This window comes from Vibrio sp. MMH1-50 (assembly GCF_022347645.1).
Taxonomy (GTDB): Bacteria; Pseudomonadota; Gammaproteobacteria; order Enterobacterales; family Vibrionaceae; genus Vibrio; species Vibrio harveyi.
On record NZ_JAKRGG010000015.1, the window covers coordinates 57,672 to 115,342 of the forward strand.

A 57,671-nucleotide genomic window follows, 5' to 3' on the forward strand; every position below is an offset into this window, starting at 1 on the left:
GTGCACTCGGCGGCGCGATTAAGTTCACCACTAAAGATGCACACGATCTCCTTGCCGCAGGTGAAACCTATGGTGCGATGCTAAAAGGCGGTTATTACACCAATAATGAGGGTTACAAGGTTTCAGCAAGTTTATACGGAGAAGTCGCTGATCAGCTTGGTCTTCTGGCTTCATTTGGTTACGTCGACGGCGATAACATCGAAGACGGTAAAGGTCAGGAACAACCCTACACAGCGTTAGAGCAACAAATTGCGCTTCTAAAGCTTTCTGGTCAGTTGAATGACGAACATTACTTATCTATCAGTTACGATTACCGCAATGATGATGGTCGACGTTTAAATCGCCCTCACTTCCAGCCAAGCTTTAAAAATGCGCCTCTCGATCAAGAAACCGATCGTTCTACTTTTACTCTGAATCACAAATACGCAGCAAGCGAATTGTTTAATTTAGACACCACGCTCTACTACACCGATAGTCGCTTAGCTCATAAAGATCACCCCCGCTGGGGCACCAGTGATGGTTCGATCCAGACTACTGGTATAAAGATATTCAACACGAGTAAATTGACTGACCATACTTTGGTCTATGGCTTGGATTACAAGAAAGACAAATCGGAATTTGAAACCAACTACGATGGTAAAAAGGATGATGAAGAAAAAGGCACAGTCTATGGTCTGTTTGTCCAAGATGATTGGATGTTAACAGAAACCATCATTCTAACCGCTGGTGCTCGTTACGATTGGTACGAGTTAACCGATAACAAGGACCAAGACTTCGACTCAAACGGTTTTAGCCCTAACGTAGGTATTAATTACAATGCGTTGGAAGGCTTGAACCTATTTGCTAGTTATGCGGAAGCGTTCCGTGGTCAACAAATCAAAGAACTGTTTGTTATCGATTACCGCGAAAATGACCCAAATCGTAAACCTGAAGAAGCACGCAACTTAGAGCTAGGGGCAAATTACCAATACGATGATTTCTTTGCTGGCGTCACCTTCTTCGATAGCACAATCAAAGACGTGGTAACAAACCAAGGTGCGGTTTACACCAACGTGGGCGATTTAGATAACCAAGGTGTTACCGCTTACTTAGGCTATGCAATTGCTGATGTATCAGCTCGATTGAGTTACAACCAATCCCGTCCAGAGCTAAACGGCACACCGCTTTCTGATGAAGATTCCACATTGGGAACATCGATTGGTGATACTTGGGTACTTGATCTTATCTACCAACCAATGGAAACCCTTGAGTTTGGTTGGAATGCACGATTTGTTGAACGCTTGACCGATGTAGCGGATCCAACCGTCCATCCAGAAAAGCCAGGCTATGGTGTGCATGACGTTTACGCATACTGGATGCCATTAGCTGATGAAGAACTTTCCTTAACCCTATCGGTGAAGAACGTCTTTGATAAGTACTACTTCGACCATGCCTCATACATGGCATACATCGGAAGCCCAGTAGCACAAGGGTATGCGAGCCCTGGTCGAGACTTCCGATTTAACGTCACTTACGCGTTCTAGGTTCGAGTGAGTACATTGCCATTGACCTAACGATAACAACTCAGAAATCGGGGCGAATTGCTCCGATTTTTGGTATTTAGCGGCGTATTTTGCTTTAATTAACGCAAATTCAATTTACTCAAAATAACTCAATGAATTTACGTTTAATTTTTACACTGTCTATTGCCACTCTATTTGCGGGTTGTGCGACCTATGCAGGACTAAACTACGATAAACTGTTTGGTCCTGAGCAAGTTCGCGAGCGAACCGCAACGATTGATACGCCACAAGCGGATTTCTTTCAACATGACGTCAAACCTATTGTTGATAATCGCTGTGTGGTTTGCCATGCCTGCTACGATGCCCCTTGTCAGCTCAAACTTTCTTCCGTAGAAGGCATAGACCGCGGAGCAAGCAAAGCTTTAGTATATGAAGGCACTCGCCTCACTGCCGCTGCCCCAACTCGTCTATTTGAAGATGCACAAACCACTCAGGAGTGGCGTGACGCTGGCTTCCATCCTGTGCTTAACGAACGTGAGCAGAGCATGGCGGCTAACATGGATGCAGGTCTAATTGCACGAATGCTGCAACAAAAGGAACGTCACCCTCTTCCCGACCAAGTTCAGCTAGAAGGCTTCGATTTTTCTATCGATCGTGAACAAACCTGTCCGACCATTGAAGAATACGCGCAATATGAGCAAGACAACCCAACATGGGGAATGCCTTTTGGTATGCCGAACTTAACTTCAGCGGAGTATCAAACATTGATGCTTTGGTTAAAGAACGGCGCGATCATGAACGCACATGTACCGTTAACCGAGCAACAACAAACAGAAGTAGACAAGTACGAAGCGTTACTCAACAAGGGCTCTCGTAAGAATCAACTTGCTGCTCGTTACATTTACGAACATCTGTTCTTATCTCACCTATATTTCTCTGAATTAGATGGAGAACAACCTCGATTCTTTATATTAGTTCGCTCTGCGACGCCTCCCGGCGAGCCTGTAAAACGCATTACCACACGTCGTCCATATGATGACCCCAAAGTGGAACGCGTTTACTACCGTATTATTCCAGAGCAAGGCACTATCGTGGATAAGACCCACATGCCGTTTGCCTTGAATAAACAACGCATTGATAACTGGAAAAAGTGGTTCATTGATGCCGATTACAAAGTGGCACAACTGCCAAGCTACGAGCCAGAAGTCGCTGCTAACCCGATGACTGCATTCATTGACCTACCAGTGAAATCTCGCTTCAAGTTCATGCTGGATAATGCACAAAACACCATTATGGCTTACATCAAAGGTCCGGTGTGTCGCGGTCAATTAGCATTGAATGTAATTAACGACCGTTTCTGGGTGTTCTTCCTCGATCCAGACAAAGCGGATATTCCCGAGGTGAACGAGTTTTATCGTTCCCAAGCAGACAATTTGAAGCTTCCGGGCGAGTTAGAAAGCAATACCGTACCAGTAACAAACTGGGTGAAGTACTCACGCCAGCAAGCTCGTTACCTAGAGGCTAAATCAGACTTCATCAACAAATGGTTCAAAAACGGCGAGCATCTTTCTACGGATGTGATTTGGGATGGTAACGGCACCAATCCGAATGCAGCGCTAACGGTATTCCGCCACTTTGACAGTGCATCTGTCGTGCAGGGTTTAGTCGGAGAACAACCAAAAACAGCTTGGGTGCTGGACTATGCCCTACTTGAGCGAATTCACTACCTTCTCGTTGCTGGGTTTGATGTTTACGGCAACTTTGGTCATCAGTTGATCACTCGTATGTTCATGGACTTCCTTCGTCTTGAAGGGGAGAGTAATTTCATTGCCCTATTGCCTGCCGATATGCGTCATCAAGAGCACTCAAGTTGGTACCAAGATCAACCGCGTCAGCTAAGCGACTTCTTGCAGCGTAATGTCGCACCATTTAGCCAACCGACTAGCGTTGTGTACCATACTGACGACCCGAAATCCGAACTGCTCGACATCTTGCGCAAGCAGGTTTCACCTATCCTGTTACCACGTTATGACATTGTAGATACCGCACTAACGGTGGAGAGTGAGCAGCAGTTGGCAAGCATCAACCAAGTTCGTGGAGAGGGACTCCAAACTGTGCCGCAAATCACCATGCTGATGGTGCGCAGTAATTCCGGTCAAGATGAGCTGTTTACCCTGCTGCATAATAACGCGCATATCAATATTTCTAGTTTGTTTGATGAAGAAAGTAACCGTGACTTCGCAAATGATGATATGACCATCGTTCGAGGTGTTGTTGGCAGTTACCCAGCTGCGTTTTTCTCAATTAACGAAAATCAGGTAAAAGAATTTGTCGATCAATTTAGTGCTCTAAAATCCGAGTCAGATTACGTTAAGTTACTGGATAATTTTGCGATTCGCCGAAGCTCAGAAAAGTTCTGGCCGTTTAGCGATCGTATCCACGATTGGTATCGTACAAATCAACCGATCGAATTTGGTTTACTTGACTATAATCGTTTTGAGAATCGATGATGATTTAAGGGGGTTCTCATGAGTATCCGAGACAACATTGCCGCTCTCGAGCAACAGATTTACGTTGCTTGCTCAGAGGGGGATTACGATACGGTCAACATGCTTGAGCACCAACTCGAATACTTGCGTGGCAGAATGGAGCATCCGTTCGAAGATGATCCTTATGCATTAGACACTCGGTTTGAGTGGGAAGATGATCTGACCGAATAGAAAAAAACCTCCGGCGTAAACCGGAGGTTTTTGTTTATCGGCATTGATCTACTTGCTCGAATTTACCTTCTGGCTCAAGCAGGTAGCAAAATAGACGTTTATTCAGCCATCAGGTTATCAAGGGCATGAATCGACTCATCAACTTGCTCTTTTAGTGCACCTTGGTGTGTAGCGTACGCCTCCAATGGCTCAGCGGCAATTTCAACACATTGGCATGTATTCATTAATGCCGTCAGACCTAAACTGCCTGCGCTGCCTTTCAATTTGTGGGCAAGATCTTTCACGCCTCGGCTGTCACCGCTTTCTGAAGACGTTTCCATTTGGCTTAGTACATCAGCGCTGGTTTGTCTGAACAAATCAATGATGTGCAGCATCTTTTCTCTGCCCAAAATCTTCATGTCTGACTGAATCACATTAGGGTTGATGATAACCATTGCTGGCTCCTCTGCTATCGTGTCTGTTGTGACCGCCGATTCGTTGTTGTCGGTCGTTGTTGTTATTTCATCATGTGGGATGCATTCCCCGCTTTGAGGAAGCAGCAGCTGTTTGCCATCCAACATATCTTGGATGAGCGCAGCAAGAGCTTCTTTTTCCATAGGTTTTGGTAAGTAGCCATCAAATCCCGCCGCCAAATAGCTTTCCACTTCTTCAGCAAATACATGAGCAGAAACCGCCACCATTGGCGTAGGTGCAAGTGCTTTATCCGCTGGTTTGTTGCGCTCTATGCGTTTAAGGCGGTGGATTAAATCAGCACCGTTACAATCTGGCAAGTTGATATCGACCAGTGCAATGTCGAAATCGTGCTTGTCAATGATCTGCTCCGCCTCTAAGCCATTTTCTGCCATGATAACTTGGTGTCCCATGCTCTCTAAGAAACCTTCCGCCACAACACGGTTTACAGGATTGTCTTCTACTAGCAGAACTTTCGCTTTCACTTTACAACGAGCGCTCGCGATGGAAACCGTCTCTACAGGCTCACTCTCTTCTAAAGGAATGGAAAACCAGAAACGGCTGCCATGTCCTTCGTCCGAATCCACATCCAAACGGCCCCCCATTGCTTGAATAATACGGCGGCTAATAGCAAGACCTAACCCGGTACCACCAGTTTGATTCAAACCGCCTTCAGCTTGTGTAAAGGCATCGAATAAGGTTTTTTGGTCTTTCTTTGCAATGCCAATACCGGTATCCGAGACTTCGAACAGAACTTGCGATTCATCTTCTGGGTTCAAGCTGACATAGATGTCAATCTCACCTTGTTCGGTGAACTTAATCGCATTACCCACTAAGTTATTTAGAACTTGATTGATGCGCGTAACATCCCCTTTCCAGTAACGTCCTACATCACTTTCGATATGGTAAGAGAACAGCAGTTTTTTCTCTTGCGCTTTGCCGTTCATTAACTGGAATGTGTCTTCAATCATTTGGTGCAAGTCGAAACCTAAACTGCGGATCTCCAAATGCCCGGCTTCAATTTTCGAGTAATCCAAAACGTCATTCAAAATCGCCAGCAACGTTTTACCACTGCGGTTGATGATTTCTGCGTAACGCTTTTGGATTGGGTTCAGACCGGAATCAATCAGCAGACGTGCCGTACCAAGCACGCCATTCATCGGCGTACGAATCTCATGACTCATAGTAGCAAGGAAGGCAGACTTCGCTCGGCTGGCTTGTTCTGCTTGCTTACGTGCTTTCGCGTGGTTCAACACCTCTTCATTCAAACGGCGGTTTGCTTGTTTCAACTGAGAAGTTCGTTGCTCAACCAGCTCTTCGAGGTGCTCTTTATGCTCTTCCAATTCACGCTTGGCTTTCGCTTCGCCCTCAGCAACCACCTTGAGGGCTTGCGCCGTATTACGAGCAGTAATGATGGCTTGCCCCATATGCGCCAGCTCATCTTTTCCTTTCACTTCCAGCTCTACCGCTAGGTTGCCCTGCGCAACAGAAAGCAGCGCCGAAGAGTATTCTGTCAAGCGCTTCACGACCGACACGTAAACCACACGCCAAAGAATAAGCACAACAATGATCAAACCAATGATCGAAATGACCGTCAGCGACCACTGAGCAAATTTCAAGGTACTTGTCAGTTGTTCAACCGCAATACGGGTAGTCTGGTTAGAATCATCCACCAGCTTGTTTACGGTGCCGTTTAACTCAGAGAAAAGCTCAAGCGTTTTTTGCATTAGTTGCTGAGACTGCTCGTTGTTCTCATATTGTTGAAGCAAAATGGTGAAGACAACTTGACGTTTACCCAGTTCAGTAAGAAGTTGGCTCATTTGCTCTGAGCGCGTTGGGTCTTCTACCGCTAACACTCGGCGTTTCATGATTTTTAGGTTGTCTTCGAACGCTGTTTGGATCTGTTGAATACGGTCTACGTTAGTCAGTGTGCGCGCTTCTTCAATTTGGTTGAGCATCTTGAAGGCGAGTAAATGCAGCTCGTGAAGTCGTTCGGTCAGGTCTAGGTCGACTTCCACTAATGCATCTAGCGCTTGATACACTTGATCTTTCTTGTTGGATTCAAGCAAATCATAAATATGCGTCACGTTCGCAACGGCAATGGTACTGGTGTTTTGCACTTGAGTACGCGTAAGTTGCTCCAACTCTTCACTCAATAAGCGCATTTCTTCTACACGCGTATCGATCTCTTTCGCTAGCCAAAGCTTGCGTTCTACCGTGACACCTAACTCCGCCAGGTTGTTAATGACGTTCTGGACGTTATTTTCCAATGCCTCTAGCAATTGTGAATCAAAAGACTCTCCACCCAGCTCTTTGATGTGAGTAAGTAAGGACTCAAGCTGATCAAATAAGACGCGCCCCGCCTCTTTACGCTCCTGTTCGTTTTGCGCATTGGACAACATTTGAACCGATGAAATGATGCGGGTACTAAGCTCTGACACTTGTCGAGCTTCAATCATTGCTGGTATGGCAGCATCTACCACGTTCCTTTCCGTTTTTGCCACCAGAGAAAACCCTGATACACCGATTAATGCTGATAACATCACCAACATTGCCATCGCAATGAAGGACAATAACAGTTTACGACCGATGCTTGCGGTAGCTAGCAACATATTTTCCTGACCTTAATATTCGTGTTCGGCGACATATTACGTTATATTTTGCAGTGTTTACTTAATCTATGCCAACGAACTTCATTTCATGGTTATAAATCAGCGTTCATTTCGCACAATTTTCAAACAATCTGCGCTAGCAATGACACTTTTCGCTTCAGTGCCGAGTTTTGCAGCAGAGAAAATCTGTGCCATTTACCCTCATTTAAAGGATTCATACTGGCTATCAGTAAACTATGGAATGGTTTCCGAAGCGGAAAAACTGGGTGTTAACCTGCGCGTACTTGAGGCAGGCGGTTATCCCAATAAAACGCGCCAAGAGCAACAATTGGCTTTGTGCACTCAATGGGGTGCCGATGCCATTATCCTTGGTACCGTTGATCCACAAGCTTATGAGCACAACCTGAGAAACTGGGTTGGTAATACGCCTGTATTTGCTACCGTAAATCAACTCGACCTTGATGCAGAGCAAACCAAACTGCTTAAAGGCGTAGTTGGTGTGGACTGGTATTGGATGGGCTATGAAGCCGGCAAATACCTTGCAGAAAAGCACCCTAAAGGCTCGGGTAAAACCAATATTGCCCTACTGCTTGGTCCAAGAACGCGTGGTGGTACCAAACCGGTTACCACAGGTTTCTACGAAGCAATAAAGAACAGCGATATTCACATCGTGGATTCTTACTGGGCTGACAATGACAAAGAGTTACAGCGTAACCTAGTTCAGCGTGTTATTGATATGGGCGATATCGACTACATTGTCGGTAGTGCCGTTGCGATCGAAGCCGCGATCAGTGAACTACGCAGTGCAAACAAAACCAAGGACATTGGTTTGGTTTCCGTGTATCTCAGTCATGGTGTGTATCGTGGACTATTGCGTCATAAGGTGTTATTCGCTCCAACCGATAAGATGGTGGAACAAGGCCGTTTGTCTGTCCTTCAAGCGACGCACTATTTGCGTCATCAACCGTATGAAAAACATGCGTCTCCACAGATCAAACCATTGACGCCAAAGACACTTCACGACGATACAATTGAAGAATCGTTATCTCCGTCAGAATATAGGCCGACATTCAGCGTTAAGGCTGTTGATTGATAGGCAAAAAGTGTGTTTTATTGAACCGGAACGACTTTAAAATCATAAAAACGGAAATAACTTGATGCAAAAAACAACTCGTACCATGCCTGCGCACAAACATGTGGCATTGGTTGCCCACGATAATTGCAAACCTGAACTGCTTCGTTGGGTAAAAGAGAACAAAGAAAAGCTACAAAGCCATTTCTTGTATGCGACTGGCACAACGGGTCACATGCTAAGCAAAGAAACGGGCTTAGCGATCAAGAGCATGATCAGTGGTCCAATGGGAGGCGACCAGCAACTTGGAGCGCTGATTTCTGAAGGCAATATCGATGTTCTTGTGTTCTTCTGGGATCCGCTAAATGCTGTACCACATGACCCAGATGTAAAGGCACTACTACGTATTGCAAGTGTTTGGAACATTCCTGTAGCAACGAACCGCGCGACAGCGAAGTTCCTATTCAACTCTCCACTGATCGACCAAGAAGTTGATATTGAAGTGCCAGACTACGACGCATATATAGCAGAGCGCACTTAATTCCTCTGAGCGGATCGACTCGTCACAAATAAAACTCATCACAAGTAAAACAAAGGCGATACTGAGTATCGCCTTTGTTGTAATCAGATAACAGGTATACCTTATCTTGACGTCACGATGGGATAATCACCATTTACCAGCTCTTGAACAAATGAGGACCCTGCTCCCGTGTGCGTGATCCACACTTTTTCCTTCGCACGCGTAATTGCCACATAGAATAAACGACGTTCTTCTGCGTATGGATACTTGTCTTTCGACTCACATAGCGCACCATCAATATGAGCTTGTTTTTTCTTCGCAGGGAATTGCCCTTCGTCCACAGATAGAATAATTACAAAGTCTGCTTCTCTACCCTTACTCGCGTGACAAGTCATAAAGCGAATATCCAAGTTCGGGAATCGCTTCAACCAGTCATCGTATAAGTCTGGTTTGTGGTAATGATTACGTCCTAACAACAACACAGATTTGGTTTTCTTCGCCTGTTGGTTAAGCTGGTCAAGAATCTTCTCAACTTGGTTGCTTGGTGCCGTATGAACGCTTTTCTGCTTACGCTGTTTGTGACTGTTTAGTGTCTTCGGTAATTGCGACGGGTTTTCTTGCACAAAGGTATTTGCTACATCACCAATTTGATTGTTGAAGCGATACGTCGTATCCAAGTGATGCACCGTTGAATGAATGAATCTATCTTGGAATCCTGTCGTCAAATCCACATCTGCGCCCGCAAATTGGTAGATCGCTTGCCAGTCATCACCTACAGCAAATAAGGTTGCACCTGCTTGCTTCTCTGTGGATTCACATAGAGCCTCAATCAACGCCAAGCGATCAGGAGAAATATCTTGGTATTCATCCACCATAATAAAACGCCAAGGTGAACTGAATTTCCCTTTCTTAACGTAATCGGTCGCACGACTGATCATGGTTGGGAAGTCCACTTGATTGGTTTCTTTGAGCATCTTTTGCCACGCACTAAAGCACGGCCAGCAAAGTGCCAACTCACTGTTTAAACGAGTGTAGTCTTGGTGATTAACTAGCTTTTCTTGTACTTGTTTCTTAGTTAAACCAACCGATGCAAGTTGAGACAATTGGTTATCTAACCAAGCAATCAGTTTAGGATTTTCCGAGTGACTGCCGAGCTCATCGTCACCTTTCAAGTACGCAATCGGCCATTTATCTAGATGCTTTTGCCAACGCTTAAAGTTTGTTGGCGTCATCCAATGTTTCTTAAGCCAATCAATACACCAGGCTGAGCGCTGATTATCATCAAGCGCTAATGGGCTGATTTCCACGGGTTGAGTCTCAACTTGATTTAGGATGCGCAAACCAAGTTGATGGAATGTATTAACGCGAACACTTTCTGCCGCCAAGCCAACTTTGTCGACCAATCGCTCTTTCATCTCTTTGGCAGCGTCACGGCCAAAGGCCAGCATCAGCAGCTCTTCTGCCTGTGCTTGATGGCTTTGTAGAAGGTACGCCACACGCGCTGTCAGCACACTAGTTTTACCTGAACCAGCTCCGGCTAGTACCAAGTTATGGTCATCGTTAAGGAGCACCGCATGCTGCTGAGAAAGGTTAAGCGGCGAAGATTCAATTCGGCTAAACAGCACTTCCCAGTTTGGGCGTTCGTTCTCTAACCATTCATGGTTACGCTCACTCAACGTCTGCGAGGTTTGTGCAAGCCATGGTTCAATCTCCGCCATACGTTTAGGCATGCGCATTTTCGCTTCTGCCAAACTGGTTTTGATTTCAATGAGCTCTTCGTTCAGTTGAGTCACCCAAGACTGCACTTTTGAGTGAGGTAAGTAGGCTGGAAGATGTTTGAGTTGATACAGCTCATCTTCCCACTTGGGTAGATATTCCGCGAGTTTACGACATTGGGTGTTATGCCAATCTTGATACTGACGCACGGCTTCGACCGCAAACTTACGACATTGCGGCCAAGGTAAACCTTGCACAAGCCAGCTTTGTTGCTTGCCATCTTGCTCATGAGCAAAAAACTGAAGTGAGCTCCAGAGAAGACCACGTTTCACGCTAACTTTGCCATTCCAAATCGTAAACGGGATGTGTTCTTCACTACCCACTGAGCTTAATAAAACACTGTTTTCTTTTATTTCGACTTGGTAATACTCATTTTGAATAAAAAACTGTGCTTTATTAGAGGCAGTAAGCTGCATGAAAGGTGCGCCTTTTGATATAGAAGTTCCCGTTTTATATCATTTTAGACCGCTAAATTGTAGCGATGGATGAAGCACAAATCGCCTTCTGTCTGTATTCTTAATTAAAATTCACATTACTGTTGAATTTGTGAACAACGGTATATTCTTTCATCCGTGTAGATTCGTTAAGTCAATGACAAATCTGTTGATTTCCTGAGCAAGTGACGATTTTTATTAAATTAGGTCATAAACGCGCTATAGTGAGTTTGTTAAACTTCTCTCGTTTTCCACCGGCAACGAAAGGCGCATCGTGCAAGCAGCTTTAAAATTCCGCCTCTTTTGGGCAAACAAAACTCTCAACTACAGCATTCTTATTCTGATCACTTTACTAGGCGTCGTGATCCCCGCATGGTACTTCCAGCAAAACACATTAATCACGCCCCTGATTCTAGGTGTCATTGCCGCTGCACTTGCAGAGACTGATGACAGCTTTACAGGTAGGATAAAAGCCCTCTTTCTCACCTTTATCTGTTTTGCGGTCGCTGCTTTCTCAATAGAGATCTTATTTGATACACCATGGGCATTTGCGATTGGTCTGTTTGTCTCGACATTCGGCTTCATCATGCTAGGAGCAATCGGACCTAAGTACGCCAGCATTGCATTTGGCTCATTGTTGATCGCCATCTACACCATGCTTGGGGCACATGAGAGTACCAATATTTGGTTCCAACCATTGCTGCTTTTAACGGGTGCTGCGTGGTATTACTTTATGTCGATGATTTGGCAGATGTTTTGGCCAATGCAGCCTGTTCAGCAAAGTCTGGCAACTGTGTTCCTGCAAATCGCCAATTACCTTGATGCGAAAGCCAAGCTGTTTCATCCAGTAACGAACTTAACCCCGCAGCCGATGCGGATTGAAGTAGCAAGATTAAACGCAGCCACCGTAAATGCATTGAATGCTTGTAAAGCAACCCTGCTTAGCCGCTCCAAACGCGGGCATATTGATGGTCCGAGTGACCGCTTCCTCAATATCTACTTTATTGCACAAGACATTCACGAGCGCGTGAGTTCCAGCCATTATCGCTATCAAGATTTGGCGACGGAATTCGAACGCTCTGACGTCTTATTCCGCTTTAAGTATTTGCTTGAGTCTCAAGCCCAAGCTTGCCGCGATATCGCTCATGCGATTCGGTTGGGAAACGAGTACACGCACACTGATCAATCCATATTGGCATTAGCGGAATTACAAAACTCATTGGGTTATTTAGAAGAACAACAGCAAAGTCACTGGAAGCGCTTATTGGCTCAGTTAACGTACCTGTTCAATAACCTTGCGACCGTGGAAAAGCAGTTGAGTAACATCAACAACCCAGATGCTGAACGATTGGAAGAAGACGTACTGGATGACACCAATCCGCACACGCTTAAAGCAATGTGGCAACGCATTTCAGCTAACTTGAACAAGGATTCAATGTTGTTTCGTCATGCCTTGCGCATGTCGATTGCGCTTACTGCAGGGTATGGGATCATTCAAGCGTTCGATATTGATCGTGGATACTGGATATTGCTGACCACGTTGTTTGTCTGCCAGCCAAACTACAGTGCGACAAGACAGAAGCTTACTGCGCGCGTAATTGGCACGTTAGCGGGCTTGTTGATTGGCGTACCACTGCTCACCTTCTTTCCTTCCCAAGAAAGCCAGTTGGTCTTCATTGTGATATCCGGCGTGATGTTCTTTGCGTTTCGCATCAACAACTATGGTTATGCGACAGGCTTTATCACCTTACTCGTGCTGTTCCTATTTAACCAATTGGGCGAAGGCTACGCTGTGGTGCTCCCTCGCCTTGCAGATACCTTGATTGGCTGTGTGTTAGCGGTTGGTGCTGTTATGGTGATTCTGCCTGATTGGCAATCAAAACGTCTGCATAAAGTCATGTCTGATGCAATCGACGCCAACAAGCAATATCTTGGACAGATCATCGGTCAGTACCGAATTGGTAAGAAAGATAACTTGAGCTATCGAATTGCTCGTCGCCAGGCGCACAATACCGATGCCAACCTCTCTTCAGCCATCAGCACTATGCTGGCGGAACCGGGTAAGTACCGTACAGCCGTGGATGAGAGTTTCCGCTTCCTAACGCTAAACCACGCGATGTTGAGTTACATTTCAGCACTGGGCGCACACCGTACAAGGATTGAGGATGAGTCGATTCACCAACTCGTTCTGGATGCACACCGTTGTATTCACCAACATCTAGACGTACTGCACCGACAACTGCATCAACATTGTGAAGAATGCGATTTGTCCTCGATCGATGACACGAACTTGGAACAACGGTTAAATGAGTGGCGTGATGAAGATGATCATTCTGCACGAATGGTGCTTCAACAGCTTCACCTAATCTATCGCATGTTACCCGAGTTGCATTCACTGGCTTCTAAGTTTGCCGTGCGCGTAAACTGATTAAGAACACTGTTCCAGAGGAGTAGGTTATGATTCTACTCCTTTATGATTAGCAGACTTATTCATAAGAATATTCTTACATGTCATTTGACACCATCTGACATTTCTCGGACAAAAAATCACCACTCAAAATCTAATCTAACCATATTAGAACACTGTTTGATTGTGACCATGAGGGTTGCTGAGGTGGGTTGATGAAGGAGAAACCCAAGAAATGTGGGGAGGTCACGATGACTACTCAAGAATTTTATGAATTAAGAAAGAAGATTAATGAACTGACGGCTTCTCAGTTAAAGTCACTTCAAGGTGAAATTAATCTATCCCTTAATAAAAAAGAGAGTCCGCTTCTTTCTTCGGAAGAGCGTGATATGCTTTCAAAACTGTTTGCGTAATCAAACAGTTCAAATAAAGCACTTGCACGAATTATCAACACTTCCTATGCTAACAAAAGCATAAAAAGTGAGAGAGTAACCATGCCAGTATCAGGAATACAGTCCGGATATAATATGATTCAGCTATCGCATAAGATGGCTGAAGGTGCTGCGCATGAAATTCAGCAAGACTTCATAAAAGAAAATGATCTCGCCTTCAATAAAGTCGATTTAGTAAAAGGCAACGAACTTGAGTTCAATAAGGCTTCTGATTTGCCTTCTAACCCAATCGAACCCTTGGTAAATCTCACCCAAGCCTCAACTTACAATCGCATTGGTGCTTCCGTTGTTGATAAAAACAACGAAGTCATCGGCAGCTTACTCGATATCCACGTTTAAGCCACTCCTAATTAATACCTGCGAGCAACGGTAATCTACCAGCAGTCAGCGGTCGAACAGCAACAAACTGAACACAAAAAAGCGCGATAACTCTATGAGCTATCGCGCTTTTGCTTTTACACTCGTTTAACCATTGGCAAGAACGTTATTATTCAACAATGACTCAACAATTTCATTAGAGGTTAACCCATTGAAATCAATTGAATCACCTAGATGTTCAACCACGATAGTTTGATGAACATTGGCATCGGTCGTGATGTTCAATGACACAGCCTCTGTTGACGCATCGTAGTCTGCAGAGATATGACTCAACAAATCATCCATATCGATCATTGGGCTACTTAGGTCAGAAATTACTTCGCGTAGGTCGATACTGTCTTCGTTAAGGGTGAAGTCCGTAATGGTATCAATCGCCCCCTCATCTACAGAATCGATTGTCCATTTAAAGATATCACTACCATCACCACCAGTGAGGATATCGGAACCCAAACCGCCGATAAGGACGTCATCACCATCACCACCAACGATCAGGTCGTCACCGTCACCACCTGTTAGGCTAATGCCCGTATCGCCACCAGCGAGGTAACTGTCATCCGATGCGCTCGATTGATCAATGTCGTCTCCATCACTGCTAACATCTAAACTAATTTGAACGGGTGATGATTGCGCTTCATCGCCATTAGATTCGGTTGATACCGCCGTTACGGAGATATCGTAACTACCCACATCAATACCGTTGTTTGTATCCGTTGCGACAATTTGCAGTGTATCAATCTCATCACTTGGAACCGTCCATGTTGTGCCATCAAACGTAATGTTTGACGGCGCAATACCACTGGTCACGTTCGCACTCGCGGGTACGCCGGTTAATTCAAGAGATAGCACTTCATCAATATCCGTCAGTGCCGCCATGATACCGACAATGGCTAAACCTTGAGCACTCGCCGTTTGGCTCGCCGCAATTTGACGAATGTAGTTAAACTGAGGGTCAATACCTAATGTCGGAGCGTCAGCTACCGGTGTCACATTGATAGCAAAGTCCTGGTTTGCCTCTAGCGCCGTGCCCGCTGTATTCTCAAAGTAGACGCCATTATCTTCGACTTTGACAGACAACGAGATAGAAGCCGTGTTAACGTCTCCTGCATCCACAAATACACCTTCAGCAGCATCCGTTGCCCCAAGAACGGCATTAATATTGTCAGGCGTCCCCATAAGAATAACTTCACCCGCCATCCCATTTCCAACAGTGACACCACTGCCCGCAGGTGGCTCAACACGAACATCGCCTTCGGTCAAGCTGAGTGTTACGGTCATAATTTCGTTCGCTTGTGCGCCTGTAAAATCGATATCACTGACACTGATACCTGTGATTTTCTGTCCATCTGCTTCATTAATGGTATCCGTAACCGATGTTGCCATAATTTGTGGTGCATCATTGGTAGCTTCAACATTAATCACTGCTGTGCCAGCGACCGTAATTGGGTCTGGTGAACCATTGGTCGTACCATCGTCGGTGATTTCGTAGGTAAAATTCACATCTCCGAAGAAGTTTGAAGCAGGTTCAAACGTCCATTCCGTTGCGCTCACTTGAGTTAAAACGCCGTCAGTAGGATTAGCGAGAGCAAGGTTACTAATGGTCAGGTTGTCCGATTCAGGATCCGTGGCATTACTTAACAATTCTGTCGCCGTAATTGTCACGGTACCGCCATCTTCTTCCGCACTGCTCAGCGTCACTTCAGAAGTCACTGGTGCATCATTGACTTCCGTCACCTCAAAGGTTGCTGTTCCTGACGCAGTCTGTGGGTCAGAAGCGCCATTGGTTGTACCATCATCAGTAATGTCGTAAGTCAGATTTACTGTGCCGTTGTAACCTGGCGCTGGTGTAAAAGACCATGTACCCGCAATGCTATCAAAGGTGAGTGAGCCACTACTTGGATCAACCAATTGCACGTTACTTACAGTCAAGGTGTCGTTTTCAATGTCAGATGCGTTAACGAGCAGATCGGCTTGAGTAATTTCGACCGCCGCACTGTCTTCAGCTATGTCAGAGAGCGCAACTTGTGATGTGGTTGGTGCATCATTCACTTCCGTTACATTGAATGAAGCGGTGCCATTTACCGACTTAGGATCCAATGCGCCGTCTGTCGTACCATCATCTGTTATCGTGTAGGTGAGCTCGACTGGACCGTTATAATCCGACGCTGGCGTGAACTCCCACTCTCCCGTCACATTGTTAAAATTCAAGCTACCAGCGTTTGGATCCGTCACCTGCACATTACTTACTGTGAGGTTGTCGTTTTCAATATCCGTCGCGTTCGCAATTAGGTCTGCTTCAGAAATAGAGAATACGCCACTGTCTTCTTCGATATCCGGCAAGGTAACTGGTGTTGTCTCTGGTGTATCATTGACCTCAGTCACTTCGATATTAAAGCTAGTGCTGTTGGTATTGAGTGTGTCATCGACGCCACTGATCACTAGACCTTCGTTACCTTGGTCATCGACAGTAACGCCAACGGTAACGTCACCAAAGAAGTTCAAATCAGGGTTGAACTCTATCAAACCATTGGCAATAGCATTGTTGAGATCAGCCACTGTCCCTTTCAATTCAAGAGTATCAGAGCCATCACCTTGCACGGTTAAGTTGTAAGTAGTGACAAGCGCAGGGTCCAGAACCAACGTACCGCTATCGACCGTCACATCCAATACGTACTCAGCACTCGGATCATCCAGAACGGCATCAACATCCGAAACACTAAAGCCATCAAGGAGTAATGGTGTGTCTTCCGGCGTTTCAACATCTACGGTATTAACGAATTCAGGACGGTCGTTAATCGCCTCAACCTCAACATTCACATCAAATTGCTGTGGAGTGCCTAAGCTTTGGCTTCCATCTAGACTGGTATCCACGGCTTGAACTTTAAACTCAAGCGTACCATTCCAAGAGTTATCGTTACGATCACCCGAATTGAAGACCACTTTATCCAAATCTTGTGCATCAATTTCTAGGACGAATACACCACTGCCTTGGTTCACAAACTGAGTACCATCTGCCAGTGCAATGGTTGCGCCATCTGGCACGTTTGAAATTTCGACGCGAAGTGTTTCTGGGTCATTTTCTTGATACGTTGCACCATCACCAATCGACTCTTTATTGTCGACCACTAGAGCATTTATGTTGATATCGATGTCTTCGCCTTCGCTACCTGACACAAGCGTATCTGGGTTAACGTCGACATCATCACCAATTGGGTCAATCACAACTTTGAAATTGCCAGTATGTTCAGTAGGAACTTTAAGTAATTCTTCCTGCGTAAAGACTGTAATTCCGATCTCCGCTTCACCACTGAAGTTTTTCGGCGGTTGAATTTGAATAGCGCTGAGATCAACTGACGTTTGCGTCAAGTCTTTCAACTGAATACTCCACTCTCCGCCGCCATTGTTCTTCACGGTGTAATCAGGAGAATTTGAAGTGACGATAAAGTCAGTCGGTAAACCCGTCAGTTTCAGCGATACAAACTGTTCCGAACCATCATTGTCATTCAGGCTCACTGACACACCAGAGCCTGATTGCGCTAAGGAAATCAACGTATCTTCATCGCCCGTTACCACTATAGGCTGAGTAGGATCGGCACCGCTAATAGTGATGTCATCCACAACAGGAGTGATTTCAAATGACACACTGTCGGTGAAGTTGCGTACGTCCGTATCATCACCCGGGTTTGCCAATGTAGTCTGGTCAATAACTGCAGTATCGGTGATCTCGCCTTCAATATTGATTTGAACCGTATTTTGACCACCACCGACAGGGTAGTTTTCTTTCGGTTTAAACAACACCTCATCAAGTGCACCTGCCGCAATCTCAGCAGCATTAAACTCAATGCTTGTACCAAGTGGATTGCCATTTGCATCAACAAACTCACCCAGTGTTGTATCGGCAACCGTAAGCTTCACGTTAGTGAGCGTTTCTTGTCCTGCTTGAAGGTTGTTACGGTCGTCAGCAAAATCAACGTTCAAATTCAACTGAATCAAGCCATCTTCGTAGCCAACACCATCGTTCGTTGGAACATCGCTATTGAGGTCATTAACTGGTTGTTTGTTAGCATCAAGACCAAGTGTGCCAGTGATGTCGACCGTCACATCCGGAGTGACGTCGCTATCAAGAGGTTGATCAACAGAGGACCCTGGTACGTCTGCAACGGGTAGGATCTGAACAGGAAGTGACTCAAGCGTTGAGTTTTCGTCACCGGACTGCGTGTCAGTCGTTACAAATAGTACTGGTAGGGTAAAGTCTCCCGCCCAGTCTTCTGCCACACGTAGAGTGAGACCGTCCAAACCAGTGATATTTCCACTTGCATCAACCGTCGCTTGGAACACATATTTGCCATTAACAAAGTCGACATCGGTACCACCAATAACAAGACCTGGCGGTACACTTGGAGATGTTGGGTCTATCACTAACGTCAGCACGTCTTCTACTGTGTCGCCATTTAGGGTGCTGACTTTCGATGCCAACTGAACACCTAAATCAATGACATTGTCTTCACTACCATCAATTTGGACCGTGTTATCAAGCTCTATATCAGCCGCTACACTAGTTTGAGGCGTGATATCAGTTGGGAACTCCAGTGTGATATCGGTTTGTCGCGTGACGGTTGCGTCGACTTCTGACGCATCCTCACCTAAATCGTTAACTTGAGCATAGATGGTAAGGCCAATCGAAGAGATACCACCGTTTGCTCCGTCATCCGTGTTGTCGTTTGGCGTCAAATCTAAACCAGCAGGCGCAATGATTGAGAAGTTCTCTTCATCGGTAATAGTCCAACGACCACCGCCTTCGTTAGAAGCACCAATAATAACTAATTGATTCAAGATCTCTGGAGAAGTATTACTAAACTGCACCACAAGTTGGGTGACCACTTCATCTGAAGAGTTATCGAACTCCTGATACTTGATAATGTTTGCATCAGCAGAACCACCGGTCGCAGTATTAATAGTGAAATCAATTCGTCCCTGAGTATCGGACTGTACCGTGTCAGTAACACCGCCTGTACCTTCAACAAGAAGACGTGTTTGACCTGAAACTGGACCGGTTAAATCTTCTGGCTCAACCACTGGGTTAACTTGAACATTGACCGTACCATTGATGACCGTTGATGCTATGCCCTCGCCCGGATTACCCGAATCTACGTACTCAGCATCAATTTCCTTCACCGTTACTTGCGTGTTCAAATCAAAGTCTAGACTAGAGTCTTGCTCCAATTGCACCTGAATATATCCGTCTTGGGTTATTCGCGCCGAGAAATCTTGCTCTGACTCATTGGTTCCCGGCGTCAACGTGATGCTGCCACCCGTTACCGTTTGAGCAACACCACCAACATATACGGTGCTGCCATTCGGGAAGCCACTGATGGTTAGTTCGGCAAAGAATTCGTCCGCATCCGGACTTTGTGTTGCAGTTGGCTCCCAATCGATATTGATGCGAGTATCTTCATTACCTTCAGAGCTCACCACATAGTTGTCTTGAGCATCAATAACTGGTGCCACTTTAACGCGGATCTCACCCGCCACAGAGCGAGTATGACCATCGTTTTCTGTCACGATAGTGGTCGCCGTGATCGTGATATTTTCCGTAGATGAGGTTTCAGGTCGAATCACAATACCTGAATTCACATTTGCGTCCGTAATGTTCGCTTCGTAAATCGGCTCACCAGCACCGTCGTATCCAACAAACGTCAAATCGATGGATGAGCCATCACTATCAAACAGTTCAACACCGTCTGGAATGTTCGACAGAAGAACCGTAATGGTTTCTGAGCTGTCTGCAGGGTTATCCTTCAGTTCTCCGGAAACCACGCTAAATGCAAGATCGACTTGACCATTTTCGTCAATGGTTGCTTCGATACCACGAACGTTACCATCATCAAAAACATTCCAAACCCCAGTTTTATCGTTCAGCTCAATGTCCGGGATATCGGCAACACCTTTGACTGAAACGATCACTGACTGGGTACCTAATGAGCGGATATCCTGCGCGGCGCCAGAAGAAAGTGATGCGTTGTCTTTCACAATGCCTTCGACATCGAAAGTGAAGTCTTCATTGCTGTGAATTGGAGGAAGCACCTCAACATCCGCTAGATTCGCTTCTGGAATTTCGTAATACAGAACATTGCCACCAGAGTCAGTAACAACGTTGATTTGGCTTGGGTTACCGCTATCAAGCCACACTAAGGTGACACCATCAATTGAGAAGTTATCGATGCGCACAAACAGCTCTTCCGAGCCATCTATATCTGCAGAAGGCGTCATCTTAATCACTTCACTGAGTTGAAGTGGATCATGATCTGTCACTGGGTCTACGGTGTCTTGCGTTCTCGCATTGTCCTCAAAAATATTAATGCGGTTAACAGTAAAACTACCGGCATCAGCAACCGGATTCACGTCAATCACAATTTCTTCTGTCACAGAGCGAGCGGTATCTTTACCAGCAAGCGGGTTATTCCCTTCCGTCGTAATCGCTGTCACATCGATTTTAATCTGACCGGAGAAGTTATCTGCAGGATCAACCTGGACTTCACCAATTCGGTTTGCGTCAACAAGATATTTACCACCCACTTCTGGGATAGCGGAACCATCTGAGTACACAAGTGTTGCGCTAGCACCACCTTCAGTAAATACAAGCTCATAGGCTATTGCTTCCGGATTACTGTTATCTTGCGTTTCAGCTTCAATGTTTAATGAGACGTTGTTAGCATCCTCATCAACCGTATACGCAAAGTCACTGGTCCCTTTCCACGTAGCAATATCCGCAACAGCATCCACCTCAATATCTAAACGACCATCAACAAAGTGATCTCTTACGCCGTTGTTGAGGATTTCAATACGAATACGAGGGTCAACACCTGCTGCATCTGTTGAAGCATGGCGGTCAGGAACGAAATATAGATTATCGAGTGACACAAGTTCGCCGTTGAACGACTGCTCGACATTCGCACCATCCAAAATAACATTGTTACCGCTAGTCGTTAGCGCCACATAGCTACCAGTAGCACTATCTAGGTAGAAGAAAGTACCTTCGTAACTGTTCGCGTCACGAATAATGATATCGCCTAAACTCTCATTACGATCGATATCATGCAGATCAATAACGAGGTCCACTTTTGCAGGAGTGATATCTAACGTTGACAGGTTGTCTTGTGTATTCGCTGAATCAACACCAGCGACAACACCACCGCGCCCTTGGTCCTCAAACGCGGTTACTGTCGACGTTTTAATTTCAGCATTTCTATCTCTTACCGAAATATCTACATCTGCATCACTTGTATCACCATCACCATCGGTAGCAACAACGTTGACAGTGAAATCAATAGAATCTGTTTCGGTATGATCTAAGTCGTCGTTAGGGCGGAATGTCACACGACCATTAGTGCGAACAATCAAAACACCGATTTCGGCATCGACACCATCTAATACTTTATGGACTGAGACGGTTTGATTGCTGCCATTGAGGTCAACTGAGCTGGAGTCAACACCATTCTGCTTGAAGTAAATTCCGGAATTGTCCGCTGAGAAAGAGGTAATTTGCGCACCATCGGCGCCAAGATCATCGTCACCTTCTACTGGGTCTCTAAACAAGCGAACCGTGCGTCCACTTTGCCCTTCAACACGTGAAATCGATGCGTCATATAACGTTGGGACGTCATCGGTTATGGTTACAGGTAAATTAATGCCCGCAGTATCTCCATCCACGTCTGTAGCAAAGACAGGCAAATCGAGGATTAAAGTGTCTTCACCTTGCACAGAATGGTCAAGGGCACCTTCAAGCGTAAACTTGTAAGAGCCGTCTGCATTGAGTACCAAGGTGAACACGGAGCTGCCATTTGGCGTTTGTCCTTGATAGGTGTAGTTATTATTGCTTACCCCAGTTTGTACCAGAGTCACCGCTAACCCACCCGAAGTGACACCAGGAATAGGATTCGAAGTCAGATCAAGCTGATAAGAAACAACCGTATCTGCCCCTTCAACCGTATCAAAATTGCCAGTTGCTTCTAAGCTATCTTTACCCGTTGCTTGAGAGCCATTGGCTAAGTCGTCTTCATCTACGGCAAGCGCATCCGCCGATTTAATTTCTGGAATGTCATCCACTATGGTGATCGGTAGATTAAGTGAAGCAGACGTATCACCGTCATAATCGGTGACCGTGATTGGAATATCGATCGTTAGCGTGTTCTCACCTTGAACCACCGCATGATCGAGCGGACCCAATAACTCAAATTGATAACTGTCGTTATTCGCATCGAGTGTCAGCGTGAAGATTTGCGTTGAAGTTCCCACAATGACGGCTTCATAACCTGTCACACCACCGGCAGAAGGCAATGGCTTCAACTCAAGATCTAAACCATTCGAAGTTAGTCCAGATACCACCGCATCAAAATCAGAGATTTGATAACTAACAATCTCATCCGCACCGTCGACAACGTCAAAACCACCATTAAGTACGCGAGAATCACCACTAGTAGTATCCGAGCCTCCTGGCAAGTCATCTTCATCCACTGTTTGTTCGCTTGTGTCCGCGACTTTGATAATCGCCGGGACATCATCCACAACGGTGATCGGTAAGGTAATGTTGTTTGAGACATCACCATCAAAATCGGTCGCATTGACAGGGAAGTTAATCACTAGCGAGTTTTGGTCGCTGCCTGATGGATGGTCCAAAGCCCCCAATAACTCGAATTCATAACTGTCTGCAGAGCCATTAAGCGTCAGTTTAAATACTGTGTCGGTTGTCCCTTGGACGTAAGCACGATACTCAACGACACCGTTAGCATTAGAGAATTCAACCAACTCAAGGGATTGACCTCCTGATTTTAGTCCTGAAACAGGCGATGTTAAGCTATCTAATTGGAAACTCACGATAGAGTCAGCACCGTCAGTAACATCGAAGTTACCACCAATAACATTGGATTCAGGCGTGGTATCTGAACCTTCACTTGGGATGTCATCTTCATCCACTGACAAGATGCTACCAGGACGAATGTCATCAATCGTTGGCTTATCATCCACAATGGTAACAGGCAACGTTGCTGTAATCGTATCGTTATCGCCATCTGTAATTTGAACAGGAAGATTCAATAGTATTTGGTCTGAGTTAACCGCATGATCAAGTTGACCAGACAGTTCGAAGTCGTATTTACCATCTTGGTGGAGTGTTAAGGTAAAGACCGTTGCTCCATTCGCAGTTTGACCAATGTAGACAAGTGCATCTGCCGTTGACGCGCTTGCATCCGGTGAAATGGTGACATCCTCCCCACCCGATTTCAGGTTTGGAACTGGATTCGTGCTCAGATCCAAAACAAACGAATCAATACCATCGGCACTGGTTACTTCAAACTCACCGGATACGGTCAGAGGCTCTTTCGACGAATCTGAACCCAAAGGAAGGTCATCTTCGTCAACTTGCAAGCTATCAATTTGCGTAACGACTGGAACATCATCCACTACCGTAATCGGCAACGTAAACACTGGTGACGTATCGCCATCGTTGTCTGTCGCTGTAACAGGAAGGTCAATAACAATGGTGTTTTGATGATTACCATCTGGATGATCAAGTGGTTTTTGTAGGTCAAACTCATAAGAGTTATCTGTCGCATCTAACGTCAGCTCAAATACCACCTCTGCTGGGTTACCAGCAATGCCTTGGTAAACATTGACCCCATTGAGACTTGAACTCAACACAAGAGAGATAGGCTGACCATCAGACATTAATGACGCAACCGGCGTGGTCAAATCGCTAAGCTGGATAGAGGCGACTTGGTCTGCGCCTTCATTGATATCCAGCGTGCCTGTGATGACAGTATCTTCGGCACTTGCCCCGTCAGTGCCTGCCGGCAAGTCATCTTCATCCACAATCTGCTCGCTGCCAGCCACTACGCCATCAATGATTGGAACATCATCGACAACCGTAATCGGTAGCAATTGCGTATTAGAAACATCATCATCAAAGTCGGTCGCTTGGATAGGTAAATTGATGACGAGCTGGTTTTCTCCGTCCGCATCAGGATGGTCTAGCGCACCAAGCAAATCAAACTGATAGCTGTCATCCGATGCATCAAGCGTAACGCGGAAAATTGGTGTCGTGGTCCCATCAATACGCGCTTCATAAACAGAAACACCGCCTGAATTAGAGACTTCAACCATCACTAGGTCTTGCCCTCCAGACTGCAAACCTTGAACTGGAGAATTTAGATCGGACACTTCATACTCAACGATACTGTCAGAACCATCATTCGCGATGAAGTTACCCGTAATGCTATTCGATTGAGCACCATCAGATCCTATCGTTGGAATATCATCCTCATCCACTGTTTGCGTGCTGGTATCAACAATACCGCCAAGTGTCGGTTTATCGTCCACAATCGTGACAGGAAGCGTTTCAGATGATGTATCACCATCAAAGTCGGTCGCAATGATCGGGAAGTCAATCTGCAAACTATCACTGTTGGTCGCATGGTCAAGTGGACCTTGCAAGGTGAATGTATAGCTACCGTCGGGCTTAACAACTAATTCAAATACAGCACTACCATTAGCCGTGGCTGTGTAGGTATAACTGCCATCAAGATTAGCGGTCTCAGCAAGTGTTACGTCATTACCTTGAGATTTCAGCCCTGCAACCGGATCTGCCGTCGTATCTAATTGATACTTCACTACGCCGTCAGAACCCTCTGTGGTCGTGAACATGCCTGACATAAAGGCGTCGTCGTTTTGGTCAGAACCAATGGTTGTGATGTCATCTTCATCGACAGTGAGTGCATCAACATCAGTAACGGTTGGCTTGTCGTCCACAATCGTAACAGGAATGGTTGCCGTTGAAGTATCGCCGTCAAAATCTGTAGCGACGATTGGGAAGTTGAGGATCAATTCATCACTATTCGGCGCATGGTCAATCGGACCTTGCAACGTGAAGTTATAGCTGCCATCAGTATTAACCGTTAGCGTAAATACTGCATTCACCCCAGCCGTCGCCACATAAGTGAAGCTGCCATCAGGGTTAGCGGTTTCATTGAGAGTAACGTCAACACCTTGAGATTTCAGCCCAGCGACAGGGGGTGCAGAACCATCTAATTGATAGCTCACCACACCATCTGAGCCTTGAGTCGTCGTAAAGTTGCCATCAATGGAAACCGGATTACTTTGGTCGGAACCGATACTCGCTAGGTCATCTTCGTCCACACTGATTGCATCTACGTCAGTTATGGTTGGTTTGTCATCCACAATCGTAACAGGGATCGTTGCTGTCGAAGTATCGCCATCAAAATCTGTCGCAATGATTGGGAAATTGAGGATCAACTCATTACTGTTTGGCGCATGGTCAATCGGTCCCTGCAACGTAAAGTTATAGCTGCCGTCAGCATTAACGGTAAGCGTAAATACCGCGTTAGCGCCTGCTGTCGCTTCATACGTAAAGCTACCATCTGGGTTTGCTGTTTCCGCTAGTGTCACGTCGACACCTTGCGATTTCAGTCCAGCGACAGGGTTTGCAGAACCATCTAATTGATAGCTCACCACACCATCTGAGCCTTGCGTCGTCGTAAAGTTACCATTGATTGAAATTGGGTCTGAACCATCCGAACCAACGCTCGCCAAATCATCTTCATCGACAGAAATCGCATCTACATCAGTGATGGTTGGCTTATCATCGACGATGGTGACTGGGATACTTACCGTTGACGTATCACCATCAAAATCGGTCACAATGATTGGGAAATTGAGGAGCAACTCATCACTGTTTGGTGCATGGTCGATTGGACCTTGCAGCGTAAAGTTATAGCTGCCGTCGGTATTAACGGTAAGCGTGAATACCGCGTTAGCACCAGCTGTCGCTTCATAGGTAAAGCTGCCATCTGGGTTTGCAGTTTCCGCTAGTGTCACGTCGACACCTTGCGATTTTAAACCATCAACTGGTGTTGCAGAGCCATCAAGCTGATAGCTCACCACACCGTCTGAGCCTTGCGTCGTCGTGAAGTTGCCACCAATTGAAATTGGGTCTGAACCATCCGAGCCAATGCTCGCCAAATCGTCTTCATCCACCGAAATCGCATCTACGTCAGTGATGGTTGGCTTATCATCGACGATGGTGACTGGGATACTTACCGTTGACGTATCACCATCAAAATCGGTCGCAATGATTGGGAAATTGAGGAGCAACTCATCACTGTTTGGCGCATGGTCAATTGGACCTTGCAGCGTAAAGTTATAGCTGCCATCAGTATTAACGGTAAGCGTGAATACCGCGTTAGCGCCTGCTGTCGCCTCATAGGTAAAGCTACCATCTGGGTTTGCAGTTTCCGCTAGTGTCACGTCGACACCTTGCGATTTCAGACCATCAACCGGTGTTGCAGAGCTGTCTAGTTGGTAACTCACTACTCGGTCTGAGCCTTGCGTCGTCGTAAAGTTGCCATCAATAGAAACCGGATTACTTTGGTCTGAGCCAATACTCGCTAAATCGTCCTCGTCCACACTGATCGCATCAACATCAGTGATGGTTGGCTTATCATCGACGATGGTGACTGGGATACTTACCGTTGACGTATCACCATCAAAATCGGTCGCAATGATTGGGAAGTTAAGGATCAGCTCATCGCTGTTTGGCGCATGGTCGATTGGACCTTGCAGCGTAAAATTGTAGCTACCATCTGGGTTTACCGTCAGCGTAAAGACCGCACTGTTCCCTGCTGTCGCCTCATACGTAAAGCTGCCATCTGGGTTTGCGGTTTCCGCTAGTGTCACGTCGACACCTTGCGATTTCAAACCATCAACTGGCGTTGCAGAGCCATCAAGCTGATAGCTCACCACTCGGTCTGAGCCTTGCGTCGTCGTAAAGTTACCACCAATGTAAACCGGATTGCTTTGGTCTGAACCGATAGTCGCTAAATCGTCCTCGTCCACGCTGATTGCGTCAACGTCAGTAATGGTTGGCTTATCATCCACAATCGTGACTGGAATGGTTGCCGTTGTGCTATCACCGTCAAAATCAGTAGCGATGATTGGGAAATTGAGGATCAATTCATCACTGTTTGGCGCGTGGTCAATTGGGCCTTGTAGCGTGAAGTTATAGCTGCCATCGGTGTTGACCGTTAACGTAAAGACCGCATTGCTCCCAGCGGTCGCTTCATACGTGAAGCTACCATCAGGGTTTGCAGTCTCGTTCAGAACGACGTCGACACCTTGTGATTTCAAACCATCAACTGGTGTTGCAGAGCTGTCTAGTTGGTAACTCACCACGCGATCTGAACCTTGCGTCGTCGTGAAGTTACCATCAATGAAAACCGGATTACTTTGGTCTGAACCGATAGTCGCTAAATCGTCCTCATCCACGCTGATTGCGTCTACATCAGCAATCGTTGGCTTGTCGTCAACAATCGTAACCGGAATCGTTGCCGTTGTGCTATCACCATCAAAATCGGTCGCGATAATTGGGAAATTGAGGATCAACTCATCACTGTTTGCAGCATGGTCAATCGGACCTTGTAACGTGAAGTTATAGCTGCCATCTGGGTTCACCGTCAGAGTGAATACGGGATTTACCCCTGCTGTCGCTTCATAAGTGAAGCTACCGTCTGGGTTAGCCGTTTCGTTCAGAACGACGTCGACTCCTTGCGACTTCAAACCATCGACTGGCGTTGCAGCGCCATCAAGCTGATAGCTCACCACTCGGTCAGAGCCCTGCGTCGTCGTAAAGTTACCATTGATTGAAATTGGATCTGAACCATCCGAACCAACGCTCGCCAAATCGTCTTCATCGACAGAAATCGCATCGACATCAGTAATGACCGGCTTGTCGTCCACAATCGTGACAGGAATCGTTGCCGTTGTTATATCGCCGTCAAAATCGGTCGCAATAATCGGGAAATTAAGGATCAATTCATCGCTGTTTGGAGCGTGATCGATTGGGCCTTGCAGCGTGAAATTGTAGCTGCCATCGGTGTTGACCTTCAGCGTAAAGACTGCATTTGCGCCTGCTGTCGCTTCATAAGTGAAGCTACCATCTGGGTTTGCCGTTTCATTCAGAACGACGTCGACACCTTGCGATTTCAAACCACCAACTGGTGTTGCAGAGCTATCTAGTTGGTAGCTCACCACTCGGTCAGAGCCTTGTGTCGTCGTAAAGTTACCATCAATGGAAACCGGATTGCTTTGGTCTGAGCCAATAGCCGCTAAATCGTCCTCGTCCACGCTGATTGCGTCAACATCGGTAATGGTTGGCTTATCATCAACGATGGTAACTGGGATGCTGACTGTTGACGTATCCCCATCAAAATCTGTTGCTGTAATTGGGAAGTTAAGAACCAACTCATCACTGCTTGATGCATGGTCGATCGGACCTTGCAGCGTAAAATTGTAGCTGCCATCTGCGTTGATCGTTAACGTAAAGACCGCATTAGCGCCTGCTGTCGCTTCATAAGTGAAGCTACCATCTGGGTTTGCCGTTTCATTCAGAACGACGTCGACACCTTGCGATTTCAAACCATCAACTGGTGTTGCAGAGCTATCTAACTGGTAACTCACTACTCGGTCTGAACCTTGCGTCGTCGTAAAGTTACCATTAATGGAAACCGGATTGCTTTGGTCCGAGCCAATACTCGCTAAATCATCTTCATCGACAGAAATCGCATCAACATCAGTAATGGTTGGCTTATCATCAACAATCGTGACTGGGATGCTGACTGTTGACGTATCCCCATCAAAATCTGTTGCTGTAATTGGGAAATTAAGGATCAACTCATCACTGTTTGGTGCATGGTCGATCGGACCTTGCAGCGTAAAGTTGTAGCTGCCATCGGTATTGACCGTTAACGTAAACACCGAGTTAGCACCCGCTGTTGCCTCATAAGTAAAGCTACCATCTGAGTTTGCAGTTTCATTCAGAACGACGTCGATACCTTGTGATTTCAAACCATCAACTGGTGTTGCAGAGCTTTCTAGTTGGTAGCTCACTACTCGGTCTGAGCCCTGTGTGGTAGTGAAGTTTCCGTCAATTGAAACCGGGGCAGAGCCATCTGAACCGATCGGCGCTAAATCATCTTCATCAACAGAAATCGCATCGACATCAGTAATGACCGGCTTGTCGTCCACAATCGTAACTGGGATAGTCGCGATTGTTGTATCACCGTCAAAGTCTGTCGCTATGATTGGAAAGTTGAGGATCAACTCGTCACTGTTTGGAGCGTGATCAATTGGACCTTGCAGGGTGAAGTTGTAGCTACCGTCAGTGTTTACCGTCAGCGTAAAGACCGCGTTAGTGCCTGCTGTCGCTTCATAAGTGAAACTACCGTCTGGATTTGCGGTTTCCGCCAATGTGACATCGACACCTTGCGATTTCAGACCATCGACAGGAGTTGCAGAACCGTCTAACTGGTAGCTCACCACGCGGTCAGAGCCTTGCGTCGTCGTGAAGTTGCCATCAATTGAAACTGGGTCTGTGCCATCTGAACCAATCGTCGCTAAATCATCTTCATCAACAGAAATCGCATCTAAGTCAGTAATGGTTGGCTTGTCGTCTACAATCGTGACAGGAATCGTTGCCGTTGTACTATCACCGTCAAAGTCTGTCGCAATGATTGGGAAGTTGAGGATCAATTCATCGCTGTTTGGCGCATGATCGATTGGTCCCTGCAAGGTAAAGTTATAGCTACCATCGGTATTAACGGTAAGCGTGAATACCGCATTTGCACCCGCTGTCGCTTCATAAGTGAAACTACCATCTGGATTTGCGGTTTCCGCCAATGTTACATCGACACCTTGCGATTTCAGACCATCGACAGGTGTTGCAGAACCGTCAAGCTGGTAGCTCACCACGCGGTCAGAACCTTGTGTCGTCGTGAAGTTACCATCAATTGAAACTGGCTCGGAGCCATCTGAACCAATACTGGCTAAATCATCTTCGTCAACAGAGATCGCATCGGCATCAGTAATGGTTGGCTTGTCATCTACGATGCTAACTGGAATCGTGGCTGTCGAGGTATCGCCGTCAAAATCGGTCGCAATAATTGGAAAATTGAGAGTCAACTCATCACTGTTTGCAGCATGGTCAATCGGACCTTGCAATGTGAAGTTATAGCTGCCATCGGTATTAACGGTAAGCGTGAATACTGCATTTGCACCCGCAGTTGCCTCATAAGTAAAGCTACCATCTGGGTTTGCAATTTCCGCCAATGTTACATCGATACCTTGCGATTTCAGACCATCAACTGGCGTGGCAGAACCATCAAGCTGGTAGCTCACCACTCGGTCGGAGCCTTGTGTCGTCGTGAAGTTACCATCAATTGAAACTGGTTCGGAGCCATCTGAACCAATACTTACTAAGTCATCTTCGTCAACAGAGAGCGCATCAACGTCAGTAATAGTCGGCTTATCATCCACAATCGTGACTGGGATGCTTAAGGTAGAAGTATCCCCATCAAAATCGGTCGCAATGATTGGGAAGTTAAGGAGTAATTCATCACCGTTTGCCGCGTGATCAATTGGACCTTGCAGGGTGAAGTTATAGCTGCCATCGGTGTTCACCGTCAGCGTAAAGACCGCATTCGCCCCTGCTGTAGCCTCATAAGTGAAACTACCATCTGGATTTGCGGTTTCCGCCAATGTTACATCGACACCTTGCGATTTCAGACCATCGACAGGAGTTGCAGAACCGTCTAACTGATAGCTCACCACGCGGTCAGAGCCTTGTGTCGTCGTGAAGTTACCATCAATTGAAACTGGTTCGGAGCCATCTGAGCCGATACTTGCTAGGTCATCTTCGTCAACAGAGATCGCCTCAACATCAGTAATGGTCGGCTTATCATCCACAATCGTGACTGGGATGCTTACCGTTGACGTATCACCATCAAAATCGGTCGCCGTAATTGGGAAATTGAGAACCAACTCATCGCTGTTTGCAGCATGGTCAATCGGACCTTGCAGGGTGAAGTTATAACTGCCATCGGTCTTAACGGTAAGCGTGAATACTGCATTTGCACCCGCTGTCGCCTCGTATGTGAAGCTGCCATCTGGGTTCGCAGTTTCCACCAATGTCACGTCGACACCTTGCGATTTCAGACCGTCAACTGGCGTTGCAGAACCATCAAGCTGGTAGCTAACCACTCGGTCGGAACCTTGTGTCGTCGTGAAGTTACCATCAATTGAAACTGGTTCGGAGCCATCTGAGCCGATACTTGCTAGGTCATCTTCATCGACAGAAATCGCATCTACGTCTGTGATTATTGGTTTATCATCGATGATAGTCACTGGAATGCTTACGGTTGACGTATCACCATCAAAATCGGTCGCCGTAATTGGGAAATTGAGAACCAACTCATCGCTATTTGGCGCGTGGTCAATTGGACCTTGTAGCGTAAAATTGTAGCTGCCATCTGGGTTCACCGTCAGAGTGAATACGGGATTTGCCCCAGCTGTCGCTTCATAAGTAAAGCTACCGTCTGGATTAGCCGTTTCGTTTAGACTGACGTCGACTCCTTGCGACTTCAAACCATCGACTGGCGTTGCAGCACTATCTAATTGATAACTTACTACTCGGTCGGAACCTTGTGTTGTCGTAAAGTTACCATCAATTGAAACTGGATTGCTTTGGTCTGAGCCGGTACTCGCTAAATCATCTTCATCGACAGAGATCGCATCTACATCAGTAATCGTCGGCTTGTCATCCACAATCGTTACTGGAATGGTTGCCGTTGTACTATCACCGTCAAAGTCTGTCGCAATGATTGGGAAGTTGAGGATCAACTCATCACTGTTTGGCGCATGATCGATTGGACCTTGCAGCGTGAAGTTGTAGCTACCATCGGTATTAACGGTAAGCGTGAATAAAGCGTTAGCACCTGCTGTCGCTTCATACGTAAAGCTACCATCTGGGTTTGCTGTTTCATTCAGAGTGACGTCAACACCTTGCGACTTCAAACCATCAACTGGCGTTGCAGCGCTATCTAATTGATAACTTACTACTCGGTCAGAACCTTGTGTCGTCGTGAAATTGCCATCAATGGAAATTGGATTGCTTTGGTCTGAGCCGATACTCGCTAGGTCATCTTCATCGACAGAAAGCGCAACGACGTCGGCAATGGTCGGCTGATCATCTACGATGGTAACCGGAATTGTTGCTGTAGAGGTATCGCCATCGAAGTCTGTCGCAATGATTGGGAAATTGAGGATCAGCTCATCACTGTTCGGAGCATGGTCGATTGGACCTTGCAGCGTGAAGTTGTAGCTACCATCGGTGTTTACCGTCAGCGTAAAGACCGCATTTGCACCCGCTGTCGCTTCATAAGTGAAACTACCATCTGAGTTCGCTGTTTCCGCTAACGTCACATCAACACCTTGTGATTTCAAACCATCGACTGGCGTTGCAGAATTATCGAGCTGGTAACTCACCACTCGGTCAGAACCTTGTGTTGTAGTGAAGTTGCCATCGATAGAAACCGGATTACTTTGGTCTGAGCCAATACTTGCTAAATCATCTTCATCGACAGAGATGGCATCGGCATCAGTAATCGTTGGCTTGTCGTCTACAATCGTGACAGGAATCGTTGCCGTCGAGGTATCGCCATCAAAATCTGTCGCTATAACTGGGAAATTGAGGAGCAATTCATCACTGTTTGGCGCGTGGTCAATTGGACCTTGTAGCGTGAAGTTATAACTGCCATCGGTGTTGACCGTTAACGTAAAGACCGCATTGGTCCCAGCGGTCGCTTCATACGTGAAGCTGCCATCAGGGTTGGCAGTCTCGTTCAGAACGACGTCGACACCTTGTGATTTCAAACCATCAACTGGCGTCGCAGATCCATCAAGCTGGTAGCTCACCACTCGGTCGGAGCCTTGTGTCGTCGTGAAGTTACCACCAACTGAAATTGGTTCGGAGCCATCTGAACCAATTGACGCTAAATCATCTTCATCAACTGACAAGGCAACTACATCATCAATCGTAGGTGTGTCATCTTGGACTTGAATGACAATCTGAGCAGCTTCAGGTGTATTCGAGCCAGCGGTAATAGATGAGCGGTCTCCGTCGGCGTCCACTGCATAGACTGGCAAAGAAAACGTTAGAGAATCATTATTACTGCCAGTGTGATCCAACTGTTCATATAGATTAAACTGGTATTCACCAAGATCCGGAGAGTCAACCGTCACATCAAAGACCGTGATGCGATTACCACCCAGTTCGATATACCCTTCATAAGTACGAACGCCATTGCTCTCGGAGGTTTGTTCCAGTTGAACAACTTGCCCTTGAGATTGCAGCTCTCCAGAGTTATTAAATTCGCTCGGTTCTAATTCATAATGGTCGACAATGTCACTGCCAACAGAAGTCGTAATAGATCCAGCACCACTGGTAATCACAGCCCCTTCTTGAGAGCCTTGATCTACGCCCGCTTCGTCTAAAGATAGCCCTGTCACGTTTTCGATAACTGGATTGTTGCCATCAGAAATGGTCAGGCTGAAAGTATTAGCAGTGATGTCCTGGTCAAAATCAACAATAGTGGTAGGCAGGGAAAGCACAATGGTATCGTCGGCATTACTCTGCTCTAGCGGTTTGAACTGCTCGAATTGATACGTACCATCTGTGTTGAGACTTATCGATAAAACCGTTTCGTTAGAACCGGCGATAGATAAAATAATGGTGCTACCGTCATCGGATAGTGTTACTTCTGTTGCTTGGTTGTCACTAAGCAAACCATTAAACTGGCTCAAGCCTTCTTGGTTAAAAGAGACAGAAGATAGTTGATCACTGCCAATATCGACAAAGCTCCCTGTAATAGGTGTTGAAGAAGACTCAACATTTTCAAACGCGATGTCTTGCGAACTTGGGTTATCACCATCAATCACAGTGGTTGTAAAATCCACTGGAGCTAGAATACTGTTACCACCTACATCTGCACCCGTAATATCAAATGCAATGCTAATTTGGTCGCCAGCGATGGAGACTTGTCCATCCGCTATCGAAGGTAAATGATCAATACCTTGGCTAATTGTCGTGGTGACTTCAAGTTCTGCATCTAAACCTAACGACGTTGCATCAATTTCAATACGAAGAACTTCGTTACTACCTTGAGTACCGATGATCGCATTTTGGTTTTCATCATAGACAAATGAAACGGCAACACCACCGGAAGTGATATCCGCGTTTAACTCTGCCAGTAAAGATGCAAGAGATGCGGCTTCAGGTACAAAGGAGTCTGTATCAAGTGCGAGATCAGCGGCGCCAACCACCACAGTTGAAGAAATAGTTTGAGGGTAAGTAGAGAGAGAAATAGAGCCTTCTGTTACTTGAGAAGACAGCGTTTGACCGCCATCAGCAAAGATGGTGACATTAATGCCATCCAAATCTTCATCAGTTTCAGTGTCGGTTGTTGGAGCGGAGGTTTCAAAAAAGGTCGAAGCAAGAATTTCAGGGTTATTGTATTCAATGGTGACAAAACCCGCATTTGCCGATCCCGCACCGCCACCACCACCTGGACCAGCAGCAGTAGCTTCAAGAATAGCCGTTGGGTCGGCGCCTTCTAAAATAGCTTGTTGAATCGCAGCGACATCTTCTTCACCGAATTCAGCATCACCAGTTGCGGTTGGGTCAACGTTAACCTTGCCATCAACAGGCGCTACGACAAGCGCATCACTAGAGTCTTGTTCAGGGCTTGAGGTTGGTATGCAAGCAACACAATTCTCATCAACGAGATAAAGTGCCCCCTCAGCAATAACCTCCAGAGCAGCACCATTTTCCGTGATGACCACCTCATCAGGAAATAAAATATCCCCAACTTTTACTTCTCTAACATTCCCTTCTGGGGTTAAAGCGTAAACACTACCTTTGACAGCATCAACAACTACTTCCTGCGGCACAGTTTGTGTACTCATCTGACCCCCGCTCATTGCCTAACGTCTTTACGAAAGACCTTTATAAATTATTTTAGTTTATCGAAATGTGATGCGCATTAGCTCACAATGCTGATTTAACTAACAATCAACTCAATAAACAATCAAATTTTGAACATTCAATACGCTTTAGACATGTTATCTGTGTTTCATCACAACAATGGCATTTGTCACCATGGCAATACATTACATAACCATATGAAAACATAAGCCTATTAATTAAAGCTTAGACCTTAATTGTAAAAAGTAGAAACCAGTAGATTTTAAGCGGTAAACATCATCCCACCAGTACCGATAAGAAGCGGTAAAAAGGCAAATAAGATGTCATAAGAAGAGGAGCGTTTTGCAAGTCGAATAAGGAATGGAGAAGAGAAAAACATCACCATAAGGTATTGGACAACATAGTCAGAAGGGATAAGAAGTAGCATCAACACATGTGTTAAAACGTGAAGAATCACGCCCCATGTATGAGGTTTAGTACGCATCATTAGAGCAAACGAAAACAAGAAACTGATGGCTACTGGCATAATATCGACTTAGTTGTAAATAATTCTCATTTGCAATAGTATGCGATAATTCTTATTTCTTCAACTTTGTTTTATCTATTGGTGACATCGTTATTATCAATCAACATAATAAGTAAAATTATCAATGATTTTTTTCCTAAACGTTTGCGTAATCGCTAACCTTCTCTTAACCTTGATTTGAGGCTTTCATCACGGTTTTTCCATTGCTATAGTTCACCCATCAAAACGAACAAGACCATTCGAGGCATGGAGCTTCCTCGTTAATCTCAAGATGAGAAGAAGTGGTACCGACAGAATTCGGCAGATTTAAGAGGGTCAAATAATGGAAATGAATATGGTTGAGATTCTAGGCTACGCGGCTTCAATCATGGTTGCAATCTCACTAACTATGAAAGATATCGTTAAGCTTCGCATCCTTAACTTTATCGGCTGTGCGCTTTTCACAGCTTACGGTTTGATGATTGATTCATGGCCAGTAGTACTAACAAACGGCTTTATTGCATGTGTTAACGTGTACTTCCTTGCGAAAATGCAACAGGAAAAAAAAAGCCTAGCGCCTGAAAAAGCCTAGTTAAAACGAATTAAGAAAGCCCGTAAGCGTGATGCTACGGGCTTTTTTGTGCGTTCTAGATCGCGAAAAAGTATCAAAACCACTAAGCCATTAAGCCAGACATAAAAAGCCCTGCTCCATTCGCTTATTACTTGGACTGGAGCCCCGTCTTCTGCGCAAACTCTTGCATTGCCTCAGCAAACGTTGTGGTTCCGCCTTTAGCTTGGACCTGAATCACCTTATACCCCATCTTTTCCAACGCTTGGCGTTCTGCCAAAACCGCTTTGTCATCTTGCTGACTGCCCTTTGCAGGTTGATGAAGGTAGCACCCTTCTAGTTGACCATCTTCGACCAGTTGGTGGTGTTTTAGTGCATTAATATCAAAATTCATGGTAATTCTTTAAATCAAAAATAGGGAGTTTCTCTGGCAGGCTACATGCGCTTTAAAGGCTTAACAACACTGTCCAAGCCTTCAATTTTAAGTGCGAGGCAGAGCTTTAGCAGTTCGCCTAACTCCCCTTCCGGAAAACCTTTTTTATCAAACCAGAGTAGGTATTCTTCTGGAAGATCAATAAGAACACGCCCAGCGTATTTGCCAAACGGCATTTGCATTCGAGCGAGTTTAATAAGGTTTTCTTTTTCTAACATATACTACGGAGTCTGTTGGGATAAATCTTGGCTAAGAGTAACACCCAAGCGATCGACCCACCAGTTAATTGCGTCTTTAGCATCGTCTAAAGAGTCAATCATGGTTGAGAAGTCTTTGTTTCCTGCTTGACGATCAATCGCCGCGAACAAAGGCGCATCACTCTCAGAATCGCTCACCAGTAACTCCACCGTCGCTGAGCCTACATTGGTGTGCTCACCTGTCGTTATTTTTGAGATGGTAGAAATCCCCAAGCCAACCGGCAGAATGCTTGAGGTGATAGCAAGAACAGGATTCGGCGTTTCTACATTGCTGACTGCAATGCTTAAGCGAAGTGTTTTTTCGCCGGGTTGGTCGACAATCTTTTTGACCGGTGAGATGCGCGCTTTTAGCTGATCGACCATGTATGTCGTCAATTCATTGATTTCTTCGTCATCCAGCTCAGATTCTTGAACCACAACCATCACTCGATCAATCACTACGCTGTCGTATTCATCCATTTTCTCTTTCAAACGAGTAGCATCGCGCAAGCCTACTCTCGCCCAAACGAGATCGACCCCACCCTCTGGACCAGGACGAAAATCTTCATAACTGGTGAATTTCGTCGCACTGACGACGGGGCCACCAGCACATCCACTCAAGATGAAACCCAGAGATACAACTACCGTCGCCTTAAACAAGCGCTCAACCAATGACTTAAACATACCAACTCCTTAAACCTTGAATATACAGTTTATCATTCCATATAAATTTGACCAGTATTTATTCACTCAATGGATATTTTGTTGAATCAAGTATTGAACTTCCCGTTGCACAATTTCATGTTAAAGTACGCCGCTTATTGGAAAGCATAACGAGAAAAATAATGAAGTCACCTTGCCGCGCAGCCTGTAAAAACAACGGCGGAATCTGTTCTGGCTGTCACCGAACCATGAAAGAAATCGTGCAGTGGAAAGATAAGTCTGATGCTCAACGAGACGCGATCATCGAGCAATTGGTTGGAAATGATTCAACCCACTCTTGTCCTGAGTGTGGCACGAACGCGCACTGCGATATTACTGCGGGGAAAGAGACGTGTTGGTGCTTTGATATTGAGACCAGAGATTTACCAAAGCCAGAAGCGGAACAGCTTTGTTTGTGTCGTAAATGCTTGGAGAAAAAGCCAGTCGCCTAACCTATCGAATGCAGGACATAACGGACTGGCTATCATTGAAATGAAGGTAAGTTCTGCGAACTATTTCTGCGCTAACGCTTGGGATTCGAACTTCACGCCATCCCAACCTGTCACCATAAAGTTACGAATGTTTTGATGGTCGTTGTTCTCTGGATGTGCCAATACGTCTTCACGGTAGAAGCGACCAAAACACGCCAACGTTGCTTCTTTGCTTAGGTTGTTCAATTGACCAAAAGCGAAGATCTTGCACGAGCCGTTGTTCTCACCTGCATTATTGTGCGTTTCACCATTCACAAAAGCCGCTGGCGTAAACGCGTAGTTTGCCTCTATCGCTGCCATTGTCGTTTCAAATTCTACTGTCTCAGGTGATGCCGCTAGCGCATCCAAAAATTCTTTAAGTTCCATTATTTCTTGTTCCTAGTGTCTTTTCATCTTAAGTGTTCGACAAATGTGTCAGATTAAAACTGACACATTTGTTTCATCAAAAGCCAATATAAGAGTCATAAATCATAAATATATTCAGAGCCTTATTTAGGGGCTGTTGACCTTTCGAGCTGATTTTTGCAGCGAATTGTTGGACATTTATACAAGGCAGAGACTTTGCTACGTAGCTAGCCTACATGAGAAGTCGATAACGCGGTAGAAATGACCAACAAACGCTGCCCGGAGGGTTCGGGCTAGGCGCCCCCGCAAAATCGTTTCATGCTTTGTTAAGGAGTATTTGCTTAGAACGACTAGGCGACACATTCCTTGCCTCGCCTAAAACGATTTTGACTAGGCGTCCCCATCCGAACAAAATTTAACCGCGAAAGATCAACAGCCCCTCATAACACATCAATCAATGCACTATTCCTCACTGTTGTAGTGAATGAATAGATATCTAATTTAGGTGCATTGAGCAACATTGTATCTGCTTAATAAGGAAATATCATGACCACCCCATTTAAGGCAATAGGCGTATTGGCATTATCTTCACTTGCCATCGCATGTTCATCTCAACCTGACGATTCTCTCTCTTCGTTTGCAGCCCAATGTAAAGCATCGGTAGCACCTGTTACTGGGGAGACATCCATCCAAGGTTTGACCTTTATGGGAACGTCTATCGCTGACGCACCATTCGATACATCGGCAGCAGAAATCGTTCAATATGATGCTTGTACTGACAAGCTTTACGTGGTCAACGCTCAAGCAAAGCGTGTCGATGTGCTTTCTATGGATGACAACGGCGCACCAACGCAAACTGCATTCATTGATCTCAACAGCGCAGGCGAAGCGGCAGGCGTTGAAATTGGCGCGGCAAACAGCGTTGCAGTCTTTAATGGTTTAGTCGCTGTAGCGATTGAAAACAGCAATAAGCAGGCGAATGGCATTGTTGGCTTGTACCGCTCGGATGATTTGTCGCTTATCACCACCTTCCCTACTGGCGCATTGCCAGACATGGTTGGCTTCTCAAAAGATGGCAGATACATTGCGACAGCAAACGAAGGTGAGCCAAATGGTGATTACAGTGTCGATCCAGAGGGCAGCATCACATTGATCGATTTAAGCCAAGGCGTAAACCAAGCAGAAGTCACGCAGATTGGTTTCAATGAGTTTGATGGTGCACGTAAGCCTGAGTTACCTGCTGATGTTCGAATCTCAGGTCCAAATGCCACGGTGGCGCAAGATCTAGAACCGGAATACCTCACCTTTGCTGACAACGGAAAAATCTACGTTGCACTGCAAGAGAACAATGCAATGGCAATCGTAAACCCAGAAAGCAAATCGGTAGAGAAAATTGTCGGTCTAGGCGAGAAATCTTGGTCGGACTCAAAACTGGATGCTTCTAACAAAGACAAAATCACTGGCAACTTTAAGAGCTACCCTCAACTGGTTGGTCTGTACATGCCAGATACCCTCGACAGCTACTCGGTAAACGGTAAAACTTACATCCTCTCTGCCAACGAAGGTGACGGTCGTGAGTATGGCTTCAAAACAACACAAGCTCTATGTGACCAAGCGGGCTTCAAGTGGGATGAAGACGATTACCTCGGTACAGATGAATATACTTCTGAGCAAGGCACCTGTTTAAGCCATGTTGATGAGGTGCGCGGTAAGAAGCTAAAAGTCGCACCAGATCACCCGCTGGCAGAGGCACTAAAAGATAACAAGCAACTCGCGCGTCTAAAAGTGATTAAGCCTGAACAAACGCTTTCTGCGCAAGACAATGTTCAAGCCTTTGGCGCACGTTCATTCTCTATTTGGGATGAAAACGGTGAGTTGGTTTTCGATAGTGGTGACGATTTCGCGACAATCGCATTAATGAATGAAGGTAAGAACTTCAACAGCACCAACGATAGCAATGACAGTGGCGATGACCGCAGCGACGACAAAGGCATTGAGCCAGAAGCGATTGAAGTAGCACAAATCAATGGTCGTCATTATGCGTTCATCGGTTTGGAGCGCCAAGGTGGCATCATGATTTATGACATCACAGACCCGAAACAAGCGCAGTTCATGCATTACGTAAACCGTCGTGATTATAACCAGCCCGTTTGTACAGAAGTGGAAGATGGCGAATGTGCGAACGACACTTATAATCCAAAAGCAGGTGATTTGGCGCCAGAGTCAATCAACTACTTTGTTCGTAACGGACAACACTTTATCGCAGTGGGTAATGAAGTATCAGGTACGACATCTGTGTTTCGAATTGAGCTTTAATACCCACTCTTCAAGAGAACAAAATTAAAAGTAAAGCGCCCGAACTTAAGTCCGGGCGTTTTTTGTTTATAACGAGTGAACATAATCACTCAGCTCTATTCCTCAATCACCAATGCATCGCACTTCGAAGCACAGATAAAGTCGTTCTTATGCAGACCTTTAATAGAATGGCTCCACCACGTGATGGTCACTTTGCCCCACTCCAGCAAGATAGATGGGTGATGGAATTCATCTTCTGCAAGCTCAGCTATCTTGTTGCTAAACGCCCACGCTTGTTTGAAGTTCTTAAACTTATAGACCTTCTCAAGTTGAGGAATCTCATCTCTTTCAATGATCTGCCAATCAGACAATTGCAGCAGCAAAGACTGTTGTTCCTCTTTACTAAGTGCAATGGCATCGATACTACAAGCTTCGCATTTTTGTTCATTCAACATGAGCAGGTTCCTTTGGTTCAAAAAGTGGTGGAAGCAATCCGGCTTCAATCGCTAGATCGGCTTGTTTCAATAAATTCAGTTGGCTAATTTGGAAAAGCTGGGCCAAATCTTCAATCACGTAATATTTCGGCTGCATGATATCGATGCGATAAGGGGTTCTTAGCACAGTTTGCAGGTCAAACTCGTCTCTAATCGCGATGTCGCTTTCCAATGAATAGATGGTTTCTCCCGGAGATGAAAGGATGCCGCCACCGTAGATCTTGGTTTTGTTACCCTCTTGAACCAAGCCGAACTCGACTGTAAACCAATATAGACGTGCAAGGTACCCTCGCTGCTTCGGTGTCGCAGCTTGTCCAAGTTGTCCGTAGTGCTCGGTAAAGGCGGCAAAATCAGGGTTGGTGAGCATGGCGCAATGACCAAAAATCTCATGGAAGAAATCTGGCTCTTGTAGGTAATCAAATTCTTCTCGCGTTCTCAAGAATGTCGCAACAGGGAAGCGTTTATTGCCAAGCAAATTGAAGAAACGATCAAAGTCGATCAACGCAGGGACTGGCTCCACTTGCCAGCCCGTTGTTTCCATCAAGACACGATTGATTTCGGGCAGTTGTGGCACGCGGTCATGAGGTAAATCGAGTAGCTTGAGTCCATGCAGATAAGCGCTACATGCACGGTCTTGAATCACGCTCATTTGTCTTGTTACCAAGTCGCGCCAAATGGCATCCTCTTCATGGCTCCATTCTACCCTTCCATCCTGATCGACGGGTTTTGAATGATACTGAGTCATTGCACATCTCCGTTAACAAATCCTTTACATTAAGCCTATCTACACTCTTTTGTCCTTCCAATCCCCTGACCATTTTCCACTCAAAATTCAGGTGTAACATTTTCTTTACATTAACACCTAACGCATTGATATACATAAGGAGCCAGTTTCTCCAACGAGTTTGACTTTATTTCTGGTTCACCTCAGACTAAAAACGTTAAAACTTTGTTATAGAGGGAGCTATGCGCGAGAGCAACAAAGTCTGGCAGCCGACGGAAGATCGAATCGAGCAAGCCAATATCACGCAGTTTATCGAGCACATTAATCGGCAGGGTTTCGAGCTCAAAAACTACTCTGATTTGCACCAATGGTCTTTGGAGCATAATGAGTATTTCTGGAAAGAGGTTTGGCAGTTTTGCGACCTAATTGGCACGCAAGGCGATACCGTTAAAGCGCAAGGTGAAAGCCGTTGGCAATCACCAATGCAAAATCGAGATGCCGTGTGGTTCCCTCAAGCTCAAGTTAACTATGCGGAAAACCTGCTCAGTTTGGCAGAGCAACAAGCGGATGAGCTGGCGATTTGGTTTGAAAACGAGCACGGTGACAAACAGATTTACACATGGAAACAGCTTTGTGATGAGGTCTCGAGCGTTCAGCAATGGTTAGTCGAATGTGGCATCAAGCAAGGTGATGTGGTTGCAGGTTATTTACCACATATGCCACAAACCGTTATTGCAATGCTAGCCACCACCAGCTTAGGCGCGACTTGGACGTCCACCTCCCCTGATTTTGGCGTAGAAAGCGTTATTGAGCGCTTCGGGCAAGTGAAGCCAAAGGTTCTCTTTACCTGCGATGGTTATACCTTTAATGGAAAAACCTTCGATATGTCGGAGAAGAACCACCACATCGCGGATCATCTCGATGGACTGAAACAAGTGTGCCAGATCGGTTACCTCAAACCGCATGTGTTCGAATGCGATGTTTGTACTCACGATTGGCAAAACATCATTAATCAGTATTCCCCAGCTCCGTTGCATTACACTCGCGTGGAATTCAATAGCCCGCTGTTTGTGCTTTATTCCTCTGGCACGACGGGCAAGCCTAAGTGCATCGTGCATTCTGTTGGCGGTACGATTCTTAATCATCTTAAAGAACATCAACTTCATTCAGATATTCAGCCTAAAGACCGCGTCTTTTACTACACAACTTGTGGTTGGATGATGTGGAACTGGCACGTATCTGCTCTAGCAAGTGGCGCGTGCTTGGTGATTTTCGATGGTAGCCCGGTTTACCCAGCACCTTACGTATTATGGGATTTAGCCCAGCGAGCAGAAGTAAGTCTCTTTGGTACTGCCGCCAAGTATCTAGAAGCGATAGAAAAAGCCGGATTGTCACCTATCAAAGATTACTCACTCCCAGCTTTGAGAACCTTGTGCTCTACGGGCTCAGTGCTTTATCCAGAGCAGTTTGACTACGTGTATCAACGAATCAAGCAAGATTTGCACTTGGCTTCTATTTCAGGCGGAACAGACATCTGTGGCTGCTTTGTATTAGGCAACCCTATCTCGCCTGTTTATCGTGGTGAGTGCCAGTACGCTGGCTTGGGGATTGATGTTCAAGTGTTTGACTCGCAAGGTCAAAGCGTGAGTGAACAACGCGGTGAGCTCGTCTGTGTCAATTCCATGCCTAACTTCCCTGTCGGCTTTTGGAACGATACAGGGGAGCGCTACCACAACGCTTACTGGGACAAGTTCGATGATATCTGGCATCACGGTGATGATGTCGAGCGCAGCACCAAAGGTGGATTCGTTTTTTACGGTCGTAGCGATGCATTGTTGAATCCAGGAGGCGTGCGTATCGGCACTGCGGAGATTTATCAGCAAGTAAACGCTATTGAAGGTATCGTCGATTCTATCGCTGTAGGTAAAGAGGTCGATCGCAATGAGCAAATCTGGCTGTTTGTGCAGACCGTTTCTGGTGTCACGTTAGATGACGGATTAGTATCAGAGATTAAGTCGCGTCTCAAAACGTCCTGCTCGCCAAGGCACGTGCCAAACCAAATATTCGCTATCAGCGATATTCCTAAAACGCGCTCAGGAAAGTTGGTAGAACTTGCAGTCAAACAAGTCATAAATGGTAAGGAAGTCGAGAACTTAGGTGCGATTGCGAACCCGGACGTTTTAGAAGAAATTCGACAATTCACCTTTGTCTAGCGAATCAAATAAAACAAAAAAGCGAGCTAAACAGCTCGCTTTTCTTATGTTCTTTGTCGGAGATTAACGGCGACCTACACCCATTAATACTGACATTGTGTGACCGTCTGATGTGATTTCGAAGACCTTCTTCGTTTCTACCTCAGTAAAGCCGGCTTTGATAAGTGCGTTTTCTGATTTCGCGAGCGTGAAGCCTTCTTTTGATGAATCTGCGATCCAGTCAAAATGCACGAAGTGACCACCAGCGTTAAGTAACGAGTGAGCAATCTCTAGAGACGTTTCGTAATCTTCGATGAACGCCAGCACTGAAGAAGCAACAACTAGGTCAAACTGACCACGGAATGCTGGGTGCTGAGCGACTAGACCACGCGTCAATGCGTCAACAACCGGTTCTACATTCTCTAGCTCTTTCTTATCAAGCTCTTCAATCATGGCTTCAGATGCATCCAGCGCCACAATCTCTTTTGCGGATGGCGACAATAGTTGGCTTAACTGCCCTGTCCCACATCCAAAATCCAATACTTTAATGCCATCAAGCTGAGTAAGCTGTTGTAACTGTGCAAACACCGACTGAGCAAATTGATCTGTTGCTGGGTTAGATTCCCAATTCTTTGCTAAGCCGTCCCAATCTTGTGCCATCGTGGCCTCCATGTTCACTTCTTGTAACCCCCATAGATTACCGCAAAAACGCCAAAACACCATAGACTTATCTGGCGAATCCGTGTTTTTTTCGATAATCTTTCTAAGCGTCAGTACGCTCATTCATCTACGTTGTCGATTCTCATCTTTTTAGTTTAGGTCTTTTTTAATCATGAACTTAACTCAAGTCGAAGCTTTTTGTACCATCGCCGAATATGGCTCCGTATCGGAGGCTGCGCGTCAACTCGATTGCAACCGCACCAAACTCAGTATGGCAATTAAAGCGCTTGAGAAAGACTTAGACGTCGAGCTATTCACTCGCACAGGCAATCAACTAACGCTCTCGGAAGCGGGGAAAGCCATCTTCAAAGACTGCGAAAACCTGCTCGTAACCACACAACGAATCAAAAAGACCTGCGCTCAAGTTTCTGACGGCTTCAACGCTGAGGTCTGGGTGGCACGTGATGACTCGCTGCCAGACGAACTTTGGCAAGAGCTCTCGCATACTCTGAACAATCGCTTCCCTTCCACCACATTCAACCTGATTCTCGCTTCCAGTGGTGACTTAGCTAATTTGGTCAGTACTCAACAGGTCGATTTTGCATTTGGTGTTGATTACGAGCGCGTGGATGACCCACACATCGTTTACAATCCACTTGGTAAAATTCGTATGATGTCGGTCTGTAGCTTCGATCACCAACTCAGCAAAATGCGTCGCGTCACCGATGAAGATTTGCGTAACCAGATGCAAGCTTTGATGGTGTATTTGAATGAGAAAGACAACCCCGAGCTACAACCCTTTTCTACTCGATACATTGGCTTCTCCAGTTTTGACTACATGCTGAACACTATTTTAGAAGAAGATGCATGGGGCGTATTACCAGAGCCATTGATCCGACATTACTTGAGACATCAGAAACTTGCGGTGATCAAACACACCTATGGTTTGACGCAAGAAGACTACTGTATGTTCGTACCAAATGGACAAACAGAGCACCCTGCAATGAGTTGGTTGGCCGATAAGTTAAGCGAGTATTTATTCGACTTCTAAACATATTGCAGTGAGCGTCAATTATATTGACAGTAAAATTCAACATTAAGTCATTGAAAATAAGGGCATAATTCAAAATCAACATTTTATCGTTTAAATGTCACACAGTTTTCATTTGCTTAAATTTGCCCTAAGGAGAAGAATGTAAGGGTGTAATAATTTAAGGCATCTTTTATGTGTGACAGGACAAGCAAAAACGAAAACCGTATCCTAACCTTCTCAGCCCTTTTAGCATCTGGGTTTGCAATTGGAGGGATGGTACTTGGCTTGCTTGTTGGGTCGATCGTCATCGTTTTTGACGGTGTTTATTCTCTAGTCAGTCTGCTGTTAACTTTATTGTCACTGGCAGCTTCTTACTACATCAGCAAGCCATCAAAATCTATTTTTCCTTTCGGCAAAGCTGTACTTGAACCTATCGTTATCGCTATTAAAGCCGCTGTTATTTTAGTGGTGGTTTCTTTCTCATTATTTTCAGCGGTAACCGCGTTGATGACAGGCGGTCGTGAAGTAGACGCTTCCATCGCAACCATCTTCGGTGTCGTTAACGTGATTGGTTGTGGTTACGCTTGGTGGTTTATGGCGAAGAAAAGTCGTCGTTTCTCATCAGGTTTGATCGAAGCCGAGAAAAAACAATGGCAAATGGATACGTTGTTAAGCGTGGCAGTAACGGTTGGTTTTATCGCTGCATGGTTGGTATCACTAACACCATACGCACACTACGCGGTCTATGCAGACCCTATGATGATGGTCTTGATGGGCTTCTACTTCCTTAAAGTACCATTTGATATGCTAGTTGGTGCCCTACGCGAACTGTTAATGATGACACCAAGCAAAGAGTTGTGTCAGAGCGTTGGTAAAGACGTTCTTGAGATTGAAAAAGTGACTGAGCACCAATTGAAACTGGCTGGCGTAACTAAAGTTGGTCAAGAACTGCGAGTAAATGTGGACGTGCATGTGGATGACGACACGCTAGAGCTTGATACGCTAGAACACACTCGTAAGCAACTTACTAAGCGACTATCGAAGCACAGATTCAAGCTTCAACTGAACTTGAACGTCGCTTATTAGAGCGCCACCAAACAATCATTAGAACTCAAAAGAAAAGCTCCCAATCTCGGGAGCTTTTTTCTTGCTTTGATTTGAACCTGAAAGACACTCAAGCGTGCTCTACATATTTCTATACCAGCGTTCATCCCGCCGCTTCGCGCTTCTCTTTGGTGACCAGCCAACACATCAGCGAACCAACCGTTACCATTACGACTCCTTGCCAGAAGCTGTGGCTTAGAGTGACGCCTAGAATAAGAGAGGAAAACAGAGCAGAAAAAATCGGCGTAAAGTAAGACAAGGTTGCGAGAAACACCATATTGCCGCCCACAATCGCGATGTTCCACAATCCGTAACCACCCGCCATTAAAGCTGCAGAAGCCACTAAGTACCCCATCGCTTGCCAGCTGAATGCCATTGGCGGCTCATCAGTAAAGGCGTATTTAATCCACAAAGAGATGGCTGTCGCGATAAAAAACAAAGTAATCGCGTTGTGCTTCGATTGTTGTCTTTGAGTCAGATTGCAATACATAGCCCAGATGACTGCGCCTGCAAATGCCATGAAGTAAACAATCGGATTGCTACTGATGTTCGCCACTAACTGCGTCGGTGATAAACCGCTATCACCACTGACCGTCCACGCGACACCAATGAATGCCAACATAACTGCTGGGTACAGTAACCAGTTCGGCTTTTTGTTACTGCCCAATACCGCAAACAAAACGGTTAGTGCCGGCCATAGATAATTGACGATCGAGACTTCAATCGCCTGAGAACGAGAATTGGAGTAGCCCAATGCCAGCGCGAGGAAGATCTCGTAGCAAACAAACATCGCTCCACCCAGAACTAAATACTTGGGTGAGAAATACGACAGTTTTGGGATGCCAACCACAATCAACAGAAAAATGGAGCTCAGAGAATACAGCATGGCTGATCCACCCACGGATCCCAAACTTTCTGTCACCAATCTTGCGATGCCTAGCAAACAGCTCCAAGAGAGAATGGCGATACAACCATAAAGGGTGAAACGAAACTGATAGGATTGCATGTTATCTATGTGACCTACTGCTCATGAATGCCAAAGGAAACTGCAGCTTAACTCAAAAATGATCCGCTTCAACGTACTCTTTTTCCAAAATCGGTATAAAAACCACTCTATTAAGCGGTTGGAGTCGATATGAAACATTTTCTGCCTTCGAGTGTCATGCTGACACCGTTTGTTGTGCGCTACTATGAAGAAGACGACGAGAGTGAAAACGTTGAAACACATTCGGAAACGCATGGTCTAGATAGTGAAGAACAATCTAAGGAACGTTCAGAGTAAAGGAATCCAATCATGAAAAAAGTCGCAGTCATTTTAAGTGGTTCAGGCGTTTACGACGGTTCTGAGATCCACGAAGCAGTATTGGCGCTCTACGCCATCGAGAAGGCAGGTGCAACTTGGCACTGCTTTGCACCTAACATTGACCAACTCCACGTCATCAACCACCTAACTGGTGACGAAATGGATGAAACACGCAACGTCTTGATCGAATCAGCTCGTATCGCTCGCGGAAACATTGACGATGTCGCCAAACTTAACGTTGATGAATACGATGCCCTACTACTTCCAGGTGGATTTGGTGCCGCGAAAAACTTAACCGACTTCGCCGTTTCGGGTGCGGAGTGTTCGATTAATACTCACGTTGCCCAAGCGTGTCGTGCATTCGCTCAAGCGGGCAAACCTGCAGGTTATTTATGCATCGCACCAACTATTATCCCTATGATTTACGATCAAGGTGTAAAAGGCACAATTGGTAACGATGAAGCCACTGCAGCAGCATTCGGTCATATGGGGGGGGAGCACGTCAATTGTCAGGTGGATGAAATCCATTTCGATGAAAAACACAACGTACTTTCAACACCAGCTTATATGTTAGCGGAGAATATCTCCCAAGCCGCGTCAGGCATTGAAAAACTAGTAGATAAGTTAGTTAAAATCGCCTAAATAGAAAACGTTTGCTTAAAACACACCATTCCAATCCCCATTGATAGACTACATATTAATGGGGATTTTTTATACTTTAGTCTAATTGAGAGATAAACCGTACGAAACTTGTTATTTTTACCAATCGTTTGCGTAATAAATAAATCATTTCCTATCTGTTGCTTTAATGTTGCACCAACAGGGTGTGCAACAAGATCCATTTCACACTTTAACTCTTAACACTACTACTTAGGGGGTAAAATTGCGCTAGATCAAATAGGAAACTTCGTCAGGTATGCAAGAGTAAATGACAGATTAAGAAAGATTATTAAAAATAACGACGGAGCAATGTTATATGACAAGTGCATTTTTTATCCCTACTGTAAACCTAATGGGCGCTGGTTGTTTGAAAGACGCAGCAGACAGCATCCAATCTCAAGGCTTTAAAAAAGGTTTGATTGTTACGGATAAGATTCTTAACCAAATCGGTGTAGTAAAGCAGGTTCAAGATCTACTAACAGAACGCGACGTAGCAACTGTTGTGTTCGATGGCACTCAACCAAACCCTACTATCAGCAACGTTAACGACGGCTTAGCACTTCTTACTGATAACGAGTGTGACTTCGTTATCTCTCTAGGCGGCGGTTCACCACACGACTGTGCGAAAGGTATCGCGCTTGTTGCTTCTAACGGCGGCAAAATCGCAGATTACGAAGGCGTAGACCAATCTGCAAAACCAATGATGCCACTTATCGCAATCAACACGACTGCGGGTACTGCATCTGAAATGACGCGTTTCTGCATCATCACTGACGAAGAGCGTCACATTAAGATGGCTATCGTTGATAAGCACACAACACCGCTTATCTCTGTAAATGATCCAGAGCTAATGCTAGCTAAACCTGCTTCGCTAACTGCGGCAACAGGTATGGATGCCCTAACTCACGCGATTGAAGCTTACGTATCTATCGCGGCAACACCTATCACTGATGCGGTAGCAATCAAAGCGATTGAGCTTATCCAAGCGTACCTACGTACAGCAGTGAAAAACGGTGAAGATCTAGAAGCTCGTGAACAAATGGCATACGCACAGTTCATGGCGGGTATGGCGTTCAACAACGCGTCTCTAGGTTACGTACACGCAATGGCACACCAACTTGGTGGTTTCTACGACCTTCCACACGGTGTTTGTAACGCGATTCTTCTACCTCACGTACAGCGCTACAACGCGCAAGTATGTCCTGAGCGTCTACGTGATGTAGCAAAAGCAATGGGTGTAAACGTAGAAGGCATGTCTGCTGAAGCAGGTGCAGCGGCAGCAATCGACGCTATCGTTACTCTAGCGAAAGATGTGGGTATCCCAGCAGGTATCAAAGAGCTTGGTGCGAAACTAGAAGACATCCCAACACTAGCAGACAACGCACTGAAAGACGCTTGTGGTTTCACTAACCCTAAACAAGCAACTCACGAAGAAATCTCTAAGATCTTCGAAGAAGCGATGTAATCTCGCTACATAAACAATTCTCTAGCCTTAATTCAATCCCCGATCTCGTATCGGGGATTTTTTACATTCTTATACAATCCATGCTCTGCAAAACGTTCTCTTTTAGTGTTAGCTTTTAAGCATTAATACGATTCATATTGGAAGGAACCATGAGAACGATTGCTGCTGCCCTACTCGCTTGTTTATCCTTTTCTGCCAACGCTGCCGAATACCGCGCTAACGAAGTGGCGAATGGATTTCAGATCCCTTGGGGGATCGAGTTCTTAGATAGCCAACGCGTAATCGTCAATGAAAAGAACGGTACGGTTTCGTTGCTGGATATCACCACAGGCAAACCTCAAAAGCTGTTTAACGTTCCCGATGTGAATACCAGTGGGCAAGCTGGCTTATTGGATGTCGCGCTCGCACCGAATGCCGATACGCAAAATCCGCAACTCTTCTTTACCTACAGCAAGCGCACGAGCAAAGGCAATACGGTGGCGTTAGCGACAGCGCAATTGCAAAACAATCAGCTTGTGGGCTGGAAAGATCTCTTTGTTGCTGATGCCATCACCGACACAGGGCGTCACTACGGCAGTCGAATTTCATTTATTGACGACAAAGTTTACTTCTCAATCGGTGACCGTGGCGAACGTGATAATGGGCAAGACACTCAAACCCATGCTGGCAGTATTCTGCGCCTTAACCTTGATGGTTCGGTTCCACAAGACAACCCATTTAAACCTTCCGAAGCTCGTCCTGAGATATGGAGTTACGGGCACCGCAACCCACAAGGCATGTTTTACGACGAAGCAACAAAACAGCTGTGGTCGATTGAACATGGACCACGCGGCGGCGATGAAATTAATCTAATCAAGAGAGGCGCGAACTACGGCTGGGCAAAAGTCTCTCATGGTAAAGAATATTGGGGACCGTTGGACGTTGGTGAAGCTAAGTCGTTACCGGGAATGGAAGATCCAAAGTTGGTATACATCCCTTCTATCGCACCCAGCAATATGATTTTGTACCGTGGCGATAAATACCCAGAGTTGGACGGAAAAATCCTCGCCGGTGCATTGAAACTGGCGCACATCAACGTGGTTTCTATTGAGAATGGCAAGCTCACCGAATCAAAAAGATTGATGGAGAATCTTGGTGAGCGAGTAAGAGATATAACCATCAGCCCCGATGGCTATATCTATTTTTCTACCGACAGCGGCAAAATCTTTCGTCTTGAGGAGAAATAGTTTTCTCTGACGAGCTAGTCAAAAAAGCTAGCTCTTTAAGCTCACTGCTACCGTTTCATTGTCAAAATCGAGCGTCATGGTCGAGCCCAATGGAACGGTGAGCATTGGGTGGGTATGACAGCTATCAAAGTCATACAAAATCGACAGTTGTTGACCGTTAAGTACTTCTAATAACACGTCTATAGGTGCTCGTCCTGTGCCTTTATCGTTGAACTTTTCATGCTTACCGAGCACAACCGCACCAACTTTATCAAACACGCCAGAAAGCTTGAGCAGCGCAAAAGAGCGTTCGACCGTTTCAATGCCCTGCAAACAATCTTCCACCAGCAAAATATCGCCTTGTTCGATACTCGGCATAAACTCACTTGCCCAGATACCCGTCATGGTATTGAGGTTGCCTCCAATCAAACGCCCTGTGATCTTGCCTTCACCTTTGAAGTGCCACTGGTTTTGCAAGGTTTGCTTTGCGCGGTCTTGTTCGCCCCACTCTATCCATTCATCTGTCCACCCTTGAGGCATTGCGTATTGATGCTCCAAGCCACCTAATGTATTCACTATCGATTCGAACGAAGCGAAGGTCTCGTCCACCAATGGCGGGAATTCACCCAGAGATGCCACCAAAGCAGGACCATAGAAAGTGACGATGCCAGTTTGTGCGTAAATGCCCATAAGCAAAGCTGTCACATCCGAATAGCCAACAATGATCTTAGGATCTTTCTTCAATGCCTCGTAATCAATGTAAGGCAGCAAAGAGTTACTGTTGTAACCGCCAATGGTCGACATAATACAGCGCACTTCAGGATCGCGAATCAACGCATTCAATTCTTCTACTCGCTCTTGAATCGAACCCGAGCGATATTGGTCAGTTTTGCCCGTTAAGCTGCCTGCTTTTAGCTGGTAACCATGAGATTCCACGTACGCTTTAGCACGCTCAAAACGCGCTGGCGCAAATACCGTGGCTGGGGAGGATGGCGAGAAAAAGCCGATGGTGTCGCCTTTTTGTAATGGTTTAGGAATAATCATGCGCGTCCTTGTTTTGTGATACATGGTTGATTTATTTTCGTACAATCTAAGCAGAAGAATCTAAACTTAACAATAACCTTTTGTTTTTTAAAACGATAGTTCGGTTAAGTTGTACGAGGTCATTATGATTCCATTCCCTTTACAGCTCGATAAAATTAAAGCCGTGGTGTTTGATTTAGACAACACCTTGGTGAGTTCTGATATGAACTTCGGCGAATTGCGACAACAGCTAGGTTGTCCGCAGAGTGAAGATCTATTGGATTTTGTCGACGCACTTGAGCATCCTCATCATCGAGAGCACGCTCATAACGTGATATTTGATTACGAGATTTCTGATGCTGAGCAGTCTGCTCCAATGATTGGCTGCCATGAATTGCTCGCCCACTTGCATCAAAATGAAATCAAAACCGCTATCGTGACACGCAACTGCCAAATCGCCACGCAGCGCAAACTAGAGCACAACCAAATCTCTGTGGAGCGAGTCATCACTCGTGAATGCTTCCCGCCCAAGCCAGATCCATTGTCTTTGCAGGTGTTGGCGAAAGAGTGGCGTTTGATGCCGGATGAAGTGCTTTATGTCGGCGATTACCTTTACGACTTGCAGGCAGCGTATAACGCTCAGATGCCCTCTTGCCTTGTTCATCACGGTAATCAAGAAACCTTCAATGATTCAGCCTCGTTGGCGCTTAATGAACTCAGTGATTTATTGAGCCATTTCGAATCCTTACCACGTAAATAAAGCACACATATAAAATACGCAAACAAAAAAAGGGGCACCAACGTGCCCCTTATGACTTATTCCCGATTGTTTCATGCGTTCCCAAGGACTACTTGGGTGATACGCTGCTTAGCCTTGTAGGTAAGCGTTAAGCATCCACATTAATTTTTCTTGCTCACGGATGTAGTCACCCATCAATGCCGCTGTACCTTCGTCATCTGCTTCACCCGCGTTTTGTAGAATCTCACGCTGTTTTAGAAGTAGAACGCTAAAGCCTTGAACCAGACCTTGTACACACTCCTCACCAGAAGTCGCGTTTTGATGTTCTTTAATTTCACTTGCTTCCAAGTAGTTGCTGAATGCGTGCGCTGGCGTATGACCCAAAGTTAGAATACGCTCTGCAAGCTCATCGATTTTTGTTTGTAGATCCGTGTAGATCTCTTCAAATTTTACGTGCAGTTCGAAGAATTGCGCACCTTTAATGTTCCAGTGGTAACCGCGAGAGTTCATGTACAACACTTGGTAATGCGCTAGCAGTTGATTTAACTGTTGAGCTAGTTGTGCTGATTGTTCGCTGTCTAGACCAATTAGGCTTACTTGTTTGTTCATAATCTTGCTCCTAGAAGGATGATACCAATCGTAGTAACGAACGATTCTCTTACTGAGATTGGTATAAAGTTTAAAAATTCTTTTGCAGTATTTGCTGCCGATGGAGTCATATTACGACTCCGGCTCGGTGAAGAGAATTTGGTTTTAGCTATGATTTAAATAGCCAAATCCAATGAGCAAGTAGACGAATATCGGCGTATTATCCAACAAAAAGCCCCAACCCTTTTTGTGTAAAAAGGATTGGGCTTTTTTACTATTTGGTTAACGTTCAAAAGTAGATGAACAGACGTAAACCTTATCTACGCCGTTTTAAAAGTTGCCATCTGTTGATTCAGCTCGGTAACTTGCTCTTTTACTTGCAATGATGTCTCTGATGCACGTTGGCTGTTATTCGAAACCTCATCCACTGATTGAGTAATACCGGACATCAATCCAGTGATCGAGTCGGTCGCATGAGATTGCTGCTCTGCCGCTGCCGCAAGTTCTGCCATTTGTTCATTCAAAGAACCAATTTTTTCAGTAGTGACGAGCAAACGAGTTACCGCTTTTTCAATGTGCTCAGCGCCCTGCTCCGCAAGTGATTGACTGTGTTCAATCTCCTCAACCACCGAATTGGTCGAGCGTTGAATCGCATTAATGATGCCGTTGATTTCTGTCGTCGATTGAGTAGTGCGCGTCGCTAACATGCGTACTTCGTCCGCCACAACCGCAAAGCCTCGTCCTTGGTCACCCGCACGCGCCGCTTCTATCGCGGCATTCAGTGCCAGTAAGTTAGTTTGTTCTGCCAAACCTTCAATTACTTCCGTCACTCGACCAATGGCTTCGCTCTCTTTGCTTAACTGCGTCACTTGCGTACTCGCGGTTTCAATGCTGCCATGCAAGCTTTCCATGGTGACTTTGTTTTGCTCTAAAGCATCGCGACCTTGTTCAATCTCGCCTTTTGAATCAGAAAGCTTCTGCACCGATTGATTGGCTTGATCTAGAGTGTTACGCGCGGCTAAAGCGATTTCATCCAATTGGCTTCCCATTTCAACAATGCTGGTTTGTTGCTGTTCTACATTCGATGAGGTGACTTGCGCCGATTCCAACAAAGCCCCCATGCTGGTATCCACTTGATGCGCTTTCTCGCTCACCCCTGCCACGATGCTCGCTAACGATTGGTTCATGCGGTTAATCGAATCGGTTAGGTCTGCCAATTCATCTTTCCCAACAACAGTCAGCGGGGGCTGAGAAACGTCCCCTGAAGCGATCGTCTTTGCTCGCTCCGATAAGTTTTTCACTCGACGACCAATGGTATTGCCCATATATTTTGAAATCGCTACTGCGGCAAACAAAACCAATGCCGCTGCAATCAACATAGTGGTGAGTACGTTCTTGATCGACTGATTGATACCCTGTCCGCTTTTATCAGCACGACTTTGCTGAGCCAACACGATCGTTTCTAAACTTTGGTCTAGGGCATCCGCTGCTGGCAACAGTTCATTCGCCATTAACAAGTTTGATTCGTTCCACTCTGGCGATTGACGCAATGCAATTACCTGCTCTGCTAAAGGAAAGTACAGTTGCTGCATTTCCTTAAACAGTGACCACAGTGATTGGTCGTTATCAGTCAGTCTGTCGAGTTTACTGTCAATTTCCGCCACAGACTGATTGTGGTATTTAATCAAGTCGTGGTATTTGTCCAGATGATCTTGCTGCCCGTATAACAGGAAATCTCGCAAAGCAGACAGTGCATTGGCGAGGGAGGTATAGCTGTCGGCATAGACTTTAAACAGACGCTTTCTGTCTCCACCAAATGGATTTCCCGACTCTTCATTGATTAAGCTTTGAAGCTGGTCAAGTGCCACTTCTGCAATGGGTGCCGCTTCGTTAATAAAGAGGTTGTGCGCGGGTAAGTTCTCGTCACTGTGGCTAAGTTCAATCAGCTTGTTCAAAGAGACTTTGACCGCATCCCACTGGCTTTGAATCGCTTGAAAATCCTGTTCAGAGATCAAAGCCTGCAACGTTGGAAGCGACTCGTCTGTAGATGCCATGATATTGCGCACGTCCTCACTCAGACGTGCGCTCGCTTCTTCATCGCCACCTAGCAACATGTAGGCTCGAATAGAAGACAGCGACGCTTGAACGGACTGTTGGATACCGCGACTGGTGTCGACGGTCGGTAAATCGGATTTAAGTAATGAAGAGGCGTATTGCTCTACGGTGGTGACGTTGCAATACGTGAATACCGCTGATGCCATAAAAAGTACGGCTAGCAGCACAAAACTGAGCTGCAACTTCCCTGATATCGTAAGGTTCATCCATAAACTCCTGACAACGATGAGCCTTAAATATAACGATGTTTACAAAAATGTTAAATACGGGTATCAAAAGTTACTAAGAAAACCATGTAAACCACTATTTCAAGCCAAGAAATGGGACTTATTCGAAGTATGGTATGCGCTCACTACGTAAAATCAGATAATTAATGTAAGTGGTTTCTAAGCAGTCTTGCTCCCACAACGAGAGAATCCGCTTGGTGGCGAAGTAGTAATCTTTATTACGCAGTAGCACGCCCACCGTACGGCTGAGCTGCTCAAAGCGCTGTTGCTCATTAGCAGAAATGTAATTATCTTCATTCTGAATGATGGGCGCCAATCCATCGGCAAACCAATTGTTCAGAATTTCACGCATCTCTAGTTCTGACTCCGGCACATCGATACTCGACAACTCACGATGCTGTGGTGGTGGCACTATGTACTTCGATGCTTTTGGCGAACTAACATAACGGTACATGTCGCTCCTCCTTGTAAATGACTCTTATACCCAAGTGACTTCAAGATGCAGGATTCAGAGCGTTGTCATTGGTTCGGGGTCAAGGAAAACAACGCAGCGTAATAGTCAGCTCTTTCCAAGTTGTTTGACACAGCCATTGATTCAATAAAGAAGCGAGTCAATGACACGCTCCCGAAGGGCGAGCTGTCTTGGTTTGTATACTTTGTTGTCGATTCTTGATTTAGACCCACTAGACCTTTAAATCGCCGCCGCGTCTACAAACCAAGCCATTCTCGCTGAACCTAACATCTCGAGGTTACTTGGGTATAAACTAACTAAGAATACTTTTTTCAATTTCCAAGTTTTTTCTACAGCTCATAGAAAGAAATCCGACAAAAAACCATGCAAAGTAAGCTCTGCATGGCTTTGGTTTGGGCAGCAATGACACTGCCCTAGTCTAGGACTGGTTACATTGAGCTTTGATCGAAATCGTTGCCTTGGTCAGTACCCGTTTGAGTATCCGAGTCGAAGCTGCCAGAGTCATCCGTGAAGTCAACACCTTGATCTTGACCTCCCGCACTTGTCCAGTCACTGCCGCCAGATTCCATACCCGCCATATCTGGTTGCTGATCTTGAGCAGAACCTTGCATGGTGTATTGATCATCGACTTCAACTTCAACTGTGCCACTCGCACCTTCTACTGCGCTGCCCAATTCGTCATAACCTTGGAATTGGATTTCGCTCGTACCTTCGTAACCCTCTGGTAGTTCAACCGATACTGGTTGGTTCAGGTTGCCACTTAATGTGAAGCTGCCATCGCCATTATCCAGTGCGTTGCTTACCGATGCGCCATCAGGTAGACCGGACATTTCTGCATAATCCACCGATTCGTTACCGCTGACCTCATCTGGAACCGAGATAGAAATG

The 57,671-nt window shown here is 45.7% G+C and carries 36 protein-coding genes (2 of these 36 cut by a window edge); 19 read left to right on the forward strand and 17 right to left on the reverse strand.

The window, feature by feature from the left end; genetic code table 11:
* The 3 genes from MHO32_RS13275 to MHO32_RS13285 form a co-directional block, all read left to right on the forward strand.
* On the forward strand, window positions 1–1,523 hold the 3' portion of the coding sequence (locus tag MHO32_RS13275; protein WP_239212421.1) for a TonB-dependent receptor domain-containing protein. The gene continues 403 nt to the left of window position 1, outside the view; the window shows 1,523 of its 1,926 coding nt (coding positions 404–1,926); its start codon lies off the left edge, out of view; it ends in the stop codon at window positions 1,521–1,523.
* Between the two features lie 131 nt (window positions 1,524–1,654).
* A complete protein-coding gene (locus tag MHO32_RS13280; protein ID WP_074051612.1) occupies window positions 1,655–4,012 on the forward strand; it encodes a fatty acid cis/trans isomerase in 2,358 nt (785 codons plus the stop codon).
* Between the two features lie 18 nt (window positions 4,013–4,030).
* A complete protein-coding gene (locus tag MHO32_RS13285) occupies window positions 4,031–4,222 on the forward strand; it encodes a hypothetical protein (RefSeq protein ID WP_005447215.1) in 192 nt (63 codons plus the stop codon).
* A gap of 98 nt (window positions 4,223–4,320) precedes the next feature.
* Here MHO32_RS13285 and torS read toward each other — a convergent pair whose 3' ends face one another.
* The gene (gene torS / locus MHO32_RS13290; RefSeq protein ID WP_017188885.1) at window positions 4,321–7,284 is read right to left on the reverse strand and encodes a TMAO reductase system sensor histidine kinase/response regulator TorS; all 2,964 of its coding nucleotides are present in this window, start codon (window positions 7,282–7,284) and stop codon (window positions 4,321–4,323) included.
* A 43-nt stretch (window positions 7,285–7,327) separates the two neighbouring features.
* Between torS and torT the strand changes: the two genes are divergently transcribed.
* Both torT and MHO32_RS13300 read left to right on the forward strand, forming a co-directional pair.
* Window positions 7,328–8,377 carry a TMAO reductase system periplasmic protein TorT gene (torT, locus tag MHO32_RS13295; protein ID WP_080573709.1) on the forward strand — a complete coding sequence of 350 codons (1,050 nt, stop codon included), beginning with the start codon at window positions 7,328–7,330 and terminating at the stop codon, window positions 8,375–8,377.
* Window positions 8,378–8,441: 64 nt separating this feature from the next.
* A complete protein-coding gene (locus MHO32_RS13300; protein ID WP_005447220.1) occupies window positions 8,442–8,897 on the forward strand; it encodes a methylglyoxal synthase in 456 nt (151 codons plus the stop codon).
* Between the two features lie 101 nt (window positions 8,898–8,998).
* On the opposite strand, the gene helD is transcribed toward MHO32_RS13300, so the two are convergent.
* Window positions 8,999–11,068, reverse strand: a complete 2,070-nt coding sequence (helD, locus tag MHO32_RS13305; protein ID WP_009697256.1) for a DNA helicase IV — start codon at window positions 11,066–11,068, stop codon at window positions 8,999–9,001.
* A gap of 292 nt (window positions 11,069–11,360) precedes the next feature.
* Between helD and yccS the strand changes: the two genes are divergently transcribed.
* The 3 genes from yccS (at window position 11,361) to MHO32_RS13320 (ending at window position 14,284) form a co-directional block, all read left to right on the forward strand.
* Window positions 11,361–13,514, forward strand: coding sequence for a YccS family putative transporter (gene yccS / locus MHO32_RS13310; protein ID WP_239212422.1), 2,154 nt, complete (start codon window positions 11,361–11,363; stop codon window positions 13,512–13,514).
* A 230-nt stretch (window positions 13,515–13,744) separates the two neighbouring features.
* Window positions 13,745–13,906, forward strand: coding sequence for a hypothetical protein (locus MHO32_RS13315; protein ID WP_009697258.1), 162 nt, complete (start codon window positions 13,745–13,747; stop codon window positions 13,904–13,906).
* A gap of 114 nt (window positions 13,907–14,020) precedes the next feature.
* Window positions 14,021–14,284 carry a hypothetical protein gene (locus MHO32_RS13320; RefSeq protein ID WP_005447226.1) on the forward strand — a complete coding sequence of 88 codons (264 nt, stop codon included), beginning with the start codon at window positions 14,021–14,023 and terminating at the stop codon, window positions 14,282–14,284.
* Window positions 14,285–14,410: 126 nt separating this feature from the next.
* Here MHO32_RS13320 and MHO32_RS13325 read toward each other — a convergent pair whose 3' ends face one another.
* On the reverse strand, window positions 14,411–35,185 hold the full coding sequence (locus tag MHO32_RS13325; RefSeq protein WP_239212426.1) for a retention module-containing protein: 20,775 nt from the start codon (window positions 35,183–35,185) through the stop codon (window positions 14,411–14,413).
* 281 nt (window positions 35,186–35,466) lie between these two features.
* Window positions 35,467–35,730 (reverse strand): hypothetical protein, encoded by a 264-nt coding sequence (locus MHO32_RS13330; RefSeq protein ID WP_005453751.1) that lies wholly within the window; start codon window positions 35,728–35,730, stop codon window positions 35,467–35,469.
* Window positions 35,731–36,052: 322 nt separating this feature from the next.
* Between MHO32_RS13330 and MHO32_RS13335 the strand changes: the two genes are divergently transcribed.
* A complete protein-coding gene (locus tag MHO32_RS13335) occupies window positions 36,053–36,301 on the forward strand; it encodes a YgjV family protein (RefSeq protein WP_009696088.1) in 249 nt (82 codons plus the stop codon).
* Window positions 36,302–36,428: 127 nt separating this feature from the next.
* Here the strand turns inward: MHO32_RS13335 and MHO32_RS13340 are convergent, their stop codons facing one another.
* Genes MHO32_RS13340 through MHO32_RS13350 form a run of 3 tightly spaced genes read right to left on the reverse strand, consistent with a single transcriptional unit; the run spans window position 36,429 to window position 37,630 of the window.
* Complete coding sequence (locus tag MHO32_RS13340) at window positions 36,429–36,671, reverse strand: hypothetical protein (protein ID WP_009696087.1); 243 nt, start codon at window positions 36,669–36,671, stop codon at window positions 36,429–36,431.
* A 41-nt stretch (window positions 36,672–36,712) separates the two neighbouring features.
* A complete protein-coding gene (locus tag MHO32_RS13345; RefSeq protein ID WP_005433583.1) occupies window positions 36,713–36,928 on the reverse strand; it encodes a DUF3820 family protein in 216 nt (71 codons plus the stop codon).
* 3 nt (window positions 36,929–36,931) lie between these two features.
* Window positions 36,932–37,630 carry a DUF3313 domain-containing protein gene (locus MHO32_RS13350; RefSeq protein ID WP_239212427.1) on the reverse strand — a complete coding sequence of 233 codons (699 nt, stop codon included), beginning with the start codon at window positions 37,628–37,630 and terminating at the stop codon, window positions 36,932–36,934.
* Window positions 37,631–37,791: 161 nt separating this feature from the next.
* On the opposite strand from MHO32_RS13350, the gene MHO32_RS13355 reads away from it, so the two are divergent.
* Window positions 37,792–38,100, forward strand: coding sequence for a cysteine-rich CWC family protein (locus MHO32_RS13355; protein WP_239212428.1), 309 nt, complete (start codon window positions 37,792–37,794; stop codon window positions 38,098–38,100).
* A 60-nt stretch (window positions 38,101–38,160) separates the two neighbouring features.
* On the opposite strand, the gene MHO32_RS13360 is transcribed toward MHO32_RS13355, so the two are convergent.
* The gene (locus MHO32_RS13360) at window positions 38,161–38,505 is read right to left on the reverse strand and encodes a HopJ type III effector protein (RefSeq protein WP_009704711.1); all 345 of its coding nucleotides are present in this window, start codon (window positions 38,503–38,505) and stop codon (window positions 38,161–38,163) included.
* Between the two features lie 525 nt (window positions 38,506–39,030).
* Here MHO32_RS13360 and MHO32_RS13365 point away from each other — a divergent pair.
* Window positions 39,031–40,800: a choice-of-anchor I family protein gene (locus MHO32_RS13365; RefSeq protein ID WP_239212432.1), complete on the forward strand. Its 1,770-nt coding sequence runs from the start codon at window positions 39,031–39,033 to the stop codon at window positions 40,798–40,800.
* A gap of 95 nt (window positions 40,801–40,895) precedes the next feature.
* Here MHO32_RS13365 and MHO32_RS13370 read toward each other — a convergent pair whose 3' ends face one another.
* Both MHO32_RS13370 and phhA read right to left on the reverse strand, forming a co-directional pair.
* Window positions 40,896–41,234 carry a 4a-hydroxytetrahydrobiopterin dehydratase gene (locus MHO32_RS13370; protein WP_009704713.1) on the reverse strand — a complete coding sequence of 113 codons (339 nt, stop codon included), beginning with the start codon at window positions 41,232–41,234 and terminating at the stop codon, window positions 40,896–40,898.
* Window positions 41,224–42,018, reverse strand: a complete 795-nt coding sequence (gene phhA, locus MHO32_RS13375) for a phenylalanine 4-monooxygenase (RefSeq protein ID WP_239212434.1) — start codon at window positions 42,016–42,018, stop codon at window positions 41,224–41,226. The genes MHO32_RS13370 and phhA overlap by 11 nt, the downstream gene beginning before the upstream one ends.
* A gap of 221 nt (window positions 42,019–42,239) precedes the next feature.
* Between phhA and MHO32_RS13380 the strand changes: the two genes are divergently transcribed.
* Window positions 42,240–44,210, forward strand: a complete 1,971-nt coding sequence (locus tag MHO32_RS13380; RefSeq protein ID WP_239212435.1) for an acetoacetate--CoA ligase — start codon at window positions 42,240–42,242, stop codon at window positions 44,208–44,210.
* A 63-nt stretch (window positions 44,211–44,273) separates the two neighbouring features.
* Here the strand turns inward: MHO32_RS13380 and MHO32_RS13385 are convergent, their stop codons facing one another.
* Window positions 44,274–44,972: a class I SAM-dependent DNA methyltransferase gene (locus tag MHO32_RS13385; protein WP_239212436.1), complete on the reverse strand. Its 699-nt coding sequence runs from the start codon at window positions 44,970–44,972 to the stop codon at window positions 44,274–44,276.
* 49 nt (window positions 44,973–45,021) lie between these two features.
* Here MHO32_RS13385 and MHO32_RS13390 point away from each other — a divergent pair, with 49 nt between their 5' ends.
* Both MHO32_RS13390 and MHO32_RS13395 read left to right on the forward strand, forming a co-directional pair.
* Window positions 45,022–45,900 carry a LysR family transcriptional regulator gene (locus MHO32_RS13390; protein WP_239212437.1) on the forward strand — a complete coding sequence of 293 codons (879 nt, stop codon included), beginning with the start codon at window positions 45,022–45,024 and terminating at the stop codon, window positions 45,898–45,900.
* Between the two features lie 174 nt (window positions 45,901–46,074).
* On the forward strand, window positions 46,075–46,968 hold the full coding sequence (locus MHO32_RS13395; protein ID WP_050938438.1) for a cation diffusion facilitator family transporter: 894 nt from the start codon (window positions 46,075–46,077) through the stop codon (window positions 46,966–46,968).
* A 121-nt stretch (window positions 46,969–47,089) separates the two neighbouring features.
* On the opposite strand, the gene yddG is transcribed toward MHO32_RS13395, so the two are convergent.
* Window positions 47,090–47,992 (reverse strand): aromatic amino acid DMT transporter YddG, encoded by a 903-nt coding sequence (gene yddG, locus MHO32_RS13400; RefSeq protein ID WP_239212438.1) that lies wholly within the window; start codon window positions 47,990–47,992, stop codon window positions 47,090–47,092.
* A gap of 129 nt (window positions 47,993–48,121) precedes the next feature.
* Between yddG and MHO32_RS13405 the strand changes: the two genes are divergently transcribed.
* The 4 genes from MHO32_RS13405 (at window position 48,122) to MHO32_RS13420 (ending at window position 51,640) form a co-directional block, all read left to right on the forward strand.
* Window positions 48,122–48,268, forward strand: coding sequence for a hypothetical protein (locus MHO32_RS13405; RefSeq protein ID WP_005453721.1), 147 nt, complete (start codon window positions 48,122–48,124; stop codon window positions 48,266–48,268).
* Between the two features lie 12 nt (window positions 48,269–48,280).
* A complete protein-coding gene (gene elbB, locus MHO32_RS13410; RefSeq protein WP_005442612.1) occupies window positions 48,281–48,931 on the forward strand; it encodes an isoprenoid biosynthesis glyoxalase ElbB in 651 nt (216 codons plus the stop codon).
* A gap of 334 nt (window positions 48,932–49,265) precedes the next feature.
* Window positions 49,266–50,414, forward strand: a complete 1,149-nt coding sequence (gene yiaY / locus MHO32_RS13415; RefSeq protein WP_005442614.1) for an L-threonine dehydrogenase — start codon at window positions 49,266–49,268, stop codon at window positions 50,412–50,414.
* Between the two features lie 149 nt (window positions 50,415–50,563).
* Window positions 50,564–51,640: a PQQ-dependent sugar dehydrogenase gene (locus MHO32_RS13420; RefSeq protein ID WP_239212439.1), complete on the forward strand. Its 1,077-nt coding sequence runs from the start codon at window positions 50,564–50,566 to the stop codon at window positions 51,638–51,640.
* A 27-nt stretch (window positions 51,641–51,667) separates the two neighbouring features.
* Here the strand turns inward: MHO32_RS13420 and MHO32_RS13425 are convergent, their stop codons facing one another.
* Window positions 51,668–52,663 carry a S66 family peptidase gene (locus MHO32_RS13425; RefSeq protein WP_239212440.1) on the reverse strand — a complete coding sequence of 332 codons (996 nt, stop codon included), beginning with the start codon at window positions 52,661–52,663 and terminating at the stop codon, window positions 51,668–51,670.
* Between the two features lie 124 nt (window positions 52,664–52,787).
* Here MHO32_RS13425 and MHO32_RS13430 point away from each other — a divergent pair, with 124 nt between their 5' ends.
* Window positions 52,788–53,402, forward strand: coding sequence for an HAD family hydrolase (locus MHO32_RS13430; RefSeq protein WP_005442617.1), 615 nt, complete (start codon window positions 52,788–52,790; stop codon window positions 53,400–53,402).
* A 108-nt stretch (window positions 53,403–53,510) separates the two neighbouring features.
* Here the strand turns inward: MHO32_RS13430 and MHO32_RS13435 are convergent, their stop codons facing one another.
* The 4 genes from MHO32_RS13435 to MHO32_RS13450 form a co-directional block, all read right to left on the reverse strand.
* Window positions 53,511–53,990, reverse strand: coding sequence for a Dps family protein (locus MHO32_RS13435; RefSeq protein WP_005388254.1), 480 nt, complete (start codon window positions 53,988–53,990; stop codon window positions 53,511–53,513).
* 299 nt (window positions 53,991–54,289) lie between these two features.
* The gene (locus MHO32_RS13440; protein ID WP_239212441.1) at window positions 54,290–56,290 is read right to left on the reverse strand and encodes a HAMP domain-containing methyl-accepting chemotaxis protein; all 2,001 of its coding nucleotides are present in this window, start codon (window positions 56,288–56,290) and stop codon (window positions 54,290–54,292) included.
* A gap of 121 nt (window positions 56,291–56,411) precedes the next feature.
* Window positions 56,412–56,765, reverse strand: coding sequence for a hypothetical protein (locus MHO32_RS13445; protein WP_047515489.1), 354 nt, complete (start codon window positions 56,763–56,765; stop codon window positions 56,412–56,414).
* A 446-nt stretch (window positions 56,766–57,211) separates the two neighbouring features.
* Window positions 57,212–57,671: part of a tandem-95 repeat protein coding region (locus MHO32_RS13450; protein WP_239212442.1), annotated on the reverse strand (this coding region is incomplete at its 5' end). 6,256 nt of the annotated region lie beyond the right edge of the window; the window shows 460 of its 6,716 annotated nt.

Coding starts and splice junctions, on each gene's coding strand:
- MHO32_RS13280 (WP_074051612.1), top strand. CDS start 1,655: ATGAATTTACGTTTAATTTTTACACTGTCTATTGCCACTCTATTTGCG.
- MHO32_RS13285 (WP_005447215.1), top strand. CDS start 4,031: ATGAGTATCCGAGACAACATTGCCGCTCTCGAGCAACAGATTTACGTT.
- torS (WP_017188885.1), bottom strand. CDS start 7,284: ATGTTGCTAGCTACCGCAAGCATCGGTCGTAAACTGTTATTGTCCTTC.
- MHO32_RS13300 (WP_005447220.1), top strand. CDS start 8,442: ATGCAAAAAACAACTCGTACCATGCCTGCGCACAAACATGTGGCATTG.
- helD (WP_009697256.1), bottom strand. CDS start 11,068: ATGCAGCTTACTGCCTCTAATAAAGCACAGTTTTTTATTCAAAATGAG.
- MHO32_RS13315 (WP_009697258.1), top strand. CDS start 13,745: ATGACTACTCAAGAATTTTATGAATTAAGAAAGAAGATTAATGAACTG.
- MHO32_RS13320 (WP_005447226.1), top strand. CDS start 14,021: ATGATTCAGCTATCGCATAAGATGGCTGAAGGTGCTGCGCATGAAATT.
- MHO32_RS13325 (WP_239212426.1), bottom strand. CDS start 35,185: ATGAGTACACAAACTGTGCCGCAGGAAGTAGTTGTTGATGCTGTCAAA.
- MHO32_RS13330 (WP_005453751.1), bottom strand. CDS start 35,730: ATGCCAGTAGCCATCAGTTTCTTGTTTTCGTTTGCTCTAATGATGCGT.
- MHO32_RS13335 (WP_009696088.1), top strand. CDS start 36,053: ATGGAAATGAATATGGTTGAGATTCTAGGCTACGCGGCTTCAATCATG.
- MHO32_RS13340 (WP_009696087.1), bottom strand. CDS start 36,671: ATGAATTTTGATATTAATGCACTAAAACACCACCAACTGGTCGAAGAT.
- MHO32_RS13345 (WP_005433583.1), bottom strand. CDS start 36,928: ATGTTAGAAAAAGAAAACCTTATTAAACTCGCTCGAATGCAAATGCCG.
- MHO32_RS13350 (WP_239212427.1), bottom strand. CDS start 37,630: ATGTTTAAGTCATTGGTTGAGCGCTTGTTTAAGGCGACGGTAGTTGTA.
- MHO32_RS13355 (WP_239212428.1), top strand. CDS start 37,792: ATGAAGTCACCTTGCCGCGCAGCCTGTAAAAACAACGGCGGAATCTGT.
- MHO32_RS13360 (WP_009704711.1), bottom strand. CDS start 38,505: ATGGAACTTAAAGAATTTTTGGATGCGCTAGCGGCATCACCTGAGACA.
- MHO32_RS13365 (WP_239212432.1), top strand. CDS start 39,031: ATGACCACCCCATTTAAGGCAATAGGCGTATTGGCATTATCTTCACTT.
- MHO32_RS13370 (WP_009704713.1), bottom strand. CDS start 41,234: ATGTTGAATGAACAAAAATGCGAAGCTTGTAGTATCGATGCCATTGCA.
- phhA (WP_239212434.1), bottom strand. CDS start 42,018: ATGACTCAGTATCATTCAAAACCCGTCGATCAGGATGGAAGGGTAGAA.
- MHO32_RS13380 (WP_239212435.1), top strand. CDS start 42,240: ATGCGCGAGAGCAACAAAGTCTGGCAGCCGACGGAAGATCGAATCGAG.
- MHO32_RS13385 (WP_239212436.1), bottom strand. CDS start 44,972: ATGAGCGTACTGACGCTTAGAAAGATTATCGAAAAAAACACGGATTCG.
- MHO32_RS13390 (WP_239212437.1), top strand. CDS start 45,022: ATGAACTTAACTCAAGTCGAAGCTTTTTGTACCATCGCCGAATATGGC.
- MHO32_RS13395 (WP_050938438.1), top strand. CDS start 46,075: ATGTGTGACAGGACAAGCAAAAACGAAAACCGTATCCTAACCTTCTCA.
- yddG (WP_239212438.1), bottom strand. CDS start 47,992: ATGCAATCCTATCAGTTTCGTTTCACCCTTTATGGTTGTATCGCCATT.
- MHO32_RS13405 (WP_005453721.1), top strand. CDS start 48,122: ATGAAACATTTTCTGCCTTCGAGTGTCATGCTGACACCGTTTGTTGTG.
- elbB (WP_005442612.1), top strand. CDS start 48,281: ATGAAAAAAGTCGCAGTCATTTTAAGTGGTTCAGGCGTTTACGACGGT.
- yiaY (WP_005442614.1), top strand. CDS start 49,266: ATGACAAGTGCATTTTTTATCCCTACTGTAAACCTAATGGGCGCTGGT.
- MHO32_RS13420 (WP_239212439.1), top strand. CDS start 50,564: ATGAGAACGATTGCTGCTGCCCTACTCGCTTGTTTATCCTTTTCTGCC.
- MHO32_RS13425 (WP_239212440.1), bottom strand. CDS start 52,663: ATGATTATTCCTAAACCATTACAAAAAGGCGACACCATCGGCTTTTTC.
- MHO32_RS13430 (WP_005442617.1), top strand. CDS start 52,788: ATGATTCCATTCCCTTTACAGCTCGATAAAATTAAAGCCGTGGTGTTT.
- MHO32_RS13435 (WP_005388254.1), bottom strand. CDS start 53,990: ATGAACAAACAAGTAAGCCTAATTGGTCTAGACAGCGAACAATCAGCA.
- MHO32_RS13440 (WP_239212441.1), bottom strand. CDS start 56,290: ATGAACCTTACGATATCAGGGAAGTTGCAGCTCAGTTTTGTGCTGCTA.
- MHO32_RS13445 (WP_047515489.1), bottom strand. CDS start 56,765: ATGTACCGTTATGTTAGTTCGCCAAAAGCATCGAAGTACATAGTGCCA.